Genomic DNA, 55,817 nt, shown 5'->3' with positions numbered 1-55,817 from the left:
GGGTCCATGAAGGAGAGTGGCGGGTTTCGACGGCCGGGCGACGGGTCTAGCCGTTGAGGAACTTCCTGAGGAAGCTGCGGGTGCGCTCCTGCGCCGGGTTGCGGAAGAGCGCGTCCGGCCGCCCCTCCTCGACGACCGCGCCGTCCGCCATGAAGATCACCCGGTCGGCGACCTCGGCGGCAAAGCGCATCTCGTGGGTGACGATCACCATGGTCATGTGCTCGCTCGCAAGCTGCTTCATGACGAGGTTCACCTCGTCCACCAGCTCGGGATCGAGCGCCGAGGTCGCCTCGTCGAACAGCATGACCTTCGGCTGCATGGCGAGCGCCCTCGCGATGGCGACGCGCTGCTTCTGGCCGCCGGAAAGCCGGGCCGGGAAGGCGTCGATCTTGTCGGCAAGGCCCACCTTGTCGAGCATCTCCAGGGCGAGCGCGCGGGCCTGCGCCCTGCCCATGCCCTTCAGCCTGACCGGCGCGATGGAGATGTTCTCGGCCACGCTCAGGTGCGGGAAGAGATTGAAGTGCTGGAACACCATGCCCATCTGCTGGCGCACGCGGTTGATGTGCTTTTCGAAGGCGCGGCGGTCGAGCGTCTGGTTGACCTGCACGCCGTCCAGCCACACCTCGCCGCCGTCGAGCGTTTCCAGATGGTTGATCGAGCGCAGCAGCGTGCTCTTGCCCGAACCGCTCGGGCCGATCACGGCGACGATCTGGCCGCGCGCCACGCTGAAATCGATGCCCTTCAGCACCTCCAGCGGGCCGAAGAACTTGCGCGCGCCGCGCACCTCGATCATCGGACGGACATCGTTCATCGCGAAAGCTCCACTTTCCGTTCGATCCCCCTGAGGACCGCTTCGAGGACGAGGTTGAGGATGTAATAAAGCGCGGCCGCCGTCAGGTAGAATTCGAAGGGCCGGTAGGTCTCGCTGATGACGAGCTGGGCGCTGTGCACCAGTTCGGCGATGCCGATCATCGAGACGATGGAGGATTCCTTGAGGAGCGCGATCATCATGTTGCCGATGGCCGGCACCGTGTTGCGCAGCGCCTGCGGCACGACGATGTAGACGCGCGTCTGCCAGGCGCCGAAGCCGAGCGAGCGCGCCGCTTCCGTCTGGCCGCCGTCGAGCGCGGCGATGCCGGCGCGGAAGATATCCGCATTGTAGACCGCAAAATGCAGGCTGAGGCCGATGATGCCGGACCAGACCGCCGGAATGTCGATGCCGACCTGCACGAGGCCGAAATAGATGAGGAAGAGCTGCAGCAGCAGCGGCGTTCCCATGAAGAGCCACATGAAGAGGCGCACGGGATAGCGCAGCACCGGCGGGGCATAGAGCACGACAAGGGCAAAGCCGATGCCGGCGACGATGCTGAGGACGGCAGAGGCGGCGGAGATGACGACGGTCCACCAGAGGCCCTTGCCGATCAGCGGCCAGTATTCCGGCACGATGGAGAAATCCAGTCCCTGCATGGCTTACGCTTCCTCCGCATAGGCGCGGTCGAGCCGGTCGATGACCAGCGTGAGGCCATAGACCATGATCATGTAGAGCACCGCCGTCACCGCGAAGATCTCGAAGGGCTTGTAGGTGGAGCCGATGAAGCGCTGGGCCGTATAGGTCAGCTCGACGACGGAGATGGTGGCGACGAGCGCCGTGCCCTTGACCAGCGCCACGGCATTGACGCCGAGCGGGCGGATCATCAGCCTGGCGGCCTGCGGCAGCACGATCCAGCGCATGGACTGGCCCTCGCCGAAGCCGAGCGAACGGGCCGCCTCCATCTGCCCGCGATCGACGGACAGAACGCCGCCGCGGATCGATTCGGCCATGTAGGCCGCGATGTTGAGGCCGAGCGCGATGGCGCCCGCCGCGAAGGGCTCGAGCTGGATGCCGACCTGCGGCCCGCCGAAATAGATGAGGAAGATCTGGAGGAGCGCCGGCGTGCCGCGGAAGACGCTGACATAGGCCCCGCCGACGAAGCGCAGCACCGCCGCATGCGACAGGCGAAGCCCCGCGACGAGCGCCCCGACGGCAAGGCCGAGGGCCAGCGACAGCAGCGACAGTTCGACGGTCGTCCAGGCCGCCTGGACGAAGACGGGCAGAATGCGGCCGATGAGAGCGATGTCCATTCCCTGTTCCTCGGCGATCGGTCAGGCGGCCGGCCGGTGCGAACGCGCACCCGGCCGGATTATCCCTGGAGAGACGGGCGGGATCAGCGGATGTCCGCGCCGACCCACTTCATGGCGATGGCCTCGTAGGTGCCGTCGGCCATCATGTCGTCCAGCGCCTTCTGCATGGCGGCCTTCAGCTCCGGATTGCCCTTGCGCACGGCGATGCCGATCTTGTCCTCGGTGCCCGCGAATTCCGGCACGTCGAGCTTCACGACCTTCTCGCCGGTGTCCTTGACGGCGATCGAGACGGGGACGGCGTCGACGATCATCGCCTGGATGCGGCCGGCCTTCAGCTCGAGGAAGAGTTCCGGCAGGCCCTTGTAGGTGCGGATTTCCCAGCCGCCGCGCTCGCGCGCCCATTTCTCGTGGGTCTCGCCGAGGGTGACGCCGATCGTCTTGTCCTTGAGGTCGTCGATGGACGTGATGCCGGAGCCCTCGGCCACGAAGACGCCGCGGCCCGACTTGTAGTAGGGACCGACGAAATCGACCGCCTTCTCGCGCTCCGGGGTGATGGTCATGCTGCCGATGACGGAATCGTACTTGCCGGCGAGCAGGCCGGCGATGATGCCGTCCCAAGCGGTGCTGACGCCAGTGCCCTTCACGCCGAGGCGCCTTGCGATCTCGTTGCCGATGTCGACGTCGAAGCCGACGACCTCGTTCCTGTCGTCGACGAAGCTGAAGGGCGGATAGGCCCCGCTGTTGGCGAACTTGAACTCGCCGGCGGCCTTGATGGTCTCCAGGTCGTCCGCGCTGGCGGAAAGCGGCATCGCGACCGCCGAGAAGGCAAGGCCGGCGGCCACGGCATAGGACAGGATGGTCTTCAACATGATCGTTCCCCTTCGTTGGCGAAGGGCCTGCGCAACCCTCCGCGGCGAACTATGTCGGCAAGGCCATGCATTTCGCAAATAGATATATGAAATGGTATTCATAGCCTGAAGGAATGATATCGCGTCATTCCCCGCATGCGGCGAAGGCCGCGGCATGGCGGGCCGGCGCTCCCGGAAAAACTCGCGGGAACGCCGGCCTTCTCGCGTCGGCCGATTGCGGAACGCCTCAGAAGGTGAGCGCGCCATGCGCGCTGGCGACGGCCTTGCGCAGGTCGCCGATGGCGTCGTTGGAAGCGGCGGGAAGCTCCTGGCCTTCCAGCTCCTTCGGCATCTTCCAGCCGGGATCGACGCCGTCCATGTTGGGCAGCTCGTGGGCGATGCCCTTGTGGCAGTCGATGCAGGTCGCCCTGCCGGTCAGGAGATATTTCGAGTGGATGTCGGCGGCGCGCTGGGTCTGCTTGGTGAAGTCCATGGCGACGGAGGAATGGCAGTTGCGGCATTCCAGGCTGTCGTTCGCCTTGAGGCGCGCCCATTCGTGCTTGGCCAGCTCCAGCCGGTGATCGAGGAACTTCTCGCGCGTGTTGATCGTGCCGAAGATCTTGCCCCAGACTTCCTTCGAGGCCTGCATCTTGCGGGCGATCTTGTCGGTCCATTCATGCGGCACATGGCAATCGGGACAGGAGGCCCGCACGCCCGAGCGGTTGGTGAAGTGCACCGTGTTGGTCAGCTCCTGGTAGACGTTGTCCCGCATCTCGTGGCACGAGGTGCAGAACTTCTCGGTGTTGGTCAGCTCCAGCGCGGTGTTGAACGCGCCCCAGAACATCACGCCGCCGACGAAGCCGCCGAGCGTCAGGAAGGCGAGGCTGAGGGTCGCCGCCGGCGTCGTCAGCACGGTCCAGACCCACAGAAGGATTGCCTTGATGCGCGCCATCATCATTCGCTTCCCGCGCCGGTGACGCCGAGCTCGCTCATGTCCTTGAACGTGTTGCCGACGAGCGGTTTGTGATCGGCCTGCGGCACATGGCAGGCGGTGCAGAAGTAGCGGCGCGGCGAGACGTCGGCGAGCATCTGCCCCTCGCGCGTCATGTAGTGGGTGACGCTGATCATCGGCGCGCCGGCATCCTGCGAGAACTCCCGCTTGTGGCAGGACAGGCACCGGTTGGCATTGACCGAAAGCTGGTAGCCATCGATCGAATGGGGGATGATCGGCGGCTGCTCGGGATAGGCACGCATGCGCCTGACGTCGTCGATGACCCATTTCGGCAGCGGATCGGCCGGAAGGGTCTGCATCTTGTCGCCGTCAGGACCGGAAAGCGCGGGCACCATCTGCGCCATGGCGCTCGTGGCGATGACGGCCGCGCCGATGGCGGCGAAAACCCACCTCGGGGAAGGGGTCAGGCGACGGGTTCGATCTTGACTGCGCATTTCTTGAAATCCGTCTGTTTCGAGATGGGGTCGGTGGCGTCGAGCGTGACCTTGTTGATGAGCTGGCTGGCATCGAACCAGGGCACGAAGATCACGCCCGGCGGCATGCGGTTGCGACCGCGGGTCTCGACGCGCGAGCGGATCTCGCCGCGCCGCGAGACGATGCGGATTTCCGAGCCCTGGTTGAGGCCGCGCTTGCGCGCATCGTCCGCATTCATGAAGCAGCGCGCGCCCGGGAAGGCCTTGTAGAGCTCGGGCACGCGCATGGTCATCGAGCCGGAATGCCAGTGCTCCAGCACGCGGCCGGTGACGAGCCAGGTGTCGTATTCGTCGTCCGGGGATTCGGCCGGCGGCTCGTAGGGCACGGCGATGATCGCCGCCTTGCCGTCCTTGTTGCCGTAGAACTTCACCCCCTCGCCGGGCTTCACATAGGGATCGTATCCCTCGCGGTAGCGCCAGAGCGTTTCCTTGCCGTCGACCACCGGCCAGCGCAGGCCGCGCACCTCGTGATAGGTGTCGTAGGGCGCAAGGTCGTGGCCGTGGCCGCGGCCGAAGGCGGCATATTCCTCGAACAGGCCCTTCTGGATGTAGAAGCCGAAGGCCTGCGCCTCGTTGTTGGCATGGTCGGCCTTGACCTCGTCGAGCGGGAATTTCGCCACGTCGCTCTCGGCGAACAGCACCTGGTAGAGCGTCTTGCCCCTGTAGTCGGGATTGGCCGCGAGGATCTCGGCCGGCCAGACCTCCTCCGTGGTGAAGCGCTTGGAGAACTCGACGAGCTGCCAGAGGTCGGAGCGCGCCTCGCCCGGCGCCTGCACGAGCTGGTGCCAGACATGGGTGCGCCGCTCGGCATTGCCGTAGGCCCCCTCCTTCTCCACCCACATGGCGGCGGGCAGGACGAGGTCGGCGCTCATCGCCGTGATCGTCGGATAGGCGTCCGAGACGACGATGAAGTTCTCCGGGTTGCGGTAGCCCTGGTAGGTCTCGTTCGCGGTGTTCGGGCCGGCCTGGACGTTGTTGTTGACCTGCACCCAGTAGAAATTCAGCTTGCCGTCCTTGAGCATCCGGTCCTGCTGGACCGCGTGGTAGCCGGGCTTTTCCGGGATGATGCCGTGCGGGATGCGCCAGATCTCCTCGGCATGCTTGCGGTGCTCGGGGTTCGTCACCACCATGTCGGCCGGCAGGCGGTGGGCGAAGGTGCCGACCTCGCGCGCCGTGCCGCAGGCCGAAGGCTGGCCGGTCAGCGAGAACGGGCTGTTGCCGGGCTCGGAAATCTTGCCGGTCAGGAGATGCAGGTTATAGACCATCTGGTTCGCCCAGACGCCGCGCACATGCTGGTTGAAGCCCATGGTCCAGAGCGACATGACCTTGCGGTCCGGGTCGGCATAGAGCTCGGCGAGCTGCTTGAGGAAGCCGGCCTCGACGCCGGTCATCTCCACGGCCTTTTCCAGCGTGTATTCGGACACGAAGGCCTTGAAGGCCTCGTAGTCCATCGGTTCCGTCTTGCCGGGATCGGCGGAATTGGCCGCGTTCACCTCGACCGGATTGTCGGGCCTCAGGCCATAGCCGATGTCGGTGACGCCGCGCACGAACTTCGTGTGGTTCTTCACGAAGTCCTCGTTCACCCGGCCGGACTGGATGATGTGGTTGGCGATGTAGTTGAGGATGACGAGGTCCGTGCCCGGCTTGAAGATCATCGGGATGTCGGCGAGATCCATGCTGCGGTGGGTGAAGGTCGACAGCACCGCCACGCGCACATGCTCGTTGCCGAGCCGCCGGTCGGCGATGCGCGTCCACAGGATCGGATGCATCTCCGCCATGTTCGAGCCCCACAGCACGAAGGCGTCGGCATGCTCGAAATCGTCGTAGCAGCCCATCGGCTCGTCCATGCCGAAGGTGCGCATGAAGGCGACGGCGGCGGACGCCATGCAGTGGCGGGCATTGGGATCGAGATTGTTGGAGCGGAAGCCGGCGCGCATCAGCTTGGTGGCCGCATAGCCCTCGAAGATCGTCCACTGGCCGGAGCCGAACATGCCGACCGCGGTAGGCCCCTTCTCCTTCAGCACCTTCTTGGCCTGCTGGGCCATCACGTCGAAGGCCTCCTCCCAGGTCACGGGCTCGAACTCGCCGTCCTTGGCATAGGCGCCATCCCGCTTGCGCAGCAGCGGCGTCGTCAGGCGGTCGGCGCCGTACATGATCTTCGACAGGAAGTAGCCCTTGATGCAGTTGAGGCCGCGGTTGACCTCGGCCTGCATGTCGCCGTGCGTGGCGACGACCTTGCCTTCCTTGACGCCAACCATGACGCCGCAGCCGGTGCCGCAGAAGCGGCAGGGCGCCTTGTCCCACTTGATCTCCAGCGCGCTCACCCCGCCCGGCACGGGCTGGGCGGCAGCGGGCAGCGCAATGCCCGCCGCTGCCGCCGCGACGCCCGCCGCCTGCGCCTTCAGGATGTCACGCCGCGTCAGTTCGCTGCCCATCAGCCTCGTCCTCTTCCATATCGACATGTTCGAAAACCATATTTGCGGCGATCACGCCGTCGAGAAGGGAGATGCGCATCAGCGTATCCCCGAGCACGCCGGTCGACGGCCCCTCGATGACGATGACGATCTTGCCCTTGCCAACGCCGTGCACCTCGACATTGTCGAAGCCGCCGAGGGCGGCGAGCACGCCGTCGAGACAGCCGGGCCCTGCGGCGATCACCGCGCTTGAAATGTGATGGCGCCGCGCCTCAGGCATGGGCGGCCTCCATGGCGCGCGGCGCGGCCTCGACCGCGCCGACGGGACAGACCGCGATGCAGGCGCCGCACCCCGTGCAGGCCGCCGCGTCCAGCTCCGGCACGAACGGGCCGCCGCGCACCGGGCGGAAGCGGATCGCGCCCGTGGGACAGGCGTCCCGGCAGGCCTGGCAATCGACGCGGTGGAACGGCAGGCAGGCGGCGGCGACGGAAACGACGTGGTCGAAGCGGGCCGCCGGGACGCCGGTGAAGACCGGCTCGGGACAGTGCTCGGCGCAGGCGCCGCAGAAGGTGCATTCGCCGAGGGAGAAATCGAGCGCCGGCACGCCGCCGGCAAGGCTGACGATGCCCGCCGGACAGTGCTCCACGCACCGGCCGCAGCCGGTGCAGGCGGCAAGCGCCTCCTCGGCGATGCCGGGCGGGCGGATGCGGACGGTCTCGCTGCGCCCGCCTCTCAGGAAATCGCGTCTCGACAGGGCTTCGTGCTGCATCGCCGCGCCCTCAATGGCCGGGCGGGCCGGGCGGCCCGTAGAGGATCTGGAACATCCAGACGAGGAAGCCGTAGCCCCCCACGACCCCCACGGCCACGACGGGCCAGATGCCGAAGGCCAGCACGAGGAAGGTGATCAACTCCCGGCGGCGGGACGATCCGGGCACCTGCGAAGGCGCTTGTTCTGCCTGGAATTCGGACAAGGCTTTCTTCCTTCGACGACAAATCACCGGGAAGATACTAGCATCGCAAAACCGAAAATAAAGTAGAATAAACTATACTTTTAGACTCATGAATCGAACAACATCGCGTCGATTGTCGTTATGTTCACTCAAATATAACGGTATGCACAGCAAAAACATGAAATCCGTTTCGATATATTAAAGATACTCTAAATTACAACTTGACTAATATTTTAGGTCCCCCCCACGGATGCGACTATTCACGCCAACGGGCTCATGCAGCCTGCGACGCTATTGCACTTTCACGACAGGAATCCTTGCGCTAAAAGTGGCATAGGGAATACTTCTTATCACATCATCGCGCGGCCCGCGAGGCCCGGGGAATTGCAGATGCGGATGACGCTTCACACCGACTATGCCCTGCGCATGCTGATCTACGTGGCGACGCGCCCGGACGGGGCCTGTACGGTCAACGACGTGGCGGAAGCCTACAAGCTTTCGCGCAACCACCTCCTGAAGGTGGCGCAGACCCTGCGCGACCTCGGCCTCGTCGAGACCACGCGTGGCCGCGCCGGCGGTATCCGGCTTGCAAGGCCCCCGCAGGAGATCGCCGTCGGCGCCCTCGTCAGGGCGACGGAAGAGGAATTCTCGCTCGCCGAATGCATGCAGGCCGGGGGTCGGCCCTGCGCGATCTCGCCGTCCTGCCGGCTCAAGGGCATGCTGCACGAGGCGCTCGGCGCCTTCCTGGCCGTGCTCGACAAATACACACTGGCCGACATCGTGCGGAACCGGGCGGCGCTCGGTCCGCTGCTCGGCATCGACGCCACGGCGGCGTGAGAGGAAGGGGAACGGCAATGCTATCCGGATTGACGGTTTCGGAGCGCCATGCCGCGCTCTTCGTGCTCGGCGCGCTGGCGCTGGTGGGGCTCGCCATGGCGGTGGCCGGCCAGGGCGATCCGCTCGCCGTGCACGGCTATATCGTGCTCGCCTTCAGCCTCGCCCTCGGCTTTGCGGTCCTGTCCGTCCTCTTCTCCCCCGAGCCGCCGGAAAGCCGGCTTTCGGAATATTACGACGACCCGACGCGGGTCGGCATCATCCTGTCGCTCGCCTGGGCGGTCGCCGGCATGTTCGTCGGTGTCTGGGTGGCCGCGCTCTTGGCCTGGCCGGAGCTGACCTTCGTGGATTCGGCCTGGGCGAGCTTCGGGCGGCTGCGGCCGGTGCACACATCCGGCGTCATCTTCGGCTTCGGCGGCAATGCGCTGATCGCCACTTCGTTCCACGTCCTCCAGCGCACCTGTCGCGCGCGGCTGCCCGACCAGTTCAGCCCGTGGTTCGTGCTGATCGGCTACAATCTCTTCTGTCTTGTCGCCGCGACCGGCTACCTGATGGGCCTCACCCAGTCCAAGGAATATGCCGAGCCGGAATGGTATGCCGACATCTGGCTGGTCATCGTCTGGGTCGTCTATTTCCTGATCTACATCCGCACGCTCCAGCGCCGCAAGGAGCCGCATATCTACGTGGCGAACTGGTACTACATGGCCTTCATCCTGGTCGTGGCGGTGCTGCACATCGTCAACAACCTCGCCGTGCCGGTCTCCTTCGGTCATGCGAAAAGCTATTCGCTGTTTTCCGGCGTGCAGGACGCCATGACGCAATGGTGGTACGGCCACAACGCCGTCGCCTTCTTCCTGACCTCCGGCTTCCTCGGCATGATGTACTACTACCTGCCGAAGCGCGCGGAGCGGCCGATCTTCTCCTACCGGCTCTCCATCATCAGCTTCTGGGGAATCACCTTCATGTATATGTGGGCGGGCGCGCACCACCTGCACTACACCGCCCTGCCGCAATGGGTGCAGACGCTCGGCATGACCTTCTCCATCGTGCTGCTGGTGCCCTCCTGGGCGTCTGCCGGCAACGCGCTCGCCACGCTCAACGGCGCCTGGCACAAGGTGCGCGACGACGCGACGCTGCGCTTCATGATGGTCGCCGCCGTCTTCTACGGCCTCTCGACCTTCGAGGGCTCGTTCATGGCGATCCGCGCCGTCAACTCGCTCTCGCACTATACCGACTGGACCGTCGGCCATGTCCATGCCGGCGCGCTCGGCTGGGTGGCGATGATCACCTTCGGCTCGCTCTACGCCCTCGTGCCGTGGATGTGGAAGACGGAGCGCATGTATTCGCCGAGGCTGATCGAGGTCCACTTCTGGCTCGCGCTGGCCGGCACCGTCGTCTACGTCTTCGCCATGTGGAATTCGGGCATCATCCAGGGCCTGATGTGGCGCACCTACAATGACAGCGGCACGCTCGCCTATTCCTTCATCGACAGCCTGGTCGCCATGCATCCCTACTATATCGCCCGCGCCTTCGGCGGCCTGCTGTTCCTCACCGGCGCGGTGGTCTGCTGCATCAATGTCGGCATGACGATCCGCATGGCGCGCCATGCGGTGAAGGCCGGGGCGGGCGGCGACGTTCCCGTCCTCGCACCGGCGGGAGAATGACCATGAAGGAATTCTTCCACCGCAGGATCGAGCGCAACGCCATCGGCTTCGTGCTCGCCATCGTCGGCGTCGCCTCCATCGGCGGCCTCGTCGAGATCGCCCCGCTCTTCACCATCCACGAAACGGTGGAGGACGCGCCGGACATGCGGCTCTACACGCCGCTGGAGCTGGCCGGCCGCAACATCTACATCCGCGAGGGCTGTTACGCCTGTCATTCGCAGATGATCCGCACGCTGCGCGACGAGGTGGAGCGCTACGGCCCCTATTCGCTCGCCGTGGAATCGAAATACGACCACCCGATGCTCTGGGGCTCCAAGCGCACCGGGCCGGACCTTGCCCGCCTCGGCGGCAAGTATTCCGACGCCTGGCACGTCGCCCACCTGATGAACCCGCGCGACGTGGTGCCGGAATCGGTGATGCCGCGCTACGGCTGGCTGAAGACCAATGCGCTGAGGATCGACGATCTCGGCGAGCACCTTGCCGCCCAGCGCGCCGTCGGGGTGCCCTATACGAACGAGATGATCGCGAACGCCACCGCGGACGCCCGCGGCCAGGCGAACCCGGACGGCAACGAGGCCGCCGGCGTCGGCGAGCGCTACGGCGAGAAGACGAACGTGCGCGCCTTCGACGGCAATCCGGGCCTGCTGACGGAGATGGACGCGCTCGTCGCCTATCTCCAGATCGTCGGCCAGCTCACGGCGGCCGCCCACCAGGAAACCGCGGCAAAGGAGGAATAGGAATGGAAGCCGATCACAACACCGTCGTCGCCTTCGCCAAGAGCTGGGGCCTTTTCTACCTCATCGCGATGGCCGCGGGCGTCCTGATCTACGCGCTGTGGCCCGGCAACCGGAAGCGCTTCAACCGCGCCAAGAAGAGCATTCTCGACAAAGACGACCGGCCAAAGGACTAGACGATGGCAACCGAGAGACGCGATCCCGCCACCGGGCGGGCGACCACCGGGCATGAATGGAACGGCATCGAGGAGCTGGAGACGCCGATCCCGCGCGTCGTCATCTTCTTCCTGACGGTCACCACGCTGTTTGCCATCGGCTATTGGATCCTGATGCCGGCCTGGCCGCTCGGCGTGACCTATACGAAGGGACTGCTCGGCATCGACCAGCGCGCCGTCGTGACGAAGCAGGTCGAGGACGCCGCCGCGACCCGCGCGGTCTGGACCGGCCGCATCGCCGAGGCGAGCCTTGAGGACATCGCCGCCGACCCGGACCTGATGAACCATGTGCGCGAGACGGGCCGCACGCTCTTCATCGACAATTGCGCCGCCTGCCACGGCACGCGCGGCACCGGCGGGCCGGGCTTCCCCAACCTTGCCGCCAGGGCCTGGCTCTGGGGCGGCGAGCCGGACACCATCGCCGAGACGATCCGCATCGGCATCAACTCCACCAACGAGGAGACGCGCGTCTCGCAGATGATGGCCTTCGGCCGCGACGGCGTGCTCGACGACGGGCAGGTCCGCGCGGTCGCCGCCTATGTCCGCTCGCTCTCCGACCTGCCGATGGGGGCTGGCGACAAGGCGATGGTCGAGGACGGCAGGCAGGTCTTCGCCGACAATTGCGTCGCCTGCCACGGCGAGGACGGGCATGGCAGCACGGATGTCGGTGCGCCGAACCTTGCCGACGCGACATGGATCTACGGCAGTGACGCGCAGACCGTCTTCACCACGGTCTATTCCGGGCGGCAGGGCCACATGCCGCATTGGGAAGGCCGGCTCTCGCCGGTCGACATCAAGATCCTGGCGCTCTATGTCGGCACGCTCGGGGAGGCCGCCCGATGAACACGCTTACGGACAGGCCGCGCCGCAACTGGCGGCTCGTCTCCCTCCTGATCGCCGGGGCGGGCGTGCTGGTCTTCATCGGCGCCAATGCGCATCTCGTCCATGTCGCCCTCTCCTCGCAGCCCGACTGCGTGGAGCACCTGAAGACGCAAGGCCGGGACGGCGCATACCGCGCCGCCGGCCCGGCCTGCTGAACGGAGGAGACCCCATGGGAACGACCGAAAAGACCGGCAACGCCGCCCTGCCGCTCGCCGAGCAGCGCCGCCGCCACCTTCCCGCCAGCGCCGCCCTCGGCTGGCTTTCCGCCGGCTGGCGCGACCTCTGGCGCACACCGCTGCCGAGCCTCCTCTACGGGCTTGCCGTCTTCCTCCTCTCCGTGGCGGTCGTCTGGTGCCTCTTCCGCTGGGAGCTGGACTATATCCTCTTCCCCGCGCTCGCCGGCTTCATGGTGGTCGGCCCGCTGGTGGCGATCGGCCTCTACCGCAAGAGCCGGGACCTGGAGGACGGCATCGCGCCGAGCCTGTCGCGCATGATCTTCGTCAAGGCCGCTTCGGGCGGGCAGGTCTGGTATACCGGCGCGATCCTCTGCCTGCTGATGGTCGTCTGGATGCGCGCCGCGGTCATCATCTATGCGCTCTTCGTGGGGCTTCGCCCCTTCCCCGGCCTCGACGGTGTCGTCGCCATGCTGTTCTCGACGCCCGAGGGGCTCGGCATGCTCGTCGTCGGCACGGCGGTGGGCGGGCTCTTCGCCGCCTTCTCCTTCGCCATCAGCACCTTCGCCATCCCCATGCTGCTCGCCGAGAAGACGGACGCCTTCACGGCCATGGGCACCAGCATCTCGCTGGTCTTCCGCAACCTGCCGGTCATGCTCGCCTGGGGCGCCATCGTGCTCGTCCTCACCGCGCTCGGCATCGCCACGGGCTTCCTCGGCCTCATCGTCATCTTCCCGCTGCTCGGCCACGGCACCTGGCACAGCTACAGGGCGATCCGATGAAGGGCCGGCCCGCGCCGCAGCGCACCATCGTCGTCGACGGCAAGCCCCTGCCGGAGGTGCTGGACGAGGCGATGGTCCATGCCGTCGTCCACGGCTTCTACGACGAGATCCGCAAGGACGACCTGCTCGGCCCGATCTTCAACGGCCATATCGCGCCGGATGACTGGCCGGCACATCTTGCCCGGATGTGCGACTTCTGGTCGGCGACGCTCCTGCGCACCGACCGCTACGAGGGCCGCCCGCTTTCGCCGCACCTTGCCATGCCGGAGCTTCAGGAGGCGCATTTCCGCCGCTGGCTCTCGCTCTTCCGGGCGACGGTCCAGCGGCTCTGCCCGCCCGAGGTCGCCGATCTCTTCCTCGACCGGGCGCTGCGCATCGCCCATTCCTTCCGCCTCGCCATCGCCTTCCACCGCGGCGAGGATTCCATGGCGGTCGCGCCGATCTCGCGCGACGCCCTCGACGGAGCATGATTCCAAAAGTCCGTGACCGGCAAGGGCCATGGATTTAACGGCGCAACACATTTAATCCTCTTCCGGCAGGCGGGCCGTCGCGGTCCGCCTCGCACCGAGGACAAATGTATTGCACGCCGGTGCCAGGCACCGGCCCCGGAGTGGCCCCATGCTTGTCGGAATCACGATTCTTCTTGTTTTTCAGCTCATCGGCGAAATATCCGCCTATTTTCTCGGCGGCCTCGTGCCGGGGCCTGTCATCGGCATGGCGATGGTCGCCGTGGTGCTGATGCTGACCGGCGGCGTGACCTCGCTGGCGCCGGCGCACCGGCAGACCATCGACACGTCGAAGGCAATCCTGGCCAATCTCGGCATCCTCTTCGTGCCGGCCGGCGTCGGCATCGTCCAGCATCTCGACTTCATCCGCGACCGCGGCCTCGCCCTGCTCGCCATCGTGCTCCTGTCGACGGTGATCACGCTGGCGGTGACGGTCTGGGTCTTCATCCTCGTCAAGCGGCTTTCCGGGGGATACGGCCATGACTGACGGGCTCTGGGTCTATCTCGCCACCTCGCCGCTGCTCTGGCTGGCCGGAACGCTCGTCGTCTGGCTCGCCGCGACGGGCATTGCCCGCCTCAGCCCCGGCAATGCGCTGCTCAACCCGATCATGCTGTCGATCGCCGTCATCGCCGCCGTGCTGCTGATCGCCGGCATCGACTACGGCAGCTATTTCGCGGGCGCGCAGTTTATCCACTTCCTGCTCGGCCCCGCCACGGTGGCGCTCGGCATCCCGCTCTACGAGAATCTGTCGCTGGTCAGGAGCAACCTCGTGCCCATGCTGGCCGCCCTCGTCATGGGCAGCCTCGCGGCGGTGGGCTCGACGGTGTTCCTCAGCCATCTCTTCGGCTTCACGCCGGCCGTCGTCGCCTCGCTCGCGCCGAAATCGACCACCGCCGCGGTCGCCATGGCGATCTCCTCCGGCCTCAAGGGCGATCCGGCGCTGACGGCCGCGGTCGTCGTGCTCACCGGCATCTGCGGGGCGATCGTCGTGACGCCGATGATGAACGCCATGCGCATCCGGGACTACAGCGCGCGCGGCTTTGCCGTGGGGCTCGCCTCCCACGGCATCGGCACCGCGCGGGCCTATTCGGTGGACCCGGTGGCCGGGCTGTTCTCCGGGATCGCCATGGGCCTCAACGCCGTGCTGACGTCGCTGATCGTCCACCTGTTCCTGTGAGGCGCCTCACTTCGCGGAAAAGGCCTTGGTGATCGCCTCGAGGATGCGCTCGGTCGACTGCACGCCGCCGGCGGCGATGTAGAAGTCCGGCGCCGGCAGGTAGACGACCTGGCCCTTCTTCCATGCGGTCGTCTCGGCGACGAGCTCGTTGTCGAGCGTCGCCTTGGCGCCCTGCTCGTTGGAGCCGATGGCGGCGGCGCGGTCGAGCACCAGCAGCCAGTCCGGATTGGCCTCGCGGATGAACTCGAAGGAGACGGCCTCGCCATGCGTGGCGGACTGGATCTCGGCCAGCGCCGGCGGCAGGTCGAGCGCGGCATGCACCCAGCCGAAGCGCGAGCCCGGGCCATAGGCGGAGACCTTGGGACCGTTGGTCATGACGATCAGCGCCTTGCCCTTGCCGGCGACGGCGGCCCTGGCGGCGGCGAGCTTCGCATCGAGCTCGCCCGCGATCGCCTTCGCCTCCTCCGCCTTGCCGAAGAGCTCGCCATAGGTGGCAAGCCGCGCCTTGGCCTCGCCCAGGAGCTCGTCGCCGTCGATGGTCATGTCGAGCGTCGGGGCGACCTTCGCCGTCACGTCCGCCTTGGCGGCGGAGCGGGCGCCGACGATGACGAGGTCGGGCGCGAGCGCGCTCAGCGCCTCGAGGTCCGGCTCGAACAGCGTGCCGATCACCGCGGCCCCGTCCCTCGCCGCTTCCAGCGCCGGCACGTAGAGCTTGTCCGGCAAGCCGGCCGGGTGGATGCCGAGGCGGTTGAGCGTATCGACGGCGGCGGCGTCATAGACGGCGATGGTCTTCGGCGTGCCGTCGACCGCAACGGTGCCGCGCGCCGTGACAACGTCCATGGCGCCCGCGGAGACGGCCGAGAGGGCAAGGGCGGCGAGCGCGGTGATGAGGCGGGAAGGTTTCATGGGTTTACCTGTCGTGCTGATTGGGCGTGAAAAGGTCAGGCGGCCCTGTCCTGCCGCCAGTCGAGCGCTTCCAGCTTCTCGCGGAAGGCGAAGCGCACGAGATGGGATTCGATGATCTCCTGTGTCTGGGCGAGCCCCTCCTCGTCCGCGGCGGTCACGACCATGCTGAGGCCGTTCTCATCCGCCTGAAGGACGGCCGCGCCGCGCGGGAACCGACAGTCGCCCCGGCTTTCCGTATAGGTGACGGCGATCTTGTGGGCGAAATGCTTGCAGAGCTGCACCAGATATTTCTGGCCGCTCGCGGTTTCGAGATAGGCAGCGGATTCGGGCACGGCCGGACCTTTCGGAAATGAAGGGCGCCCCCGCCGCCGGCGCGGCAGGGGCGCGGATGGATCAGAACTTCACGCCGGCATGCAGCGTGATGGTGCGGCCCGGCGCGAAGACGGGGTCGATGCCGCCGCGGTTCGAGCTTGTAGCATAGCTCGACCGCTCGAAATATTTCCTGTCGAACAGATTGTCGACGCCGAGGCGCAGCGTGACGTTCTCGTATGACGGCGGCGTCCATTCCGAATAGATGTTGACGACGGCATAGGAAGGCTGGTCGTAGAAGCCGCCGGCCCTTGCGAGCGCATCGGAGATCCTGCCGGCCCAGGCCACGGTGGTGCCGACCTTCATGTTGTAGTCGGGGATCGCATGGTCGATATAGAAGGTCGCCATGTCGCCGACCGGCATGAAGGTCCCGCTGTTCGGCAGCGCCGCCTTGCCGCCCGCCGTCACCTTGGCGTGGGTGAAGGTCGCGCCGAGGGTCGTTTCCTCGAATGTCCAGCTCGCATTCAGCGTGACGCCGCGGCTGCGGTATTCGTTGGGATCGTTTTTCAGCGAGGGCGCATCGTAGTTCGGCAGGCCGTCGATGCGCGTGTCGAACAGCGTGATGCCGGCATTCCAGTCCTCGCCGCCGAAATTCGCACCGACCTTGAAGTTCTTCGCCGAACCCGTGTCGAAGGCCGGGTCGGTATAGAAGGCGTCGTTGCGGGCGTGCACGTAGCCGTAGTCGCCGATGACGTAGCCGAGCCAGGTGCGCGAGGCGCCGGCGAACACCTCGAAACTGTCGGTGAACTTGTAGGCGACCGTCGCATTCACGCTCGCGCCGCTGTCGGAGAAGCGCTTGTCGTCCCAGTCCTCGAAGCGGTGCGAGTCGTAGCGCGCGCCGGTCGAGACGTTGAAGCCGTTGTCGAATTCGAAGCGGCCCTGCGTGAAGACGCCGAACTGCGTGGTGTCGAAGTCGCGGTAGCGGCGGTTGTTGTTGCCGTAGTTGTCGGTGTGGTAGTCGTGCTGGCCGAAGTCGATGCCGGCGGTGATCTTGCCGGGATCGATGGTGAAGGTGTTCTGGATCTTGCCGCCGTAGAGATCCTCATTGAGGATCATGTTGCCGTTCGTGCGGTTCTGGTAGTTGGTCCGCCAGTAGTCGTTCCGGCTGTAGTACAGCATGAACTCGGGGTCCCACAGATCCGTCGGGCCGGTCGAGGTATAGGTCAGCTTGACGGTGTCGCGGGCGACCTCCAGCGGGTGCAGCGTATCGCCCGGCAGGTCCATGTTCATCTTGATCAGGCGGTCCGCGTTGTCGCGGCTGCGCTCGTAACCGAGCTCGATGCGGTTGTCCTCGACCTCGTAGCCGAGCTTGGCGAGGATGTTGCGGGCCGCCGGTTCCGTGCCCTTGACGACATCGCCGTCGCCGTCCTTGTAGTCCTTGCCCTTCTGGCCGTGGGTCATGACGAACCAGTCGAAGTTGCCGGTGCGGCCATAGGCGGCCGCGCTGCCGGAAACGCCGCTGCCGTTTGTGCCGACCGTGGTGCCGATCCGCGCGCCGAAGTCCTTGCCGTCCTCCAGCAGGTCGTTGGCGCCGACCGTCTCGTAGCGCACGGCGCCGGCCGCGGCGGCAAAGCCGGAATCGGCCGCGGCCGCGCCGGCTTCCACCTCGACGCGCTTGAGGAAGGCCGGGTCGATGACGCTGGAGCCCGTGTGGTGCCAGCTCGTCGCCGTCTGCGGCACGCCGTCGACCGTCACCGCGAGGTTGGACTGTTCCATGCCGAAGACGTGGATGCGCTTGGACGGCCCGCCGCCGCCGGAAACCGTGATGGAGGACTGGCGCGAAAAGAGCTCGGAGACGTTGGCCGGCTGCAGCGTCTCCAGCTCGTCCTGCGAGACCACCGTGCCGCCCGTCGCCACAACGTTGTCGCGCCCCGCATTGATGACGGTGATCGTCTCGAGCGTCGTCGCCTCGTCCTCGGCGGCCTTGCGGGAGGTGTCCTGCGCGTGCAGCGCGGCGGACATGGCCAGCAGCGACACGCCGGCGAGCGGGAACATCAGCTTCAGTTTCATCTGTCTACTCCAAGCCGTCTCAAGGCACGGCTCATCGGCGGCCCGGGACAGGCCCGGCACCTGGCTACGAACGGTTCTGTGGAAGGAAGGGCGCATGCCGCAACCGGCGCGCCCGAGCTGGATCAGCGCCCTACCGAAGGGTTCTGGACTGCATTGCGTTTGGCCCCCTGCACCTGCGCCCCGCCGCCATCTTTTCCGAAACCGGCTTGATGGAAACTGGCGAAACGCATAAACATGATTAACGAAGTCATGTATTATGTCGCCATGGCCGCGGTGTCGACACCAAAGAGTTTGTCGGGAATCGCAAAGTTTTTCGCGAAAACGGCACGGCGGCCTTAACGCACGGTGGCAGCATGCAATACACATCCCAGGACATCTTCATCGGCGCGATCGAGAACGTGCCGAACTGCACCCCCCGCACGCACGAGCAGACGATCTGGTCGAAGTTCATGCTGATGGTGATCCTCGAGGGGCGCCAGCATTTCGTCATCGACGGCGTGCGCTTCCGGCTGGATGCGGGCATCGGGCCGGCGGCAACGCCGCTGGTCTTCATGCTGAACGTCGCCCAGCCGAGCCGGCTGCGCTTCATCAACGAGGCGGGCGCCGTCCTCAGCAAGGTGATGATCTCCGCGCCGCTGCCCTGGCTGCAGCGGCTGATGGAGACCGAAGACGGCATGCCGGTGCTGCGCAACTTCTTCGCCGAGCACCTGGCGCATTTTTCGTTCGAGCCGGGCCAGCACATCCTCCAGACCGCCGAGAAGATCATGCATCCCCCGCCGATGCCGACGGGGGAGCTCAGCTCGATCTATCTCAAGTCGCAGGGGCTCGACATCATGTGGCAGTCCTGCCTCCAGCTCGTGGCCGACAATGCCGGCGGCTGGCAGCAGCCGAGCATGATGAGCCTGCGCCAGTGCGAGCGGGTGCGCGATTTCATCGTCGCCAATCTCGGCGAGGAGCTTTCGGTGGACCTCATCGCCTCGCAGGCGGGCACCAGCCCCTCGACGATCCAGCGGCACTTCAAGGAGCATTTCGGCCAGACGATCTTCGACTTCATCCGCCAGAAGCGGCTGGAGGCGGCGCGCGACGCGCTGGCGACGGACGGCATCCCCGTTTCCAAGGCGGCCCACCTTGCCGGCTATACCAGCGTGTCGAGCTTCACGACGGCCTTCCGGCGGACCTACGGGGTGACGCCGAAGCAGATGCGGGCCTAGGGTTTCCCACCCAACCGCGCAGCAGCGGCCGCTCCACGAAATGCCAGGCGCAGAGGCCGGCGGCAATGCCCGCGGCGGCCGAGCCGACAAGGACGAGGGACGGCGGCGCGCCGGCCATCGCCCCGAGCTTCGCGACGACCGAGATCGCGAAGGTATGCCAGAGATAGATCGAATAGGACGCGTCCCCAAGGAGGGCGGGGACCTTGAGCCGCGCCACGCCGCCGCGCGTCTCCAGCGCGGCCGTGCCGTAGACGAGGAGGCAGGCGAGCGGCCCGCAGGTCCATTCGTCGAAGGGCAGCCTCAGGATGCCGATGGCCGCAAAGCCGGCAAGGCCGAGGCCGACGAGGGCAAGCGCGACCGCCCGCCCCGGCACCCGGCCGGCAAGCCACAGCCGCCCGATCAGCATGCCGGCGACGAATTCCAGGATGATCGGCCGGGTATAGGTGGCAAGCAGCGGCGAATCGCTGCTGACGGCAAGGCCAACGGCAACAAGCAGGCCGAAGGCGGCGGCGATGACGCCGAGCCTGAGGCGTGCCGGAAGGAAGAGGCAGGCGGCGAAGGCGGCGTAGAAGAACATCTCGTAATTGAGCGTCCAGCCCTGCACCAGCACCGGCCAGATCTCCCCGCTGCTCGGAGAGCGCGCCGGCACGAAGAACAGCGAGGCGGCGACATGCCCGGCCGTCAGCACCAGGTTGGGGAAGAGGCCGGCCAGGGCGCCCGCCACCATCACCCCCGTCGCCAGCCAGTAGACCGGCACGATCCGCCTCATGCGCTCCTTGAGGAACCGGCCCGGCGTCACCGGCCGCCGTTCGGCGATGACCCACATGATGAAGCCGCTGATGACGAAGAACACGTCGACCCCGGCCGCGCCGATGGCGAAGGCATGGCCGCTGCGCTCGGCCGCATGGAAGAAGACGACCGCGAGCGCCGCCACGGCGCGCAGGTACTGGATGCCGTAGAGCGTTCCCCGGCCCCCGCCCGGCCCGGCCACGGCCGTCACGCGGGCACCATCCGGTGCCGGGGCACGGCCGGGCGCGGCGCATTGCGGCGCCGGCCGTCGGCGAGCTTGCCGGCCGAGAAATAGAGCAGGAACGAGCCGACATGGTAGGGATTGAGGATGTCGATCTCCACGAAGGTGCGCACGGCGAGCAGCGCGGCGACCGTGAAGAGCACCAGCGCCTCCACGTCCCGCGCCGCCGAAAGCAGGCGGGCGAGGTGACCGCCGAGCGTGACGAGGAGCACCATGGTCAGGAGGAGGCAACCGACAAGGCCGGTCTCCACCGTGGCGGCGATGAAGGTGTTGTGGAAGTGGAAACCGCTGCGCCCGGCGATGAAGAAGGCCGCCCAGAGCCGTTCGGCCTCGGCGAAGCCCTGTACCCAGAAGGCCTGGTAGCCGATGCCGAAGAAGGGCGCCTCTCCCGCCGCCGCGATGCCCTGCTGCCAGAGATAGGTGCGCCCGGTCAGCGTCGCATCCTTGCCGAAGGCGCCGAGCAGCAGCTCGTAGCCCCCGCCATAGGCGGCGGCAAGGCCGGCGAGGACGGAAAGCACGGCAAGCGCCGCAAACAGCATCTTGCGGTGGAAGGGCGCCAGCATCTCGAGCGCGCGCAGCGAAAGGCACAGGCCGGCGACGGCGGCGGTGGTGAGCACCGAGGTCGCCGATTGCGAGGCCTTCAGGCAATAGAGCGCCAGCAGCACGCAGCCGACGGCGGCGAACCGCCAGAGGCCGCGCTCCACCCCGAGGAAGAGCGCGGCGAAGGCGAAGAGCACGGCGAGCGAGGCGTAGAAGCCGAGCTGGTTCTTGGAGGCGAAGGCGCCGACGAAGCTGTAGGTGCCGTCGAGCGGATCGAGATGGTAGACGCCGAAGAGAAGCGAGAAGACGAGCACCAGCCCCGTGCCGATCAGCCCGCCGCGCACCAGCGTGCGCGTATCGACGACGCGCATGGCGATCAGCGCGCAGACGATGTGGGAAAGGTACTGCAGCGCCGCGCGCGCCGTGGTGCCGGGCGCCGCGGACCAGAAGACCGAGAGGCAGGCGAGGAGCGCGAAGGCGAAGATCCACAGGTAATGCCCGTAATTGCCGAGCACGCGCCGGTAGTCCACCGCCACGAGCGGCAGCCAGAGCGCATAGTAGACGAGGATCGCCGCCTGCCCGAAGCGGAAGGAATAGGCGAAGACGAAGAAGGACAGCGCCACGGCGAGCGCGCCATAGGCGCCGTTGCCGGACGGTCCGATCAGCCGCGCCTTGGCGATCCGCATCCCCGCCTCACTGGGTCGCGAGGCCGACATCCACCTTCACGACGTCGCCCGGCAGGACCGGCGTCGTCTCGGTGGCGCGGATCGCCTCGGTCTTGCCCTTGACCGTGCGCAGGATCGAATAGCCGATATTGGCGGCGGACAGCCCGCCCTTCAGGTTGGCCGCATCGGCCGACTGCATCAGCGCCTCGGACATCAGGTCGCGGCTGGTGCCGAGCTTCAGCGCCAGCGTATCGAGCTCCTGCTCGGTGTTCTGCAGCTCCTGCGCCAGTTGCGCGTCCCAGTCGTTCTGCAGGTTCGTCTCGTCCTGCCCGGCCTTGTTGATGTCCTGCCTGGCCTTCAGCGAGGCCGTGTCGATGTCGAGCAGGGCCGCCTGGAGATCGGCCGCGCGCTGCTCGAGCGCGAGGCGCCGCGAGCTGATGGCAAGGCCCTTCTCGGCAAGCGCGTCCATCTTGGAAAGATCGCCCTGGACGAGTTCGAGCTGGCGGGTCTGGGTATCGGATTTCTTGCCGAGGGAATCGGTCTCGTTCGTCAGCAGCGACTTGAGGTCGGCAAGCGCGGTGAGCTGCAGCCGCAGCCGCTTTTCCCGCGAGGCCATCAGCGCCTTCTCGCTCTCCAGGATCGGGCGCGCCTCCTCGGACTTGCCGAGCTCCTTCGGCATCTCGATGTCCCTGGCCCCGCCCATCTCGGCAAGAATGCGCGCCCGGCGGATGAGCAGGCGGTTGCGCTCGGCGACATAGACGGCGGCCTCGCCCTCCGAGCGCAGGAAATCGCGGGCGAAGCGCTGGCCGGGATCGGCCCGGCGCAGCCCGCCGCCGAAGCTGACGGCCTTCAGCACCGTCAGGCCCGGCGCGTAAGGGTAGGCCCCCGGCGTCTGCACCTCGCCGGAGAGGTAGACCGGCCGGTATTCGGCGATCTCCACGGAGGCCGACGGCAGGTCCTTGAGGCCGAAGAGCACCTGCATCTTCTTGCCGATGTCGGCGGAAAGCTCCGCCGCCGTGCGCCCGTCCGCCGGCAACTGGCCGATGAACGGCAGCGACAGCGCGCCGTCCGCGCCGATGCTGTAGTCGCCGCTGACGGCGCTCCAGTCGCGGATGGCGCCTTCGGCCGTCTGCCATTCGGCCACGCGGATGCGCAGCTTGTCCATCACGCCGAGCCGGTATTCCTCCGCGAAGGCGGAAGGGGCGAGCGTGAGCACGAGGGCAAGGGCGGGCAAGGCCGCTCTGGTGATCGTCTTCATGGGTATCCCTCTCTCCGGGGCCGTCAATAGCTGCCGCGCGACAGGCATACGGCCGGAATGGTGCGCGCGACGATGACGAGATCGGATGTGAGCGACCAGTTGCGGACATAATGCGTGTCGAACGCGACGCGCGTGGCATAGGAGACGTCGTTGCGGCCGCTGACCTGCCAGAGGCCCGTAAGGCCCGGGCGGCTGCGCAGATAGTAGACGGCGGAGGCCTCGTAGAGTTCCAGTTCGTCCTCCACCACCGGGCGCGGCCCGACGATGCTCATCTCCCCCTTGAGGATGTTGACGAGCTGCGGCAGCTCGTCGAGGCTGAGCTTGCGCAGGACTGTGCCGACGACGGTGACGCGCGGATCGTCCTGCAGCTTGCGCGTGGCGCGCCATTCCTCCAGCGCCTCCGGGTTCTGCTCCAGATGCTGCTGGAGAAGCACGTCGCCGTTTTCCGCCATGGTGCGGAACTTCAGGCAGCGGAAGGTCGATCCGTTATAGCCGATGCGGCGATGGCCATAAAAGACGCTGCCGCCGTCGGAATATTTCACGAGTGCCATGATCAGCACGAAGATCGGGCTGAGCACGACGAGGGCGGCAAGCGCCACCAGGATGTCAAAGCTCCGTTTCGATATTCCCCCCACCGGCGGAGCGCCGGTTGCAATCGAACTGAAAAACGGCGTACTGGCCGATCTGCTCGCGGACTTCATAGAGATGGCTCCATTGGATTTGCGATATGGTCGGGTCCCTCGGACGCGTCCCGACATCCAATGCGGAGTGTATGGTCACAGTTTGTTTTTCGAAGCGTGATCTGCCGAATTGAATGCGCACCCACGGCATATAAGCAAATCTTAATATCCTAAAATTTTAACGATCAAAGTAACCTTCAAGTAACAAATCCCGTCTTCCCGCGCATAGCGCGATAACGCCGCACCGGTTCTTCCTGTGCCACGGCGCCCATCACTTCTTTTGACCGATTAGGCGCTTCCGTTTTTACACGCCAATACACGAAGCGCCAGCCTCGCAGCCGACGACCCACATCGCAAGACCTGAAAACGGCACCGGTTTTTGCATCGCAATATTATTTTGCAGCGCACATTTCTCCATAAGAAATCGCTCATATTGTAACAAAGTGTGATCGGCTGGTGCCGGGCATCGCAACCCATCGGCTGCGATGCGGCGCGGCGCACTCGCCTTCCCGGCGCATTTGCAGGCCCGAGCGGAAGGAAGGATGACGGAATCGGGGCAGGAAGGAGGCCGGCGCGATTCTCCGGCGGGCCACAACCGCCTTAACGGAAGCGCAAGACAAATGGGCAAGGATCGGAACAGGCCGCGCCCGGCACTGGTTAATCCTGATGATTGCACGCCGAAGCGCTGCACCCTATAGTTCGATCGAGCCTCAGAGGAGAAGGCGGACCCATCGATGAAACGTGCGCCGGAAACGAAATGGCGGGACAGCACGGCCTATGCGCCGCGCTTCTTCCTGAGCATGGGCATCGCGCTCGTGGCCTTTGCCGCGGTCACCTATGTCAGCACGGGCTCCATCGCCACGACGGCGCTGCGCACCTTCCTCTGCGCGATCCTCATCCAGGTCGGCTATTTCCTCGCCACGCTCTATCTCGTCTGGCGCACCGCCAAGGCACGCCGGGCCGGGACGGGCACGGCACGGCCGGACCTCGAAAAGGCCAAACCCCAGGTCTCCGTCCCGATGAACGAGCCCGGCCACTCCAAGCCCTGAACGACGCCCGGTCCGCGGGGGCCGTTTTTGTGCCCCCTTTTCCTTTCATGCTGCATTGCAGCGCGGGTGCGCCCCGCGCCGATTGTTCAATGCATGGAGAGGTATGTCGTGACCCGCGATGAGAAAGTCTGCGTCATCATTGCCGCGAGGAATGCGGAACAAACGATCGGCCGGGCGGTGCGCTCGGCGCTCGCCGAGCCTGACGTCGACGAGGTCGTGGTGGTGGACGACGCATCGGACGACCGCACCATGGCGGCGGCGGCCGCCGCGGACGACACGACCCGGCGGCTCGACATCATCCGCTTCCGCACGAACCGCGGGCCGTCCGCCGCCCGCAACCACGCCATCGCCATTTCCCGCGCGCCGCTGATCGCCATCCTAGATGCCGACGACTTCTTCTTTCCCGGCCGCTTCCGGCGGATGCTCGCCTGTCCGGACTGGGATTTCATCGCCGACAACATCGCCTTCATGCAGGAGGCCGATCCCGCGCCGCAGCCGGAAGACTTTCCGCCGCATCCGCGCCGGCTCGGCCTGAAGGATTTCATCCTCGGCAACATCTCGCGCCGCGGCGCCCCGCGCGGCGAGCTCGGCTTCCTGAAACCCGTCATGCGCCGCGCCTTCCTCGACGCCCACGACCTCAGCTACCGCGAGGACATGCGGCTCGGCGAGGATTACGAGCTCTATGTGCGGGCGCTCATCGCCGGTGCGCGCTATACCGTCATCGAAAGCTGCGGCTACGGCGCGGTGGTGCGTCCCGATTCGCTGAGCGGACGGCACCGGACGAAGGATCTCGAAGCGCTGCACGAGGCCGAATGCACGATCCTGGCCACAGGCAACGTGCCCTCCGAAGCAGCCGAAGCCATGCGCCGCCATTGCCGCCAGGTCGGCCAGCGTCAAGCGCTGCGCCATTTCCTCGACCGCAAGCGCGAGGGCGGCGCGGGCGCGGCCCTCGCCTATGCCGCCGGCAACCCGGCCGCCCTGCCCGCCATCGCCCAGGGCATCCTCACCGACAAGCTGGAAGCGGCGCGGCGGCGAATGCGGCCAACGGAGCCGAGGCCGCAGGAAGGACTGCGCTACCTGCTGCCCGCCGGACGGTAATCGCTACACTATCATGTGGGAAACCAGCGCCGTTCAGCCCCCTCCGCCCCACCTGCGGGGAGAAGGGAGGCGGGGCGAGGCCGTGCCCGGGGCTTCCCCTCACAGATAATGCCGCCGCACGCCTTCCAGCACCGCGTAAAGCCGCTCCTTGCGTTCGCAAAGGCGGGCGTCCGTGCTGAGCTGCGGCTCCGCCCGGCTCGCCTGCCACAGGGCGAGCGTCGAGGGCGCGGCGAGGACCTGCTTGGCGGCAAGGCGCAGGCGCGAGCGGGGGGCGGCCTGTGCGACGGCCACCGTGTCCGCCTCGGCCGCATGTCCCGCGCCCTCGTAATCGACGCCCCAGAAGCGGGCGCCCTTGATGATCGCCTCGGCGCGGGTGGAGATGGGAATGCGCCGGGCCGTCGGGTCGACATCGACCGTCGCGGCCCAGTCGCGCCACTTGAAGCCGTTGATATTGGCCGAGGTGCTGACCGCCACCCAGGGCACGCGGAAGGCGTCGGCGAGGATCGCCCCGTGCATGGATTCGGCGACGATCAGCTCGCAGGCGGCGATCTCGCGGATCACGTCCTTCGCCTCGCCGCGCGGATCGATGTAATGCAGCCCCGCCATGGCGCAGACGAGCGGCCAGAGCCCCGCCACCGCCGATTCCCAATGGGGAACGAAGGCGCATTTGATGCGCTTCGGCTGGTCCGCGAATTCCGGCATGTCGGCGACCAGCACCGCCGGATCGACGATGCCGAGCTCTTCCCGCACGCCGACCCTTGCGGCCGTCAGCGGGCCGCGCACCGAGCGCACGTCCCACAGGTCCCGGTCGCGCATGTCCGGCAGGGTGCCGTAGCCGAAGCCGCTGCCGAGCACGAGCTTGCGGCCCTCCTTCGGCAGCAGCGCGCTGTTGAGCACCGTGCCGACGCCGACGAGCAGCACGTCCGGATGCGCCTCGCGGAATCCCGGCAGCAGGAAATCCCAGAGCCAGAGATTGAGGTCATCACCGAAATTGCCGTGCTGCGATTCCCAGTAAAAGGGCTTCATCCTGACCTCCTGTCCGCTCAGCGGGAGAACTTGCCGACGGCAAGGCCGACGACGCTGGCGAGCAGGCGCGGATCGCGCACCGCCCAGCGGGCCAGCATGTCGAACTGCGGCAGCTTGCGGTGCCTGACGCGCCGCGCCTGGCTCCAGAGCGCCTGCCGGCGCGCCGTCTGCTTGTAGGCGCGCAGCGAGGCGACCTCGGCGGGGCGCTCGGCAAAGCGGCTCTCCAGCCGGTCGAGCGCCACCCAGGTGTTGAACTGCTGGCGCAGGAACTGCGGCGAATCGTTGTCGACGCCGTGGAAGATGTTGATCCCCTCCCCGCGCACCGCGCCCGCCGCCCCGCTCAGCACCACCCGCCGCGCGGCGAGCACACAGTCGCAGAAGAACAGCACGTCCTCGGCCGCGAGCCTGAGGGCCGCATCGAAGCGCACCCGCTCGAAGACCGGCCGGGCGATGACCATGGCGGACAGGTGCAGGAAGCTCCAGTTCTTCAACATGACCTGCGTGAGATCGGGAATCTCGATCAGCAGCGGATCGTCGTTGAGACGCACCGTCGCCTCCGTCCTTTCGAGGTCCTCGACGCCGAAATGATAGTAGAAGGCATCGCCCCCGGTGATCGAGGCGAAGTAGCAATCGGCGGAAAAATGCGTCATCGCGGCATGGGCGATCGCGAGGTGACCGGGCGCCCAGGTGTCGTCCGAATCGAGGAAGGCGACGAAGTCGCTCGCCGCCGGGACATGGCCGAGCCCGGTGTTGCGCGCGCCGCCCGGCCCGGCATTTTCCTGGCGGATGACGCGCACGCGCGCCTGCTCGTCCTCGGAAAAGTCGATCAGATCGCCATCGGGCGGCCAGGGGGATTCATCGTCGACGACGATGACGTCGAAGTCGTTGAATCCCTGAGCAAAAACGGACGCGAGCGCACGCCTCAGGATGCCCGGCTCCTTCTGGTAGAAGGGGATGATAACTGTCAGCTTCGCCATCTTTTCGTCCCTGTGGTTTCTCTAGAAAGAGGTTCGTCTGGTCTCCTCCCACCGGGGCGCGGCCGTTTCCGGCGCAGGCTTTTGTCTCGTCGAGGCTCCTTTTGTGAAGCGGAATCCACCCATGTCCCAGTCCGTGAACGCGAAATCGGTGACGCGAAACGTCGGCTGGAGCGTCCTATCCAAGACAAGCACATTCGGGCTTAAGTTTGTCACCGTGCCCATTCTCGCCCGGCTCCTGACGCCCGAAGAGTTCGGCGCGGTGGCCGTCGCGCTCGCCGTCGTGCAGTTCCTCGCCATGATCGGCGGGGCGGGTCTCGCCTCCGCCCTCATCCTCGAACCGGGGGAGGAAAAGGGCACGATCCACTCGGTCTTCTGGGCCAATCTCGGCTTCGCCTTTCTGATGGCGGCGGGGCTCTATGTCTTCGCCGAACCCCTGGCCGACTGGTTCGGCGCGGCGGATGCGGCCTGGCTGCTGCGGGTCATGTGCCTGCTCATCCCGCTCCAGCTTGCCGGCGACGTCGCCTATGCGCTGGTCGCCCGGCGCATGCAGTTCAGCCGCGATGCGCTGTGGAGCATGATCTCCGAATCGCTCGCCGCCATCGCGGCGGTCGTCCTCGCCATCGCCGGCTTCGGCGTCTTCGCGCTGGTCGCCCAGCTCTTCGTCGCCGGGGTCATCCGGCTTGCCGGCCTCTTCCTCGTCTCGCGCTACCTGCCGCGCTTCCACTTCCATGCGGCGAGCGTCGTGCGGCTGACGCGCTTCAGCCTCGGCCTGATGGGCTCGGAGGTCGCCAATTTCGTCACCTTCCAGTCGCCCATGGTGGTGATCTCGCGCTTCCTCGGCCTTGCCGATGCCGGCGCCTATTCCGCCGCCAACCGCTTTTCCAGCATTCCCAACCAGGTGGTGCTGTCGGGCGTCATGGGCGTGCTCTTCCCCGCCTTCAGCGCGATGATGCACGACCGCGCGCGCCGCTCGCAGGCGCTGATGCTCAGCACGCAGGTGACGACCCTCCTGCTCGCGCCGATGATGTTCGGCCTGTGGGCGCTCGCCGAACCCTCGATGCTGCTGCTCTTCGGCCCGCAATGGGCGGCCGCCTGGCCGGTGCTCGGGCTGCTGGCGCTCTCCAAGGGGCTGCTGACGCCGTGCAGCACCTTCATCCCCTATCTCAAGGGGTCGGGCCATGGCGGGGCGCTCTTCTGGTGGGCGGTCGGCCGCGCCGCAGCGACCACCGCCGCCGTCGCCTACGGCGCCTGGCACGGCACGCTGATCGAGGCGATGGTCGCCCTCTGCCTCGTCAATGCCGCCGTCCTCGTCGGCTATTCCTGGGTGGTGTTCCGGGCGGACGGGTCGCCCTTCCTTTCCGGCTTCTACCGCGCGATCCGCCCCATGCTCACCGCCGCGCTGATGGCGCTCGCCGTGCGCCATGCGCTCGACCACTATCTCGCGCCGCATTTCCATCCCGTCCTGCAGGTCGCCATCGGCATCGCGCTCGGCGGCGTGATCTATGCGGTCCTCACCCTTCTCACCGAGCGCCCGCTGCTGCGAAAGCTCCTCGACATGGTGCGCCGTCCCCGCGCCTCCGCGCTCGCCAGCCTGCCTTGAGCCTGCCCCATTTCGGGGCCGGCCTGCCGGAATCAGCGCAGTCCTGCGCGAGATCGGCACAGCAGAGCAAAAAAAATTCGGCCCCGCCTGCACCCAGAAATTGCGCATGCATCAGTAATTTCGAATAGGCTGCAAAGTATTGAAGCGCCGGTCTTCACATTGACCTCACGCTTATGTGAGCGTGTATTTCCCGCGAACTGCACTTGCCCCGGCTATGCTGCAATGCAACCGCCGTCGCCGGCAAATTTGCTGCGTCGCCATATTTTGCGCTGTCCACTCACCCAAACTCCTCTTCACGGGGTGCAGGCCCCATCGTTTGAAGCCGCCCGATCGGAACGGCGCACCAGAGGGGTGACGGAACCGTGCAAATCGACGCGACCGTTTCGGCACGCATCAACATGATGCGCATCGTGCTGATCACCGGGATCATCTTCGTGCATGTTCCCTACGACCCGGCGACGAGCCCCTATGCGGGCACGTTCGGCGGGCTGGACTGGCTGCGGGTGTTCCTCGCCGACAGCCTCTTCCGCATCGGCGTGCCGTGCCTTTCCGCCATCTCCGGCTACCTGCTCTTCCACCGCGGGTTCGAGGCCTTCGATTACCGCCGGACGCTGCGCACCAAGGCCTCGACGATCCTCCTGCCCTTCCTGCTCTGGAACACGGCCTTCCTCGCGCTGGTCTATCTCGCGCAGTGGCGCGGCATCGGCTTCGGCTACCTGCCGGATGTCGTCAACGCCACGCCGCGCGAGCTGATGAACCTCGGCCTTGCCGTCGAGACCTGGCCGATCAACATCCCGCTCTACTTCCTGCGCGACCTTCTGCTCTGCCTCGTCCTGTCGCCGCTGATCGCGCTGGCCGTCATGCGCTACCCGCGCACCGTGCTCGCCCTGATGCTGGCCTTTGCCGTGCTGCCGGTGCCGAGCGGCATCTTCCTCAAGAAATCCATCCTGTTCGGCTTCAGCCTCGGTGCCGCGCTGGCGCTGCACCGTGTCGACATCAGGCGCCTGGACCGCTTCGCCCTGCCGGTCGTCTCGGCCGTGCTGGCGATGGCCGTGCTGCTCGCCGCCCTGCTCTACGCCCATGGACCGGAATTCCCCGTCTGGCTCGACATGCTGCGCGGCATGGCGGCCATCGCCGGCATCTTCGGCGCCTGGGCGTTCTCGGCGCTCCTCATCCGCACCCGCGCGGGCCAGGCGCTGTCGCGGCTCGGCGGGCTCAGCTTCTGGATCTTCTGCGGCCACTACCCGCTGCTCATCCTGTTCTGGATGGTCTGGAACCGGCTCGCCATCCCCGATTACCCGCTGTTCTACGCGGCAAGCCCGGTGCTTGCCCTTGCCGTCCTCGTTTCCACCCACGCGGCGGCGCGGCGCTTTGCGCCCGCGCTGCATGCCATCCTCACGGGCCGCCGCATGGGCGAGCGCAAGCGCGCCGCGGCCGGGCGACACCAGCACCCGGAGATGAAGCCCGCCGGCTCCATCGCCCAAAGGAGGTGACCATGACCCTTGCCCTGAAGACGACCGCCCTTCTCGCCACCCTCGCCGCCGCAGGTCCCCTTGCCGCGCAGGAGGGCGCGAACGGCACCTCCTTCGTCGAGGAATTCGACCGGCTCGACACCGCCCGCTGGTATGTCTCCGACGGCTGGAACAACGGCGCGCACCAGAACTGCACCTGGTCGAAGGACGCGGTGAAGGCGGCGGGCGGCAAGCTTACCCTCTCCTTCGACGCCCGGCCGGCCGGCGACCGCCGATATGCCTGCGGCGAGGTGCAGACCCGCAAGCGCTACGGCTACGGCACCTATGAGGTGCGCATGAAATCGGCGAGCGGCCCGGGGCTCAATTCGGCCTTCTTCAGCTATATCGGCCCGACCGACAAGAAGCCGCACGACGAGATCGACTTCGAGGTGCTCGGCAAGGATACCTCCCGCGTCCAGGTCAACCAGTACATCGCCGGCAAGGGCGGCAACGAGAAGCTCGTCGCCGTTCCCGGCGGCGCCGACAGCGGCTTCAACGACTATGCCTTCGTCTGGCGCAAGGACCGCATCGCCTACTACCTCAACGGCACGCTCGTGCACGAGGTGACGGACGCACGGAAACTTCCGACCAATGCGCAGAAGATCTTCCTGTCGCTCTGGGGCACCGATACGCTCAGCGACTGGATGGGCCGCTTCGCCTTTGCCGGGCCGGCGACGATGGAGGTGGAGCGCATCGCCTTCACCGCCGAGGGCGAGCCCTGCCAGTTCGACGGCTCCGTCGCCTGCCTCGTGAACTGAGGATGGCGCCGATGCTTCGCGTCCTCTACCTCGTCCACGATCTTTCCGACCCGGCCGTGCGCCGGCGGGTGCTGATGCTGCGCGCGGGCGGCGCCTCGGTGACGCTCGCCGGCTTCCGCCGCGGCGAGAACCGGCTTGCCGACATCGAGGGCGTCACGCCCATCGACCTCGGCGCGACGGGCGACGCGCGCTTCGCCCAGCGCGTCGTCGCGGTGGCCGGCGCGGCAGCGACGCTTTCGCGCAGGCTTTCCGGCATCGAGACGCCGGACGTCATTCTCGCCCGCAACCTCGAAACGCTGGCGCTTACCGGCCGCGCCGCCGCCCGCTTCGGCGATGTGCCCGTCGCCTATGAATGCCTCGACATCCACCGCCTCATGCTGCGAAACGGCATGGTCGGCCGGGCGCTGCGGGGCGCCGAGCGGCATTTCGGCCGCAAGGCGGGCCTCGTCGTCACCAGCTCGCCCGCCTTCGTCGAGCACTATTTCAAGCCGCTGTCCGGCATCCGCGCCCCCGTCCATCTCCTCGAAAACCAGGTGCTGGAGCTGGACGGCGACGCGGGCGGCCTTCCCGCCCGCACGCGCCCGGCAGGCGAGCCCTGGCGCATCGGCTGGTTCGGCGCGATCCGCTGCCGCAAGTCGCTCGACCTTCTTTCCGCGTTCACCCGGCGCATGGCGGGGCGCTTCGAGGTGGTGCTGCGCGGCCGGCCGGCCCACGGCGAATTCGAGGATTTCGACGGCCGTATCGCCCGCGAGCTCTTCATCCGCTTCGAAGGCCCCTACCGCAACCCGGAGGACCTCGCGGCCATCTATGGCGCGGTCGATTTCACCTGGGCCATTGATTTCTTCGAGGAGGGGCGGAACTCGCTCTGGCTGCTGCCGAACCGCCTCTACGAGGGCTGCCGGCACGGGGCGCTTCCCATCGTTCTCGACGGAACCGAGACCGCACGGCTCGCAAGGCAGCGCGGCGTCGGCGTCACGCTTGCCAACGACCGCGCCGACACCCTCTTCAACCGCTTCGCCGATTTCGACGGCGAGGCCTACGGGGCGCTCTACGCCAATCTCGTCAAGCTCGGCACGCGGCCCTGGGTCCTCGACCGCGCCGATTGCGCGGCCTTCGTCCAGCGCCTCGCCGCCCTCCGGCAGCCGTCCGCCCCGGCGGCGGCGTTCGCCCCCCTTCCCTCCCTCGTCGCAAACAAGGTGGATTGCCATGACCGCTGACGCTGCCGCATCCGTGCGTTGCCTGATCGTGATTCCATGCCTCAACGAGGCGCGCTACCTGGAACCGCTGGTCCGCCATCTCGAACCCAGCCTTTCCGGCCTTGCCGCGACGCTCGTCGTCGTCGACGGCGGCAGCACGGACGGCACGCGGGAGATCGCCCGGCGCCTTGCCGCAAGCGTGCCGAACATGCATGTGCTCGACAATCCCAAGCGCATCCAGAGCGCCGCCATCAACCTTGCCGTCGCCACCTTCGGCGTCGAACACGACTATCTCATCCGCATCGACGCGCATGGCACCTATCCCGACGATTATTGCCGCGTGCTGGTGGAGGACGCGCTGGAAACCGGGGCGGATTCCGTCGTCGTCGCCATGCAGACCGTCGGCTTCGGCACCTTCCAGAAGGCGACCGCCGTCGCGCAAAATTCCGTGCTCGGCAACGGCGGGGCCAAACACCGGGCGGGCGCGGAAAGCCACTGGGCGGACCACGGCCACCACGCGCTGATGCGCATATCCGCCTTCCGCGCCGTCGGCGGCTATGACGAGACCTTCACCGCCAACGAGGACGCCGAATACGACTACCGGCTCCGCCAGGCCGGCTACCGCATCTGGATGACCGCGCGCACGAGCATGGTCTACTATCCGCGCGACAGTGTCCTGCCGCTTTTCCGGCAGTATTTCGGCTATGGCCGCGGCCGGGCGCGCAACGTTTTGAAACATCGCTCGCGGCCGGGCCTGCGCCAGTTGCTGCCGCTGATGGTGGCGCCGGTCGCCGCCGGCGCCTTCCTCGCCGCGATCACCTGGATCGCCGCCGTGCCCTTCGTGCTGTGGGCCGCCGCCTGCATGGGCTACGGTGCGTGGATGGCGCTCGGCCAGCGCAATCCCTACGGCCCGCTCGCCGCCGTCTCCGCCATGATCATGCACTTCGCCTGGTCGGCCGGCTTCTGGCGCGAGGTGCTCGACTTCCGCAGCCGGAGGGCGCTGGCATGACGGCGCCGCTTCGCATCGACATCGCGGTCTGCACCTTCCGCCGCGCCGCGCTCAGCGAGACGCTGGCCTCGCTCTCCAAGCTGATCGTTCCGGCGGGCGTGCGCCTCGGCGTCATCGTCGCCGACAACGACGTGCAGCCGAGCGCGCGTCCCCGCGTCGAGGCCGCCGTGCCCCTGCTGCCGACGGACATCGTCTATGTGCATTGCCCGGCCGGCAACATCTCGATCGCCCGCAATGCCTGCCTCGACCATACGGATGCCGACTTCATCGCCTTCGTCGACGACGACGAGACGGTGGATGCGCTCTGGCTCGACCGGCTGCTCGCCATGGCCGTGAAAAGCCGGGCCGACGTGGTGCTCGGCCCGGTGCGCGCGCTCTACGGGCCGCAGACGCCCGACTGGATGCGCAGCGGCGACTTCCACGCCACGCGCCCCGTCTGGGTGAACGGCGAAATCCGCACCGGCTATACCTGCAACGTGCTGGTGCGCCTTGCCGCCCCGTGCATCGCCGGCCGGCGCTTCGACCTTGCGCTCGGGCGCAGCGGCGGCGAGGACACCGAATTCTTCACCGCCGTCCACGCCGCGGGCGGTCGCATCGCCTTTGCCGAGGATGCGTGGGTGGAGGAACCGGTGCCCGCCGCGCGCGCCCGCTTTTCCTGGCTTGCCCGGCGCCGGCTGCGCATGGGCCAGACGCACGGCCGGCTGCTTGCCGCGCGGCACGAGGGCGCGGCACGGCTGAACGCCGCGGCGCTCGCCGCCGCCAAATGCGCCGCCTGCCTCGGCGGGGCCACGGCCTTCGCCCTCTCGCCGGTGCGCCGCAACCGCTTCCTGCTGCGCGGCCTCCTCCACGCCGGCGCGGTCGGCGGGCTTTTCGGCACGCGCGCCATCGAGCCCTACGGCAAGCTGGAGGCGCTGCCATGAGGGAGCCCGAGGCGAGCATCGTCATCGCCGCCTACAACGCGGCCGACACCATCGCCCGCGCCGTGCGCAGCGCCCTGGCGCAGGCGGGCGTGAGTGTGGAGGTGATCGTCGCCGACGACGGCTCGGCCGACGCGACGCGCGCGGCCGTCGAAGCGCTCGGCGAACCGGCCGTGCGCCTCGTCGCGCTCGACCGCAACAAGGGCCCCGGCGGCGCGCGCAATGCCGGTTTCGCCGCTGCCCGCGGGCGCTGGATCGCCGTGCTCGACGCCGACGACACGATGCGGCCGGACCGCCTGCGCCGCATGATCGACGCCGCCGAAAGGCAGGATGCCGTGGCGGCGGTCGACAATCTCGACGTGCGGCACGGCGAGGGCCGGAGCGAGGCGATGTTCCCGCCCGGCCTTCTTGCCGCCATGCCCCGCCTGACGCTGCCGGCCTTCATCGATTCCAACCGGGTTTTCCGCGGCACGCACAATTTCGGCTACATGAAGCCGGTCCTCCGCCGCGCCTTCCTTGCGGAAAACGGCCTTGCCTATGACGAGGACCTGAGGATCGGCGAGGACTACCTGCTGCTCGCCGCGGTGCTTGCCGCCGGCGGCGGCTGCGCCGTCGTGCCCGAGGCCGGCTACCTCTACCATGTCCGCGAGACCTCGATTTCCCGCGTGCTGCATCTCCACCATGTCGAGGCGATGCTTGCGGGCGACCGGCGCTTCCTTGCCCGCTTCCCGCTGGAGGGCGAGGCCGCGCGCGCGCAGCGCCGCCGCACGCGCAACCTGCGGGAGGCCCATGCCTTCCTCTCCCTCGTCCGGCACATCAAGAACCGTTCGCCGGGCGCCGCCCTCAAGGTGGCGCTCGGCGATCCCGTCGCGCTCCGGCATCTTTCCATGCCGATCGCCGCTCGGTGGCGCCGCCTGACGGCGTCGCCGGCGCCTCGCACGGCGGCCGCATCCGGCCAGCCGCTCAAGAACAAAGGATAATTCCATGGTGCGAACCAAGACCGTCCGCAAGGCCGTCATCCCCGTCGCCGGCAACGGAACCCGCTTCCTGCCGGCCACCAAGGCCATGCCCAAGGAAATGCTGACCATCGTCGACCGTCCCGTCGTGCAATATGCCCTCGACGAGGCGCGCGAGGCCGGCATCGAGCATGTCGTCTTCGTCACCAGCCGCAACAAGCAGGTCATCGAGGACCATTTCGACGACACGCCGGAACTCGTCGCCGCGCTGGAGAAATCCGGCAAGGACGAGAAGGTGAGCGAACTGAGCGAGCTGCTTCCCGCCGCGGGCGCGGTGAGCTTCACGCGCCAGCAGGCCCCGCTCGGCCTCGGCCATGCCGTCTGGTGCGCCCGCGACCTCATCGGCGACGAGCCCTTCGCGCTGCTCCTGCCCGACATGATCTCCTTCGGCGCACGCGGCTGCATGGCGGGCCTGATGGAGCTTTACGAGGAGGTCGGCGGCAATGTCGTCGGCGTCGAGCAATGCGCGCCGGAGGAGGTTTCGCAATACGGCATCGTCGGCAAGGGCGCGGCCGTGCGCCACGGCTTTACCGTCACCCATATGGTGGAGAAGCCGAAGGCCGGCGAAGCGCCGTCCAACCTCTTCCTCAACGGCCGCTACATCCTCCAGCCGGAGGTCTTCGGGCAGCTCGCGCGCCAGCAGCGCGGCGCGGGCAACGAGATCCAGCTCACCGACAGCATGCTGAAGCTCTCCGAGACGCAGCCCTTCCACGCCCATCCCTATGCGGGGCGGACCTACGACTGCGGTTCCAAGCACGGCTTCATCGAGGCCAATGTCGCCTTCGCGCTGGCGCGTCCCGATCTTTCCGGCGCGCTCTACCCGGCGCTGCGCGACATGGTGTTGTCGCATGAGGGCCGGATTCGCGCGGCATGATAGCGCGGCCCCGGGCCCGTCGAGGTCCGGGGCCGCATTCTGGGGAGGAAAAGCTTTCCATCGCGCCGAAAGGCAGAACGGAGCCCCATGCACCAACGCACCGTACCGCACAGCAGCATCCTGCGACGGGAGCCGGATCCGTCCGATTCCTTCATCGACCTCAACCGCCTGCTGGCGATCCTCGTCCGCCGGGCCCGGCTGATCGGGCTTTCGGTCGCGCTCGCCGTGGCGCTCGCCGTCGCCTATCTCGTGTTCGCGACGCCGGTCTACACGTCCATGACGCAGATCCTGCTCGACGAGGACCTGTCGCGCTATGCCGAGGAAACCGAGCCCTCGCCGCAGAGCAGCCAGCAGGTCGACATGCGCATTTCGAGCGCCGTCGAGATCCTGAAGTCCGGCCGGCTGGCGCTTCGCGTCGTCGACGACCTCAAGCTTGCCGACAACGAGACCATCCTCGACCCGCCGCAATCGCCCGTCGCCATGGTCAAGGGCTGGGCGAAGGCGCTGACCTCGTCCGGCCCGGACGCCTCCGAGGAGGCGCTGGCGAAGGGCCGGCGCGACAAGGCCGCGGCCATGCTGCAGCAGTCGCTGGCGGTGGAGCGCGTTGCGCGCAGCGCCGTGCTCGCCGTCTCCTTCCGCTCGACGGATCCCGCGCTCGCCGCCGCGATCACCAGGCGCTACGCGCAAGCCTTCTTCGAGGACCAGCTCAGCGCCAATTTCACGGCGACCGAACAGGCCTCGACCTGGCTGCAGGAGCGGCTCGCCGACATTCAGGCCCGCGCGCAGGACGCCGCGCTGGAGGTGGAGCGCTACCGCGACGAGAACGGCCTCACCACCGCGCGCGGCGAACTGATGTCCGAGCAGCAGCTTGCCGACCTCAACAGCCAGCTCATCCTGGCGCAGGCCGATGCGGCAAGCGCCTCGGCGCGCTACGCCCAGTTCAGGGCCATCGTCGAGCAGGGGCCGGACAAGGCCGTCGACAATGCCTCCATTCCCACCCAGCAGGCGGGCGGCTCGGTGCTTCAGGACCTGCGCGAGCGCTACAATTCCGTCGTCAAGCGCGCCCAGGACATCGCGCAGAATTTCGGCGCCGACCATCCGCAGGCGGCCGCGCTGAGAGCCGAGAAGGAGGACCTTGCCGGGCAGGTCTACCGCGAGCTCCAGCAGCTCACCGCCAGCTACCGCAACGAATACGAGGTGGCGCGCTCGCGCGAGGTCTCGCTGCGCGAGAGCATCGACAAGGTCGCCGGCAGCAATGCCGAGGCGAACCGCTCCTCGGTGCGCCTGCGCGAGCTGGAGCAGAAGGCGACGGCGCTGAAGGCGCTGTCCGAATCCTACCTCAGCCGCTTCGAGCAGGCTTCGCAGAAGCAGTCCTTCCCCATCGCCAAGGCGCGGGTGATCTCGGATGCCGGCGTGCCGACCGCGCCGTCGAGCCCGAAGAAGACGATGGTGCTCGGCCTTTCGCTGGTGCTCGGCCTGATGGCCGGCGGCGTGCTGACCTTCGTGCAGGAGCTGCGCGAGCGCGCCTTCCGGCTGGAAAGCGACGTGCGCACCATCCTCGGCCTCAAGCCGCTCGGCTACCTGCCGCTCGTCGGCGGGCAGAGGAAGCGCAAGCCCGCGATGATCGGCGCGAAGGTGGTGAAGGCGGAGCCGGCGCCGGGCGATACGGACGAGGACATCCCGCTCGAGCGGATGACGCGCATCGTGCTCGACGCCCCGCGCTCGGCCTTCGCCGAAACGCTGCGCAACGCCAAGCTGACCTGCGAGACCATGCTGACGGGCCGGCAGAGCCGGGTGATCGGCGTCACCTCCGCGCTTCCCGGCGAAGGCAAGTCGACCGTCGCCACCAATTTCGCCGCGCTCCTTGCCATCAGCGGCAAGCGCACGCTGCTGATCGACGCCGACGTGCGCCGGCCCGGCCTTAGCGCCAGGATGAGCCCCGCCCCGCAGGCCGGCCTCATCGAGGCGGTCAGTGGCGAGATCCCGTGGACCCAGGCGGTCAAGACCGACCGCCGCTCGCAACTCGCCATCCTGCCGATCGCGATCCGGCCGGGCGAGGCCCGCCGGCACGACGGCAACGAGCTGATCACCTCGCCGGCCATGCAGCGCCTGCTCGAAGAGGCCCGGCAGGCCTTCGACTACGTGGTCGTCGACCTCGCCCCCGTCGGCCCGGTCGTCGACGCCAAGGCCTTCGAACCGCTGGTCGACGGCTTCCTCTTCGTGGTGGAATGGGGCAGGACCCCCTCCAACCTCGTGCGCGACCTGCTTGCCGCCGAGCACCGGATCGAGGCGAAGACGCTCGGCGTCATCCTCAACAAGACCGACATGGCCGCGCTTGCCCGCTACAGCGATGCGGGCGCGGCGGAGAAATACCGCGACCTCTACGACAAGTACTATACAGACGACATGGAGGCCGCCGCCCGCCGCCGATAGGCGGCGGGCGCATCGACAAAGCCGGGCGCCGGCTCTACCATCGCCACGGCCGGAATCGCCGGCCTGCTAGAGCATTTCCGCTTTTCTTCGAATCGCGAAAATGCTCTATCCTTTTGTTTCTACGCAATTCCGGACGCAAAACCGCTGCGCACTTTTGCTGGAATTGCTCCAGCCTGCGGAGCCGCTCATGTCCCTGCCCCTGAAAATCGGCTTCATCGGCACCGGCGCGATCACCGACGCCATGGTGCGCGGGCTTCTTTCGCCGCACGCCGCCGTGCCGCATGTCATGGTCTCGCTGCGCAGCGCCGAGACCTCGGCGCGCCTTGCCGCCGATTTTCCCGCGGTGCTGGTTTCCGCCGACAACCAGGCGATCGTCGAGGGCTGCGACACGGTCGTGCTGGCGATCCGCCCGCAGATCGCCGAGGAGGTCGTCCGCCCCTTGCGCTTCCGCGACGGGCAGAAGGTGATCAGCCTCGTCGCGGCGACCGGCAGGCCGGCCCTTCTCGACTGGATCGGCGCGGATGTCGCGCTCGTGCAGGCGATCCCGCTGCCCTTCGTCGCGCGGCGCAAGGGCGTCACCGCGATCTATCCGCCGGATACGGGCGCGGCGGCGCTCTTCGACGTGCTGGGCAATGCCGTCGAATGCGAGAGCAAGGCGGAATACGACCTTCTCGCCGCCGCCAGCGCGCTGATGGCCACCTATTTCGCCATCATGCACCGCACGACGCAATGGCTGGCGCAGAAGGGCCTGCCGGAGGAGAAGGGCCGCGCCTATCTCGCCCCGCTCTTCGCGGAGCTTTCCCAAACGGCGCTCCTTGCCGGCCCGCACGGGGACTTCGTCGAGATGAGCCGCGAATACGCGACCAGGGGCGGGCTCAACGAACAGGTGCTCCGGGATTTCGAGCGTGACGGCGGCATGAGCGCCCTCACCGAGGCGCTGGAGCGGGTCTACGCGCGGATCAGCCGCTAGAGCATGTCCGCTTTTCTCCGAATCGCGAAAATGCTCTATCCTTTTGTTTTTCCGCAATTCCGGACGCAAAACCGCTGTGCACTTCTGCTGGAATTGCTCTAGAGGGCATCCTTCAGGGCCGGACTCGCATGGATGAAGCCCCACAGCATCTTGCTGATGTCGGCGATCTCGGCGATGCCCTTTTCGAGCTGGCGCATCTCGCGCTGGTCCATCTGCTCGACCTTGCCGTAGAGGATCGAATCGTCCGTCTCCACCAGCCGCATGAGCTGCGTGCTGGCGATGTCGCCCTTCTCGTTGAAGGCGTAGATGCTGTGATTGTACTTGTTGCGCAGCCGGCTCACCCGCTTCAGCCGCCCCATCACGTCGAGGATGAAGCCGCGGTCGGCCGGCGGGGTCGCGCTGCGCTTGGCGAGGCGCTCCACGAGATCGATGCGCGCGCGCGTCGTGTTCAGCGTGAGGAAGACGACGATGGCCGCTTCCTTGTCCACGCCGAGCTGGTGGGCGATCATGTAGATCAGCAGGCTCTCGGTATTCGTCCAGACATAGTTGAGCCGGCCCACCAGAAGGAGAACGTCGGGCATGTTGCCCATGGCTGCCTCCGGGTCGTCATTTCTCCTTGAATGCTCGCGACATGCTATCTGCAATCGGCTTGGTGATATACTGGAAAAACGTGCGCTCGGAGGTCTGGATGAGGATGTCGGCGGGCATGCCGGGCACGGGATGGAACCCGGCGATCCGCCGGATTTCCTTTTCGGGAACCTGGACCCGCACGATGTAGACGTCCTTCGGCGAGGTCAGCGTGCCTTCATCGACGGAATCGGCCGAGACATAGATCACCTTGCCGTCCAGCACCGGCGTCGTGCGGCTGCTCAGCGCCGAAAGGCGCACGACGGCCGTCTCGCCCTCGCGCACCTGGTCGATGGAGGTGCGCAGCACCTGCGCCTCGATGATGAGCGGGACACCGGCGGGCAGGATCTCCATGATCGGCTTGCCCGTCGTGATGACGCCGCCGGCCGTGTGATAGTAGGAGCGCACCACCGTGCCGGTGACGGGCGAACGGATCACGGTGCGGTCGAGCACGCCGGAGGCCCCGCGCATCTGCTCGCGCACGGCGTCGAGGTCCGAATCCGCGGTTTCCAGCGCGTCCAGCGCCGATTGCTTGAGCGTGTTGACGGCGATGACCGCCTCCTGCTTGTAGCGATCGATCTGCGCGTCGCTTTCGTTCACCTCGCCCTGGATGCGCGCGATGTCGCCCATCGCGTCGGCGATCGCCCGCTCGACGGCGAGGTAGTCCGTGCGCTTCATGTAGCCGGCCTTGGACAGCTTGGCCTTGGAATCGCGCTCCTCCTCCAGGAGCACCACCTGGCGTTCCAGCGCCTCCTTCTGGCCGCGATAGCCCTTCGAGCGGAACTCCAGCGACCGGATGTTCTTGTCCACGAGGTTGAGCTGCTCCTCCAGCTTGACCTTGCGGCTGTTGAAGATGACGTGCTGGCTCTCGGCGATCGCGACGACATCGGGATCGCTCGCCTCCTTGACCAGCATCGGCGGCAGCGCGAAGACGCGCGCGCCGAGCGCCTCGGCCCTCAGGCGCGCGACGACGGCCTCCAGGCGCAGCCAGCGCAGCTTCAGCGCCCGCTCGTTGGCGAGCGCGGCCGTGTCGTCCAGCGTCACCAGCACGTCGCCCTCGCGCACCTTGGAGCCCTCGCCGACATGCAGCTCCTTGATGATGCCGCCTTCCAGATGCTGCACGATCTTGTTGTTGCCGGTGGCCACGAAGCTGCCCTGCGCGATGATCGCCGAGGCGAGCGGCGCGGTCGCGGCCCACACGCCGAAGCCGCAGAAGGTGACGCCGAGCGCGGTCATGCCGACGATCACATGCAGGCGGATCGAGCGCGGCACGTCCGCGTACCAGTCCGCCTGGCCGGTGGGCGCGATTGCCTTTTCATCCTTGCCCATGGCTCACCTTCCTTCGATGCCGGCGGTGCCGGCGCCCCTTGCAGCGGAGGTCTTCGCCAGGGCCGCCAGCACCTCGACCCGTTCGCCGAACATGGCGACCGTGCCTTCCTTGAGAACGAGGATCTTGTCGACGACCTGGAGGAGCGAGGGGCGCTGGGTGATCGTCACCGTGGTGATGCCCGCGCGCCTGGCATGCTGGAGCGCCCGCCCGAGGGCGGCCTCGCCCGGCGGGTCGAGATTGGAATTGGGCTCGTCCAGCACCACGAATTTCGGATTGCCGAAGAAGGCGCGCGCCAGCGCGATGCGCTGCTTCTGCCCGCCCGAGAGCGGCGCGCCGTCGGCGGCGACGATCGTCTCGTAGCCCTGCGGGAACGTGGCGATGAGCTCATGCACATCGGCCAGGACCGCCGCCTCGAAGATCATGCGGTCGTCGACGTCGTCGCGCATGCGGGCGATGTTGGCCTTGATCGTGCCGGGGAAGAGCTGGACGTCCTGCGGCAGGTAGCCGATGCTCTCGCCGAACTGCCGCTGGTCCCAGTTGCGAAGGTCCATCAGGTCGAGGCGGACATTGCCTGACGTCGGCATGATCGAGCCGACGAGCATCTTGCCGAGCGTCGTCTTGCCGGAGCCGGAATTGCCGATGACCGCAAGCGACTCCCCCTTCTTCAGCGAGAAGGAGACGCCGTTGAGGATGACGCGCTTTTGCGGCGGGGGCACGAAGAGGAGGCGCTCGACATCGAGGCGGCCCTCCGGCTGCGGCAGGCGCAGGCGCGCGAAGTTCAGCGACGAGGAGAGCAGCAGTTGCTGGATGCGGCCATAGGCGGCGCGCGACCTGTTGAACTGGTTCCAGCCCTCGATCGCCCCCTCGATGGGCGCGAGCGCCCGGCCGGAGATGATCGAGGCGGCGATGACCATGCCGCCGGTCAGCTGGCCCGACAGCGCCAGATGCGCGCCCCAGCCGAGCAGGGCGATCTGCGTCACCATGCGGCAGAACTTGGAAATCCCGGTGAAGACGATGGCGCGATCCTGGGCCCGCACATGCGCCTTCAGCGAGCCCGCCGTGTCGTGCCCCCACAGCTTGACGGCCTCGGGGATCATCGCCATCGCATTGATGATCTGCGAATTGCGCGACATGGAATCGAGCTGGAGGTTCGCGCGGCTGAGGAAACCGTTCGCCTCGGCGAAGTGACGCGCCGTGAACGACTGGTTGAGATAGGCCACGATGAACAGGACCGCGCAGCAGGTCATGATGATGACGCCGAGATGCGGGTGGACCAGGTAGACCACGAGCACGAACAGCGGCATCAGCGGCGCGTCGAGGAAGGCGATGAGCGTTCCAGATGTCAGGAAGCTGCGCAGTTGCTGGAGATCCTGCAGCGTCTGGTAGTCCTTGCCGTTTCCATGCAGGGAGGCGCGCGCGGCGGCGCTGAGGATCGGCGCGCCGAGCTGGACTTCGAGCTCCACGGCCGTGCGCATCAGGATGAAGCGGCGGATGCTGTCGGCGAAGGCCTGCAGCAGCACGGCACCGACGACGACGATCGTCAGCATGATCAGCGTGTCCATCGAGCGGCTGGTCAGCACGCGGTCGGAGATCTGGAAGAGATAGAGCGGAATGGCGAGCAGCAGGATGTTGATCGCCACGGTGAAGACCATCACGATCATCAGGTTCTGCCGCACGACCGCGATGGCCTTGGCAAGGCTGGTGGCGAAATTGGCCGGGCCGCTGCGCTTGTGGAAGCCCGCATTCTCGCTGCCGCCCCCGCCATTGCCGCCGCCGGACGGGACACCCCCGTCGCCGCTTCCGCCCCCGCCCTGCGGCCGCCTTTCGCTCACGCGGACAGGTCCGCGGTCGGCCTCGATCGTCCGGCCGAAGGGCTGGACGGGCGGCGCCTTTACCGGGTCGGGCTCGCGCAGCCTCGCCTGCGGTGGGACCGGCCCGGGCGCGGCGGGCGCGAACGCCGGCGCGGCGGCACGCCCGGCATCGGCCGGCGGCCTTGGGGCGGGCGCGATCCTTTCCTGGATGGTCGGCCGGACGGCGGCGGCGGCCTCGGCCCAGGCGCCCGGCCGTGCCTCGCGGCCGTCAGGCGCGGCGGCGAACGTCGTCACGGCCTCGTCGACGGCGGCGATGCAGGATCGGGTGAGGGCGTCGTCGCCGGCCGGATCGGCCTCCGGCCGGGGCCGCACGGGCCGGTCTGCCTCCCCCATGCGCAGCGGCAGGGGCAGTTCGGCGGGCATCGGGGAGGTGTTCTTGGTAAAGGCATTCATGGGGCGCCGCTCCTCGGCCGTCAGGCAATCACGGTTTGCATCGCATCGGAGGGCATGGCGGTGTTCCATGAATAGTCATGGCCGGCGTCGATGACGCCGTCGCCGCTCGTGCCCGGGTGGTCGGGGGTATCGTCGAGGAAGGCGATGACCTCGTTGGCCAGCTTCGTCCCGACCGTCTGGGGGTGGGTATCGTCCTGCTCGATGATGCCGCCCTGGATGAGGATGGCGTCGGTATAGAGCCCGCCGCCGAGATAGGTGGTTCCGCCGAAGCTGTCGTAGTCGACGATCTCGGCGATGTTGATGACGGCGTTGTTGCCGGTGCGGATGGTGACGCTGGCATCCTCGCTCTCCGCCAGCATGTTCGCGGCCAGCTGGCTGACATGGTCGGCATCGCCGAGGATGGAGACCTGGTTGACGTAGTTGAGCTGGTAGACGTTGCCGGTGATGTAGAGCACGCTCAGCACATGCTGGCCCTGGAAGGCGGCGTCGCCCGCAAGCCCGGCCGGCATGTTCGGATCGCGCTCGTCGATGGCGGCGATGACGTCCGACATGTAGCCCGGCATCTCCTGGAAGTTGCCGCTGCCGACATTGGTGATGGACGCCTGGTTCCAGATGAGGTTGCCGCCGCCGTCGAAGGAGACGCCGCTCGCCCCCGCGCCGCTTCCGGCCAGCCAGTCGTTGTCGTAGAGCACGGCAAGCTGGTTGATGACGTTCATGTCGATCACGTTGCCGCCGACGATCACCAGGTCGTACTGCATGCTCATGCCGAAGAAGGTCGACATGTTGAGCGCGGTGTTGCCGCCGGACAGGATCGAGATCTCGCTGCCCCGCGTGGTGATGACGAGCTGGTCGTTGTCGGTGACGAAATTGTACTGCTCGATCCACTCCATGAAGCAGACGTCGCCATCGATGCGGCTGACCACCCAGTCGGTCGGGAAGACCGGCGGCGCATCGCCGCCCTCCTCGCCGCCGCCGCCGAGCGCGAAGGCCATGTCCTTGATGGCCGCGATGTTGAAGGCCTGCGTCGTGGAGCCGGCATGGAATGCCGCGTCGCCGGCCGGGAAGCGGCCGTCATGGTCGACGTCGCTGTAGACATAGGCCTGCGAGATCACGTCCACCTGGTGGTAGTCGCCCATCACGCTCATCACCGGCGCGATGATGCCGACATTGGTGACCGCCGCGATGTTGGCGACGACATTCGCCCCCGCGTCGACGACGATGCTGTCGACCGCGGGGCCATGCGCGCCGGCCGTCGTCTGCTCTGCGTCCTCCGCCTCCTCGGCCGGGGGCGCGGCAAGACCGCGGTCGGGCAGCAGGTCCTTGAGGACCGGCATCTCCTCCCGCAACTCGCCGTTCACATGGATGCCCTTCGCCCCATCGCCGGTCGCGACGAACTCGCTGTGGGCGTCGGCGTGGATCGGCGGGCGGTCCTCCTGGCCGAGCGCCTCGCCGAGCGTGCCGTACCACTTGGCCATGGCGTCGAGGGATGCATGGTCCTGCGGCCGGTCGAAGTTGGTGCGCTCGCCGTAGGCCGCGCCGGCATCGGCATAGTCCGACAGGCGCCCGGCTACGAAGGACATGTCGATCCGCTCGTGCGGCTGGTCGGTCAGGTCCAGGTAGTCGGCGTCGTAGAGCACGTTGACCTGGAATATCTGCGCCTGGATCGAGCCGGGTCCGGCGAAGATGTGAAGCTGCTGTTCGACGTCGGCCGCCGGGCGGCCCGGCAGCACGTGGCGCGGCATGTCGGGATCGAACGAGACCGGCCGCTGCCAGCCGAAGCCGAGGCCGATGGGAGCGTGGTGGAAGTGGCTGCCGCCGCCGTAGAGCTCGAAGGGCGGCGCCCTGTAGGGAACGTCGGGGATGAAGCCGCGCAGGCTGAAATCGGTCGCGAAATCCGGCGCCAGCGCCTGCAGCTCGGCGGGTGGGGCCGCCTTTTCGCCCAGGACCCTGCCTTCCGATTGCTGGATGCGGAGCCGGGCCTCTTCGATCACGCTGTCGAAGTAGCCGATGAAATGGGCGATGGTCTGCGATGTCCGGTCGGGCAACATGTCGATCTCCCTCGCCGCGCGGCCGGAAGGAGGGCAACGATGGGACCGCGGTGGCGGTCGCTGCTCTCATCCCAGGCTCCGGGCTTTCACGCCTTGAGGGTCGCGCCGGCGCACCGGCGCGACCCTGTCTCGGGATGGGATGTCGTCAGGAGCCGGAGCCGGACGAGTCTTCGCCGACATTGGTGACATAATGGTCGCCACCGACGAAGCTGCTTTCGATATGGTTGGTGAGCAGGTTGGCACCCTGGACGAGCTGGAGGTGGTAGCCGGAATTGGCGAGGATTGCCGATGCGTCGGCCACGCTCGACCCGGAGACGTCGTCGCCGGCACCCAGATCCCAGCCCTTGAGGCCCGGGTCGCCATAGGCGCTTCCGGCGTCGGCCCGCAGGTCGTTTTGGGCCTCCTGGTTGTTCATGGTGACGTTGTAGGCGATGTCCTGGTCGACCAGGTGGTTGGCCTGGACCGCACTGAAGATGCCGTCGCTGTCGGCGCCGCCGAGGGACTCCTTGAGGATCCCGTCGATGTTGAGCGCGAACGAGTAGTCGTCGCCGATGTTGAACGTCAGGTCGCGGCCGGCCACGCCGAGATTGTCGAAGTCCGAAACGCCGCTGATCACCGAGAAATCGGTATCCGTCGATACCGTGTTGAAGCTGTCGCTGATGGCCGTGTTCAGCGTCGTGGTTTCGGTGTTCGTGGTGTTGCTGATGTCGGTATCGACATTCGTGTAGCTCAGGTTCGTCGTATGGTCGTCCGTGTAGGACCTGCCGTCATAGTTCCATTCGGACGAAGACGAGTTGTAGCTGTCCGACACGGTCTGCACGTTGGTGTCGGTGTCGGCCAGGGACATCGAGTTGGTGGTGTTGTTGGTGACGCTGTTGCTGTCGTAGTCCCAGGTATAGGTATTCTCGCGGTTGTTGCCGTTGTTGGCATCCACGTCGATGGCGGCATCGACGTCGACGTTGATGCTGCTGTCCACGTTGTCGCGGTTGTTGCCGTTGGCGACGCCGACGTAACCGGTCGAATCGTCACTGACTTCCGTGGAACTGATCGCACTGTTGGCGAACCCCTCGGCGAGCGCGCCGATATTGGTTTCATCGCCTCTCGGATCGTAATTCATGGCATTCTCCGTCCGAAAAGAAAACGGAGCCGCTCACGATAATCCCTGCTCATCTCGAATGGGATCGTATTCGCGCTTGCTCCGAGGTTGAATCAAGGCAGAAGAACGATGAACTCATCTCCTGCCACGGTAGCCGGTGAGAAAGACGACGTACAGCAGAACAAAGTCGTCCCTCCGTCGCAAAGCCCCCAAGGTTTCACGACGTCGATCCTTTCAGATCTCGGCTAGAAAACGCGGCTCCTGTGTCTTTTACTCCCCGGAGCCGGTTCACCATCGAAACTAACCACGACTGGGGCTGCGATCCTAGGTGCAAAAAGGGATTAGCCTTTCACGTCCGGATACCTCCACCGTATGAGGGCATGCCGACGGAGGGAGGGCCTTCCGGGCGGAGCATACCCGTCAGCTCCGGGCGGCGGGGTGTCTTGCCGGCCCGGCGGCGGAATGGGGCTTGTCGAAATGGAACCGGGCGGCCTCCGTCCTGTTCTTCACGCGCAGCTTCTTGTAGATGTTGCGGACATGCGCCTTGACGGTGTTTTCCGAGAGGCTCAGGCTGTGCGCGATGATCTTGTTCTGCGTGCCCCGGCAAAGCAGGTCGAGGATTTCGACCTCCCGCGTCGTCAGGTGGGATTCGCGCCCGCCGGGTTGCGCGAAATCGGCATATTGCGTGAGGAGGCGCCTGGCGCCGGCCGGGCCGGAGGGCGCGCCGGCGGACTTCAGCCGCCGCAGCAGCGCCGAGGGGAAATGCTCCCCGCCCTTCACGAGCAGGTCGACGCCGGCGAGAAACACGTCCAGCCGCACATCGAGCGGCAGGATGCCGTCGATATGCCGGTCTCCGGCAAGGAGCGTGAGGATCGGGTCGAGCGCGCGCGAATCCTCGATCAGGACGCCGGATGCCGCCGACGGGGCGTGAACATCGAGATCCCGCAGCATCCGGGCGATGTCCGCCGCGTCCATGCGGTGGAAGAGGATGAGGCGAATGCGCGGATGCTGCCGCAGCGCCTCGCCCGCCTGGTCCTCCACGACCACCTCGTGATCGGGGAAATGCCGCTTCAGCACCTCCGCGAGGCACTCCACCAGGAAATCCGGCTCGGCGACGATCACGATCCGTTGCAGCGCATGGTCTTCACGGCGGGAACGTGAAGGTTCCGGCCTGCCGTTTTCGGTCGCAAGCATTTTTCCCCCAACGCAACGCAGGTCGCTTGTCCAGGGCGGCACGGGCCGCCGCATCGTCATTTTAGAGATTGATCAGAGAGTAGGGTATTAATCAAATTGGAGTCAAATAACCCCTTTGGAGGAGCCGGGTATAACCCGGGGCATCTCGAAGACGCGTCAGCCGGCGCCCGTCGTCCTGCGCCCGCCGTTGCGGGCCTCGTGGAAATACCGCCTGGCCGCCTCCGTCCGGTTGGTGACGCGCAGTTTCCTGTAGATGTTGCGGATATGGGCCTTCACCGTGTTTTCCGACAGCTTGAGGCGGTGGGCGATGAGCTTGTTCTGGGTGCCCTTGTACAGGAGATCGAGGATCTCGACCTCCCGCGTCGTCAGGCGGGCTTCGTGCGTGCCGGGAGCGGCGGGACGATCGTCGGGATCGGCGATTGCCACCATCCCGGGCGTACCGCCGGCGATCCCGGCCACACCGTTGCCGGGTTTCAGCCGTCGCAGCAGCGCGGAGGGAAAGTGCTCGCCTCCCCTGATCATCAGTTCCACGCCGGCCAGGAACACGTCGAGCTGAATGTTGAGCGGCAATATGCCGTCGATGCGCTGTTCCTCGGCCATCGCTTCCAGGATCGGGTCGAAGCCGCGCGGATCGTCGATGAGGACGCCGACGGCGGTCGACGCGCTGCGCACGCCGGCATCGTCGATGCGCCGGGCGATCTCCGCCGTATCGCTGTGATAGTGGAGGACGAGGCGGATGCGCGATTTCTGCTCGCGCAGCACGTCCGGTTCGTCGTCGACGACGACGTCGTGCCCGTGAAAACGGCGACGCAGCACTTCCGCCAGGCACTCGACCAGGAAAGCCGGTCGAGCCACGATGACGATCAGCCGTTGTTCGCTGTCTCCGCGGGATGGGCGCGGGAGGCCCAGCCTGGTTGCCTCGGTAAGCATCTTGTACCCCACCCGACCGGAACGCTTGGAACCGCCAGAAAATTCTCTCCTCACCCCGAAATTTTTCATATTTCGGCCGGGCGGGCTCAACCCTAGCGGGGGCGGAACACACTTTTGAGACGAAGTGGGACATTCCTGCGCCGGCCCCGCCGGGGCGGCGACCGTGCTGCAAGGCGTGCGGCGGCTACCGGATGATCACCCGGTTGCGGCCGGCCTTCTTGACATCGTAGAGCGCATTGTCGGCACGGGAGATGATCGATCCCACGCTCTCCCCGCGCTCGCCGATCGCGGCGCCCACGCTGACGGAGACCGGCAGGCGGGCGGTGCAGAACGGCTGGTCTTCGACGGCCGCACGGATGCGCTCGGCGACATCGGCCACGGCCCGCTGGTCCGGCCTTCTCAGCACGACGGCGAACTCCTCGCCGCCCATCCGGCCGAAACAGTCATCCGCCTGGAGCAGCGCGCGGCAGCGTTCGGTGAACTCGATGAGCACGAGGTCGCCGACGCCATGGCCGTGCCGGTCGTTGATCGACTTGAAGTGGTCGATGTCGAGCATGAGGAAGGCGATCGGCATGTCGTGGCCGCCGCCTTGCGCATGAAGCCGGTCCGCCTCCTCGAAGAAGCGGCGGCGGTTCATCGCCCCGGTGAGCGGATCGGTATCGGCAAGGACCCGCAGTTCCTGCGCGTAGGCGCGCTCGCGCGTCACGTCGATATAGAGGTTGACGTGGAAATTGCCGATGGTGCGATGGCGGAACTGGATCGTCCGCCGCGCGCCGCTCGCCGTCGCCACCTCGAGGTCGAACGGCGTCATCTCGCGGTTCTCCGCGCGCGCGGCGGCGATGGACGAGTACCATTGCGCGCGGGCGAAGGCGCGATAGTCCGGATCGGGATAGACGAGCCGCCACCAGTCCTCGATATTGGCGATGTCGTCCTGCGAATAGCCGAACAGCTCCTTGAAGGTGGAATTGGCGAACTGGATCTGGTCGTCGGCGCTGGCGATCTCGAAGCCGAACGGCAGCCAGTTGAGCAGGGAAATGACGTTCTCCTGCCATCCCGCAAGCGTCACGGAGCCTTGCGGCGGCGCGTCCATGAAGGTGAAGAGGCGCAGGATCTCGTCTTCCACCGCAAGCTTGGTGACCTGCACCATCAGCATGCGCTCCTGCTCCTGCACGACGGCGCGGATGAGGAAGGGTTCGCCCGGCACGCCGACCGGGGCGACGTTCCAGATCTGGCCGAGCATCATCGCGGCCTCGGACCCGACGAGGTCCTCGACGGGGCACGGCCCGAACGGCTCCAGGCCCACGCCGAACAGGACCGCGGCGTTGCGGTTGGCGCGGCGCACGGTCAGCGTCTGCCGTTCCATGAGAAGCAGCGGCGCGCCGACGCAGTTCATCCAGAAGTCCACCTCCTGGCGGGAACGCCCGGGGCCTTCGGCCTCGGCGGACGCGCCGGGCGTGGAAAGGGGGATCGAAACTGCGCTGTCAGGCCTGCTCATGCCATCGGGACTCGCTGCGGAGACATGGGATCATTCCATCATTCGGAACACGCTAATGCGCTCTTATGAGGATTTCGTTTACAACCGCCCGCTATCCGCCGATCCGCCGCAAAAGCTAGGCCGCCAGCCGCCGCCGCGCGATGCCCGCATGGAAATCGGCGCCGTGGAGCAGTCCCCTGTCGTCGAAATCGTAGCCGGGATTGTGCAGCGGCGCGGAAGCCTCCCCGTTGCCGAGGAAGACGAAGCAGCCGGGCGCATGGGCGAGGAAATGGGCGAAATCCTCCGAGCCTGTCATCGGCTCGGCGGCCAGCGCCACATTCTCCGCCGGCAGGAAGCCGCGGGCGACCGCGAAGGCCTCCTCGACGAGGTCCGGATCGTTCAGCAGCGGCACGAATTCGCGCGTATAGGTGACCGTGGCGGCGACATTGTGCGCGAGCGCCGTGCCCTCGGCGATGATGCGCATCTGCCGCTCGATCTGCGCGCTCACCTCCGGGCGGAAGCTGCGGGCGTCGCCCAGCACGCGGGCAAGGCCCGGCAGGGCGTTGCGCGTGCCGTCGGTGACGAGTTCCGTTACCGAGACGACGCCGACATCCGTAGGGCTGAGGCGGCGCGAGACGATGGTCTGGAGATTGATGACGAGGGCGCAGGCGGCGACCAGCACCTCGTTGCCCCAGTGCGGCCGCGCGGCATGGCCGCCGACGCCTTCGAGCACGATCTCGAAATTGTCCTCCGCCGACATCAGCGCGCCCGGCCGCGTCTCGAAGCGGCCGACCGGCAGGCCCGGCATGTTGTGGATGCCGTAGATCTCGTCGAAGGGAAAGCGCTCCATCAGCCCGTCGGCGAGCATGGCGAGCGCACCCCTGCCCCACTCCTCCGCCGGCTGGAAGAGGAAGCGGACCGTGCCGTCGAAGCCGCCCTCCTCCGCCAGCATCCGCGCCGCGCCGAGCAGCATCGCGGTGTGCCCGTCATGGCCGCAGGCATGCATGACGCCGGAGGCCTGCGAGCGGTAGGCCCTGTCGCCCTGCTCGGTGATGCGCAGCGCGTCCATGTCCGCCCGAAGCGCGATGGAGCGGTTGCCCGCGCCGCGCCGGAGCGTGCCCACGACCCCCGTCCCGCCGACCCCCTCCACGACCTCGTCGAGGCCGAACTCGCGCAGCTTGCGCGCGACGAAGGCCGCGGTCCGCACCTCCTCGAAACCGAATTCCGGATGGGCATGGAGGTCGCGCCGCCATGCCGTCATCTCCGCGTGAAGGGCGTTCCTGTCGATTGTCATGGCGATGCTCCCTCCGCCGTCATTGCGCGAACCACATCCAGCAGCACATTGGCCCCGGCGACAAGGTCGGCATCCTCCGTTCGCTCGGCGGGATTGTGGCTGATGCCGGCGATGCTGGGAACGAAGATCATGGCGGCCGGCGCGATGCGGGCCATCATCTGCGCATCGTGCCCCGCGCCGGAGGTCATGCGCCGGTGGGAAAGGCCGCGCGCCCGCGCCGCGCTCTCGATCCGCCCGACGATGCGCGCATCGAACGTCACCGGCTCGAACCGGGCAAGCCGCTCGACGGAGATCGCGACCTTCTCCTCCTGCGCCAACCGGTCGAGGAAGGCGGCAAGCGCGGCCTCCTCCTCCCGCAGCCGGGCCTCGTCGGGATCGCGCAGGTCCACCGTGAAGGTCGCCCGCGCGGGGATGACGTTGATGGCATTGGGCTCGAAGGCCATGCAGCCGACCGTCGCCACCGTCGGCGTCTGCGACGCCCGTGCGCGCTCGCGCAGGAAGGCGACGACGCGGGCGGCCGCATGGCCGGCATCCTGCCGCATCGCCATGGGCGTGGTGCCCGCATGGTTGGCCTTGCCGTCGATCGTCACCTTCTGCCAGGAAATGCCCTGCAGGGTCTCGACGGCGCCGATGGCGATGCCCTCGTGCGCCAGCACCGGACCCTGCTCGATATGCAGCTCGACATAGGCATGGGGCGTGAGGAAACCGGGCGCGTTGCCGCCGGCATAGCCGATGCGTTCGAGTTCCCTGCCCAGCACCGTCCCGTCCGTCCCGACCGTCGCCAGCGCCGCTTCGACGGAAAGCCCGCCGGCATGGACCAGCGAGCCCATCATGTCGGGCGCATAGCGCACGCCCTCCTCGTTGGTGAAGGCGGCGACGGCAAGCGGACGCGCCGGCGAAAAGCCGGCGGCCTTCAGCGTCTCGATCACCGCCAGCCCCGACAGCACGCCGTAGCAGCCGTCATAGATGCCGGCGTCGATGACGGTATCGATATGCGAGCCAAGCATCAGCGGCGCGGCATCCTCCATCCCCGCCGGCCGCCAGATGCCGAAGATATTGCCGATCCGGTCGACGGCGACGTCGAGGCCGGCCTCCTCCAGCCAGGCGACCAACCGGTCGCGGCCCTCCCGGTCCGTATCCGAGGCGGCAAGGCGCACGAGGCGGCCGTCCGCGTCGCGGCCGATGGACCCGAGCGTGCGGATGCGGCCGAGCAGGCGTTCGGCGTCGATCGAAAGAGGGGTCATGCCGCGTCCTTCCCGTTAGCGGCCGCGACGGCGGCGGGCGAGAGGCCGACGATCTCCTCGTACCTGCCGGGATCCGTGGCGCCCTCGGTGTTCACCACGAGAATGCGCGCCGTCCCGTCGAGGCCGAGCGCCGCCCTGGCGGCCGGATCGGCCGCGGCGCGCATCAGGCCGGCAAGGCCGACGCCGCCGCTCTCGCCCGCCACGATGGCGGGGTCGCCGGCGACGGGGCGTGCGAGCTGCCGCATCGCGGCGACCGCATCCTCCTCCCCGACCGTCATGAAGGCATCGGCGGCGCGCGAAAGCACGCGCCAGGCGACGAGCGAGGGCTCGTAGCATTCCAGCATGGCCATCACGGTCGGCTCGCCATGGGCGATCGTCACCGGCCGGCCGGCCCGCGCGCTCTCGAAGAGGCAGGCCGCCCGCGCCGGATCGACGACGGTGAAAACCGGCCGCGCCGCGCCGAATTCGAGCGCCAGATGCCCGGCGACCGCCGCGGCGATGCCCCCGACGCCGGCCTGGACGAAGACATGGGTCGGCGGCGCCGGCAGCGTGCGCAGCGCCTCGCGCAGCAGCGCCGTGTAGCCCTGCATCACGAGGCCCGGAATGCGCTCGTATCCCGGCCAGGACGTGTCGGAGACGATCGTCCAGCCCTTCTCCGCCGCCACCCGCGCCGCCTCGCGGACGGAATCGTCGTAGGTGCCGGCAACGCGGATCATCTGCGCGCCGTAGCGGGCGATGGCGGCGACGCGCTCGTCGCTGACGCCGGAATGCACGAAGATGGCAGCCCGCGCGCCGACGAGCCGGGCGCCCTGCGCGACCGACCGGCCGTGGTTGCCGTCCGTGGCGCATGCGAAGGTCATGCCGCGCGCGACGGCCGCCACGTCAGGCGCGTGCAGGTCGACCATGTCGACCGGGCGGCCCAGCCGCTCGCCCGCCGCCTCCAGCACCAGCCGTATGACCGCATAGGCCCCGCCCAGCGCCTTGAAGCTGCCGAGCCCGAGGCGATGCCCCTCGTCCTTCACATGGATCGCCCCGACGCCGAGCCTTGCGGCAAGCCCCGGCAGGGCCACCAGCGGCGTCTCGGCGTGATTGTCGCGGAAGGAAAGATGCCGCTCCACCGCGGCAGCGCCCGCGGCGCCGAGCGTCTCGGCATCGCGCGGATCGAGCGGCGAACGGTGATCGGCGTGGCTGTTCATCAGAAACATGGGCGGCCCTTTCGTTTGATTGCTGAAGGATATTGCAACGCCACCGAGAAAAGCGCTGATATTCGCCCGGTGTTTTGCAAGTTTGTTTCGCCCGGAGCCCTAATCCGATGACCCCGCCGCGCCTCGACGCCTTCGACAGGAAGATCCTCGCCATCCTGCAGAAGGACAACACGACCCCGCAGCGCGCCATCGGCGAAGCGGTCAACCTCTCCGCGCCCGCCGTGCAGCGGCGCATAAGGCGCATGACGGAGGAGGGCGTCATCCGGGCGAACGTCGCCGTCGTCGATCCGGTCGCGGTCGGCCAGTCCATCACCATCTTCGTCGAGGTGGAGGTGATCAGCGAGACGGCCGAGCACATCGAGGCGGCCAAGCGCGCCTTCGAGGCATCGCCGGAAATCCAGCAATGCTACTACGTCACCGGCGAGGCCGACTTCATCCTCGTCGTGGTGGTGCCGGCCATGGCCGACTACGAGGCGCTGACCCGCCGCCTCTTCTTCGGCAACAACAATGTCAAGCGCTTCCGCACCTTCGTCGCCATGGACCGGGTGAAGGCCGGGCTCGCCGTGCCGGTCGGCGACTGAGGGCGGGAACCGGGCCTATTTGCGGGTGAGGCTGAAGGTGAAGTGGCTGCCGCGGTGATAATCGACGGCATAGTTCACCGGCTCGCCCGCCGCATTGAAGCAGGTCTCGGTGATGAGCAGCGCGGGGCCGAAGTCGCGCAGGCCGTGGCGCTCCACGACGTCGTCGGGCAGCATGACGGACGAGACGTTCGCCGCCGACATGCGCGGGCGCTTGCCGTAGCGTTCGAGCAGGTCCATCAGCGAGCCGCTCCAGTCGATGTCGTAGAGCCTGCCCGGAACGAGGCCGCGCGGCACGTAGTCGATGCAGTAGAGGATCGGCTCGTCATCGTGCAGGCGGATGCGTTCGAGGCGGATGACCCGGTCGGCCGGCCCGAGCCGCAGGCTTTCGGCCACAGGCCTGTCGGGGGCCTCCTCGGCGATCGACAGCACTCTGTTGGCCGTGACGTAGCCGTAGTGGCGCGCCATGTCGGTGACGCTCTCGAAGACGGTGATCGGGCGGTCGACCTGGATGGCGGAAAGCGCGGATACGAAGCGACCGCGGCCATGCTCGACAGAGATCACGTCGTCCTGCTCCAGCAGCTTCAGCGCCTCGCGCAGGGCCGGCCGCGAGATCTTGAAGCGCTGCGTGAGCTGGGCTTCC

At 67.3% G+C, this 55,817-nt stretch carries 55 protein-coding genes (1 of these 55 cut by a window edge); 24 read left to right on the top strand and 31 right to left on the bottom strand.

Annotation, left to right across the window (positions count from 1 at the left end; translation table 11 throughout):
- Positions 1-46: 46 nt before the first annotated feature.
- The 10 genes from L0976_RS11225 to napE all read right to left on the bottom strand — a co-directional run bounded on the left by L0976_RS11225 (position 47) and on the right by napE (position 7,804).
- Entirely contained in the window at positions 47-811 is a 765-nt protein-coding gene (locus L0976_RS11225; RefSeq protein ID WP_304951715.1) for an amino acid ABC transporter ATP-binding protein, read from the bottom strand.
- Positions 808-1,467, bottom strand: coding sequence for an amino acid ABC transporter permease (locus L0976_RS11220; protein ID WP_234187350.1), 660 nt, complete (start codon positions 1,465-1,467; stop codon positions 808-810). The genes L0976_RS11225 and L0976_RS11220 overlap by 4 nt, the downstream gene beginning before the upstream one ends.
- Before the next feature lie 3 nt (positions 1,468-1,470).
- Entirely contained in the window at positions 1,471-2,121 is a 651-nt protein-coding gene (locus L0976_RS11215) for an amino acid ABC transporter permease (protein WP_203320387.1), read from the bottom strand.
- An 83-nt stretch (positions 2,122-2,204) separates the two neighbouring features.
- On the bottom strand, positions 2,205-2,990 hold the full coding sequence (locus L0976_RS11210) for an ABC transporter substrate-binding protein (protein ID WP_203320386.1): 786 nt from the start codon (positions 2,988-2,990) through the stop codon (positions 2,205-2,207).
- 226 nt (positions 2,991-3,216) lie between these two features.
- Complete coding sequence (locus L0976_RS11205; RefSeq protein WP_234187392.1) at positions 3,217-3,921, bottom strand: cytochrome c3 family protein; 705 nt, start codon at positions 3,919-3,921, stop codon at positions 3,217-3,219.
- A 2-nt stretch (positions 3,922-3,923) separates the two neighbouring features.
- The gene (locus L0976_RS11200) at positions 3,924-4,415 is read right to left on the bottom strand and encodes a nitrate reductase cytochrome c-type subunit (RefSeq protein WP_234187349.1); all 492 of its coding nucleotides are present in this window, start codon (positions 4,413-4,415) and stop codon (positions 3,924-3,926) included.
- Entirely contained in the window at positions 4,385-6,889 is a 2,505-nt protein-coding gene (napA, locus tag L0976_RS11195; protein WP_234187348.1) for a periplasmic nitrate reductase subunit alpha, read from the bottom strand. The genes L0976_RS11200 and napA overlap by 31 nt, the downstream gene beginning before the upstream one ends.
- Positions 6,864-7,148, bottom strand: a complete 285-nt coding sequence (locus tag L0976_RS11190; RefSeq protein WP_234187347.1) for a chaperone NapD — start codon at positions 7,146-7,148, stop codon at positions 6,864-6,866. The genes napA and L0976_RS11190 overlap by 26 nt, the downstream gene beginning before the upstream one ends.
- A complete protein-coding gene (gene napF / locus L0976_RS11185) occupies positions 7,141-7,638 on the bottom strand; it encodes a ferredoxin-type protein NapF (RefSeq protein WP_234187346.1) in 498 nt (165 codons plus the stop codon). The genes L0976_RS11190 and napF overlap by 8 nt, the downstream gene beginning before the upstream one ends.
- Positions 7,639-7,648: 10 nt before the next feature.
- Positions 7,649-7,804, bottom strand: coding sequence for a periplasmic nitrate reductase, NapE protein (gene napE / locus L0976_RS11180; RefSeq protein WP_370577115.1), 156 nt, complete (start codon positions 7,802-7,804; stop codon positions 7,649-7,651).
- 405 nt (positions 7,805-8,209) lie between these two features.
- Between napE and L0976_RS11175 the strand changes: the two genes are divergently transcribed.
- The 10 genes from L0976_RS11175 (at position 8,210) to L0976_RS11130 (ending at position 14,787) form a co-directional block, all read left to right on the top strand.
- The gene (locus L0976_RS11175) at positions 8,210-8,656 is read left to right on the top strand and encodes an Rrf2 family transcriptional regulator (protein ID WP_203320380.1); all 447 of its coding nucleotides are present in this window, start codon (positions 8,210-8,212) and stop codon (positions 8,654-8,656) included.
- Between the two features lie 17 nt (positions 8,657-8,673).
- Positions 8,674-10,317, top strand: a complete 1,644-nt coding sequence (gene ccoN / locus L0976_RS11170) for a cytochrome-c oxidase, cbb3-type subunit I (RefSeq protein ID WP_234187345.1) — start codon at positions 8,674-8,676, stop codon at positions 10,315-10,317.
- Positions 10,318-10,319: 2 nt separating this feature from the next.
- Entirely contained in the window at positions 10,320-11,054 is a 735-nt protein-coding gene (gene ccoO, locus L0976_RS11165) for a cytochrome-c oxidase, cbb3-type subunit II (protein WP_234187344.1), read from the top strand.
- A gap of 2 nt (positions 11,055-11,056) precedes the next feature.
- Entirely contained in the window at positions 11,057-11,227 is a 171-nt protein-coding gene (locus L0976_RS11160) for a cbb3-type cytochrome c oxidase subunit 3 (protein WP_203320377.1), read from the top strand.
- A gap of 3 nt (positions 11,228-11,230) precedes the next feature.
- Positions 11,231-12,109, top strand: a complete 879-nt coding sequence (ccoP, locus tag L0976_RS11155) for a cytochrome-c oxidase, cbb3-type subunit III (RefSeq protein ID WP_234187343.1) — start codon at positions 11,231-11,233, stop codon at positions 12,107-12,109.
- Positions 12,106-12,303, top strand: coding sequence for a hypothetical protein (locus tag L0976_RS11150; RefSeq protein ID WP_234187342.1), 198 nt, complete (start codon positions 12,106-12,108; stop codon positions 12,301-12,303). Before ccoP ends, L0976_RS11150 begins: the two co-directional genes overlap by 4 nt.
- Positions 12,304-12,317: 14 nt before the next feature.
- Positions 12,318-13,103 (top strand): DUF2189 domain-containing protein, encoded by a 786-nt coding sequence (locus L0976_RS11145; protein WP_234187341.1) that lies wholly within the window; start codon positions 12,318-12,320, stop codon positions 13,101-13,103.
- Positions 13,100-13,573, top strand: coding sequence for a group III truncated hemoglobin (locus tag L0976_RS11140; RefSeq protein ID WP_234187340.1), 474 nt, complete (start codon positions 13,100-13,102; stop codon positions 13,571-13,573). The genes L0976_RS11145 and L0976_RS11140 overlap by 4 nt, the downstream gene beginning before the upstream one ends.
- Positions 13,574-13,721: 148 nt before the next feature.
- On the top strand, positions 13,722-14,096 hold the full coding sequence (locus L0976_RS11135; RefSeq protein WP_203320372.1) for a CidA/LrgA family protein: 375 nt from the start codon (positions 13,722-13,724) through the stop codon (positions 14,094-14,096).
- Positions 14,089-14,787 (top strand): LrgB family protein, encoded by a 699-nt coding sequence (locus L0976_RS11130; RefSeq protein ID WP_234187339.1) that lies wholly within the window; start codon positions 14,089-14,091, stop codon positions 14,785-14,787. The genes L0976_RS11135 and L0976_RS11130 overlap by 8 nt, the downstream gene beginning before the upstream one ends.
- Positions 14,788-14,793: 6 nt before the next feature.
- Here the strand turns inward: L0976_RS11130 and L0976_RS11125 are convergent, their stop codons facing one another.
- The 3 genes from L0976_RS11125 to L0976_RS11115 all read right to left on the bottom strand — a co-directional run bounded on the left by L0976_RS11125 (position 14,794) and on the right by L0976_RS11115 (position 18,072).
- On the bottom strand, positions 14,794-15,693 hold the full coding sequence (locus L0976_RS11125; RefSeq protein ID WP_234187338.1) for a siderophore ABC transporter substrate-binding protein: 900 nt from the start codon (positions 15,691-15,693) through the stop codon (positions 14,794-14,796).
- Between the two features lie 35 nt (positions 15,694-15,728).
- Positions 15,729-16,025, bottom strand: a complete 297-nt coding sequence (locus L0976_RS11120; protein WP_203320369.1) for a DUF2218 domain-containing protein — start codon at positions 16,023-16,025, stop codon at positions 15,729-15,731.
- Positions 16,026-16,086: 61 nt separating this feature from the next.
- A complete protein-coding gene (locus tag L0976_RS11115; RefSeq protein WP_370643639.1) occupies positions 16,087-18,072 on the bottom strand; it encodes a TonB-dependent receptor domain-containing protein in 1,986 nt (661 codons plus the stop codon).
- A 449-nt stretch (positions 18,073-18,521) separates the two neighbouring features.
- Here L0976_RS11115 and L0976_RS11110 point away from each other — a divergent pair, with 449 nt between their 5' ends.
- Positions 18,522-19,283 carry a helix-turn-helix domain-containing protein gene (locus tag L0976_RS11110; RefSeq protein ID WP_234187390.1) on the top strand — a complete coding sequence of 254 codons (762 nt, stop codon included), beginning with the start codon at positions 18,522-18,524 and terminating at the stop codon, positions 19,281-19,283.
- Here L0976_RS11110 and L0976_RS11105 read toward each other — a convergent pair.
- From L0976_RS11105 to L0976_RS11090, 4 genes are read right to left on the bottom strand one after another with little or no spacing between them, the layout of a single operon-like run.
- On the bottom strand, positions 19,228-20,283 hold the full coding sequence (locus tag L0976_RS11105; protein ID WP_370643637.1) for an acyltransferase family protein: 1,056 nt from the start codon (positions 20,281-20,283) through the stop codon (positions 19,228-19,230). The two genes, L0976_RS11110 and L0976_RS11105, sit on opposite strands and share 56 nt — an antisense overlap.
- Positions 20,280-21,539, bottom strand: a complete 1,260-nt coding sequence (locus tag L0976_RS11100) for an O-antigen ligase (protein ID WP_203320367.1) — start codon at positions 21,537-21,539, stop codon at positions 20,280-20,282. Before L0976_RS11100 ends, L0976_RS11105 begins: the two co-directional genes overlap by 4 nt.
- A 7-nt stretch (positions 21,540-21,546) precedes the next feature.
- Positions 21,547-22,776, bottom strand: a complete 1,230-nt coding sequence (locus L0976_RS11095; RefSeq protein WP_234187337.1) for a polysaccharide biosynthesis/export family protein — start codon at positions 22,774-22,776, stop codon at positions 21,547-21,549.
- Between the two features lie 23 nt (positions 22,777-22,799).
- The gene (locus L0976_RS11090) at positions 22,800-23,477 is read right to left on the bottom strand and encodes a sugar transferase (RefSeq protein WP_203320365.1); all 678 of its coding nucleotides are present in this window, start codon (positions 23,475-23,477) and stop codon (positions 22,800-22,802) included.
- Between the two features lie 713 nt (positions 23,478-24,190).
- Here L0976_RS11090 and L0976_RS11085 point away from each other — a divergent pair.
- Positions 24,191-24,505 carry an exopolysaccharide production repressor protein gene (locus L0976_RS11085; RefSeq protein WP_203320364.1) on the top strand — a complete coding sequence of 105 codons (315 nt, stop codon included), beginning with the start codon at positions 24,191-24,193 and terminating at the stop codon, positions 24,503-24,505.
- Between the two features lie 108 nt (positions 24,506-24,613).
- Complete coding sequence (locus tag L0976_RS11080) at positions 24,614-25,603, top strand: glycosyltransferase family 2 protein (protein ID WP_370643636.1); 990 nt, start codon at positions 24,614-24,616, stop codon at positions 25,601-25,603.
- A 99-nt stretch (positions 25,604-25,702) separates the two neighbouring features.
- Here the strand turns inward: L0976_RS11080 and L0976_RS11075 are convergent, their stop codons facing one another.
- A complete protein-coding gene (locus L0976_RS11075) occupies positions 25,703-26,629 on the bottom strand; it encodes a polysaccharide pyruvyl transferase family protein (RefSeq protein ID WP_234187335.1) in 927 nt (308 codons plus the stop codon).
- 17 nt (positions 26,630-26,646) lie between these two features.
- Positions 26,647-27,606 (bottom strand): glycosyltransferase family 2 protein, encoded by a 960-nt coding sequence (locus L0976_RS11070; protein ID WP_234187334.1) that lies wholly within the window; start codon positions 27,604-27,606, stop codon positions 26,647-26,649.
- Positions 27,607-27,727: 121 nt separating this feature from the next.
- Here L0976_RS11070 and L0976_RS11065 point away from each other — a divergent pair, with 121 nt between their 5' ends.
- The 10 genes from L0976_RS11065 (at position 27,728) to L0976_RS11020 (ending at position 39,890) form a co-directional block, all read left to right on the top strand.
- Positions 27,728-29,206: a lipopolysaccharide biosynthesis protein gene (locus L0976_RS11065; RefSeq protein WP_234187333.1), complete on the top strand. Its 1,479-nt coding sequence runs from the start codon at positions 27,728-27,730 to the stop codon at positions 29,204-29,206.
- A gap of 362 nt (positions 29,207-29,568) precedes the next feature.
- Positions 29,569-30,699: an acyltransferase gene (locus tag L0976_RS11060; protein WP_370643635.1), complete on the top strand. Its 1,131-nt coding sequence runs from the start codon at positions 29,569-29,571 to the stop codon at positions 30,697-30,699.
- A 2-nt stretch (positions 30,700-30,701) separates the two neighbouring features.
- Positions 30,702-31,475 carry a glycoside hydrolase family 16 protein gene (locus L0976_RS11055; RefSeq protein WP_234187332.1) on the top strand — a complete coding sequence of 258 codons (774 nt, stop codon included), beginning with the start codon at positions 30,702-30,704 and terminating at the stop codon, positions 31,473-31,475.
- A gap of 11 nt (positions 31,476-31,486) precedes the next feature.
- Positions 31,487-32,692, top strand: a complete 1,206-nt coding sequence (locus L0976_RS11050) for a glycosyl transferase family 1 (protein ID WP_234187331.1) — start codon at positions 31,487-31,489, stop codon at positions 32,690-32,692.
- The gene (locus L0976_RS11045) at positions 32,682-33,680 is read left to right on the top strand and encodes a glycosyltransferase family 2 protein (RefSeq protein WP_234187330.1); all 999 of its coding nucleotides are present in this window, start codon (positions 32,682-32,684) and stop codon (positions 33,678-33,680) included. Before L0976_RS11050 ends, L0976_RS11045 begins: the two co-directional genes overlap by 11 nt.
- Positions 33,677-34,600, top strand: a complete 924-nt coding sequence (locus tag L0976_RS11040; protein ID WP_234187329.1) for a glycosyltransferase family 2 protein — start codon at positions 33,677-33,679, stop codon at positions 34,598-34,600. The genes L0976_RS11045 and L0976_RS11040 overlap by 4 nt, the downstream gene beginning before the upstream one ends.
- A complete protein-coding gene (locus L0976_RS11035) occupies positions 34,597-35,577 on the top strand; it encodes a glycosyltransferase family 2 protein (protein ID WP_234187328.1) in 981 nt (326 codons plus the stop codon). Before L0976_RS11040 ends, L0976_RS11035 begins: the two co-directional genes overlap by 4 nt.
- A gap of 4 nt (positions 35,578-35,581) precedes the next feature.
- On the top strand, positions 35,582-36,487 hold the full coding sequence (locus L0976_RS11030; protein ID WP_234187327.1) for a UTP--glucose-1-phosphate uridylyltransferase: 906 nt from the start codon (positions 35,582-35,584) through the stop codon (positions 36,485-36,487).
- An 87-nt stretch (positions 36,488-36,574) separates the two neighbouring features.
- Positions 36,575-38,920 carry a polysaccharide biosynthesis tyrosine autokinase gene (locus L0976_RS11025; RefSeq protein WP_234187326.1) on the top strand — a complete coding sequence of 782 codons (2,346 nt, stop codon included), beginning with the start codon at positions 36,575-36,577 and terminating at the stop codon, positions 38,918-38,920.
- Between the two features lie 187 nt (positions 38,921-39,107).
- Positions 39,108-39,890, top strand: a complete 783-nt coding sequence (locus tag L0976_RS11020) for a pyrroline-5-carboxylate reductase (protein ID WP_234187325.1) — start codon at positions 39,108-39,110, stop codon at positions 39,888-39,890.
- A 98-nt stretch (positions 39,891-39,988) separates the two neighbouring features.
- Here the strand turns inward: L0976_RS11020 and L0976_RS11015 are convergent, their stop codons facing one another.
- From L0976_RS11015 to L0976_RS10965, 11 genes are all read right to left on the bottom strand, one after another.
- Complete coding sequence (locus L0976_RS11015; protein WP_203320352.1) at positions 39,989-40,480, bottom strand: hypothetical protein; 492 nt, start codon at positions 40,478-40,480, stop codon at positions 39,989-39,991.
- A 16-nt stretch (positions 40,481-40,496) separates the two neighbouring features.
- Entirely contained in the window at positions 40,497-41,846 is a 1,350-nt protein-coding gene (locus L0976_RS11010; protein WP_234187324.1) for an HlyD family type I secretion periplasmic adaptor subunit, read from the bottom strand.
- A 3-nt stretch (positions 41,847-41,849) separates the two neighbouring features.
- Positions 41,850-44,111: a type I secretion system permease/ATPase gene (locus tag L0976_RS11005; protein WP_370643634.1), complete on the bottom strand. Its 2,262-nt coding sequence runs from the start codon at positions 44,109-44,111 to the stop codon at positions 41,850-41,852.
- A gap of 20 nt (positions 44,112-44,131) precedes the next feature.
- Positions 44,132-46,159, bottom strand: a complete 2,028-nt coding sequence (locus L0976_RS11000; protein ID WP_234187323.1) for a hypothetical protein — start codon at positions 46,157-46,159, stop codon at positions 44,132-44,134.
- A 145-nt stretch (positions 46,160-46,304) separates the two neighbouring features.
- The gene (locus L0976_RS10995; protein ID WP_203320349.1) at positions 46,305-47,276 is read right to left on the bottom strand and encodes a fibrinogen-binding protein; all 972 of its coding nucleotides are present in this window, start codon (positions 47,274-47,276) and stop codon (positions 46,305-46,307) included.
- A gap of 399 nt (positions 47,277-47,675) precedes the next feature.
- Complete coding sequence (locus tag L0976_RS10990) at positions 47,676-48,449, bottom strand: response regulator transcription factor (RefSeq protein WP_234187322.1); 774 nt, start codon at positions 48,447-48,449, stop codon at positions 47,676-47,678.
- Positions 48,450-48,605: 156 nt separating this feature from the next.
- Positions 48,606-49,304 carry a response regulator transcription factor gene (locus L0976_RS28765; RefSeq protein ID WP_234187321.1) on the bottom strand — a complete coding sequence of 233 codons (699 nt, stop codon included), beginning with the start codon at positions 49,302-49,304 and terminating at the stop codon, positions 48,606-48,608.
- Positions 49,305-49,563: 259 nt separating this feature from the next.
- Positions 49,564-50,874: a sensor domain-containing diguanylate cyclase gene (locus L0976_RS10980; protein WP_234187320.1), complete on the bottom strand. Its 1,311-nt coding sequence runs from the start codon at positions 50,872-50,874 to the stop codon at positions 49,564-49,566.
- A 115-nt stretch (positions 50,875-50,989) separates the two neighbouring features.
- A complete protein-coding gene (locus L0976_RS10975; protein WP_234187319.1) occupies positions 50,990-52,147 on the bottom strand; it encodes a M20 aminoacylase family protein in 1,158 nt (385 codons plus the stop codon).
- A complete protein-coding gene (locus L0976_RS10970) occupies positions 52,144-53,391 on the bottom strand; it encodes a Zn-dependent hydrolase (protein WP_234187318.1) in 1,248 nt (415 codons plus the stop codon). Before L0976_RS10970 ends, L0976_RS10975 begins: the two co-directional genes overlap by 4 nt.
- Positions 53,388-54,596: a diaminopropionate ammonia-lyase gene (locus L0976_RS10965; protein ID WP_234187317.1), complete on the bottom strand. Its 1,209-nt coding sequence runs from the start codon at positions 54,594-54,596 to the stop codon at positions 53,388-53,390. The genes L0976_RS10970 and L0976_RS10965 overlap by 4 nt, the downstream gene beginning before the upstream one ends.
- Before the next feature lie 107 nt (positions 54,597-54,703).
- Between L0976_RS10965 and L0976_RS10960 the strand changes: the two genes are divergently transcribed.
- Positions 54,704-55,177, top strand: a complete 474-nt coding sequence (locus L0976_RS10960; RefSeq protein WP_234187316.1) for an Lrp/AsnC family transcriptional regulator — start codon at positions 54,704-54,706, stop codon at positions 55,175-55,177.
- A gap of 15 nt (positions 55,178-55,192) precedes the next feature.
- Here the strand turns inward: L0976_RS10960 and L0976_RS10955 are convergent, their stop codons facing one another.
- On the bottom strand, positions 55,193-55,817 hold the 3' portion of the coding sequence (locus L0976_RS10955) for a GntR family transcriptional regulator (RefSeq protein WP_234187315.1). It continues 107 nt past the right edge of the window; only the last 625 of its 732 coding nucleotides appear in the window; its start codon lies off the right edge, out of view; it ends in the stop codon at positions 55,193-55,195.

The sequence above is a fragment of the Shinella sp. NM-101 genome (genome assembly GCF_021401195.1).
GTDB lineage: Bacteria > Pseudomonadota > Alphaproteobacteria > Rhizobiales > Rhizobiaceae > Shinella.
This window is presented reverse-complemented; position numbering and strand designations above follow the sequence as displayed.

Excerpts from the sequence above, each read along its gene's own strand:
- L0976_RS11020 (WP_234187325.1), top strand. The coding sequence starts at position 39,108 with ATGTCCCTGCCCCTGAAAATCGGCTTCATCGGCACCGGCGCGATCACC.
- L0976_RS11065 (WP_234187333.1), top strand. The coding sequence starts at position 27,728 with ATGTCCCAGTCCGTGAACGCGAAATCGGTGACGCGAAACGTCGGCTGG.
- L0976_RS11055 (WP_234187332.1), top strand. The coding sequence starts at position 30,702 with ATGACCCTTGCCCTGAAGACGACCGCCCTTCTCGCCACCCTCGCCGCC.
- L0976_RS11130 (WP_234187339.1), top strand. The coding sequence starts at position 14,089 with ATGACTGACGGGCTCTGGGTCTATCTCGCCACCTCGCCGCTGCTCTGG.
- ccoN (WP_234187345.1), top strand. The coding sequence starts at position 8,674 with ATGCTATCCGGATTGACGGTTTCGGAGCGCCATGCCGCGCTCTTCGTG.
- L0976_RS10975 (WP_234187319.1), bottom strand. The coding sequence starts at position 52,147 with ATGACAATCGACAGGAACGCCCTTCACGCGGAGATGACGGCATGGCGG.
- L0976_RS11090 (WP_203320365.1), bottom strand. The coding sequence starts at position 23,477 with ATGAAGTCCGCGAGCAGATCGGCCAGTACGCCGTTTTTCAGTTCGATT.
- L0976_RS11045 (WP_234187330.1), top strand. The coding sequence starts at position 32,682 with ATGACCGCTGACGCTGCCGCATCCGTGCGTTGCCTGATCGTGATTCCA.
- L0976_RS11100 (WP_203320367.1), bottom strand. The coding sequence starts at position 21,539 with ATGCGGATCGCCAAGGCGCGGCTGATCGGACCGTCCGGCAACGGCGCC.
- L0976_RS11115 (WP_370643639.1), bottom strand. The coding sequence starts at position 18,072 with ATGAAACTGAAGCTGATGTTCCCGCTCGCCGGCGTGTCGCTGCTGGCC.
- L0976_RS11135 (WP_203320372.1), top strand. The coding sequence starts at position 13,722 with ATGCTTGTCGGAATCACGATTCTTCTTGTTTTTCAGCTCATCGGCGAA.
- L0976_RS11070 (WP_234187334.1), bottom strand. The coding sequence starts at position 27,606 with ATGGCGAAGCTGACAGTTATCATCCCCTTCTACCAGAAGGAGCCGGGC.
- L0976_RS11205 (WP_234187392.1), bottom strand. The coding sequence starts at position 3,921 with ATGGCGCGCATCAAGGCAATCCTTCTGTGGGTCTGGACCGTGCTGACG.
- L0976_RS11190 (WP_234187347.1), bottom strand. The coding sequence starts at position 7,148 with ATGCCTGAGGCGCGGCGCCATCACATTTCAAGCGCGGTGATCGCCGCA.
- ccoO (WP_234187344.1), top strand. The coding sequence starts at position 10,320 with ATGAAGGAATTCTTCCACCGCAGGATCGAGCGCAACGCCATCGGCTTC.
- L0976_RS11210 (WP_203320386.1), bottom strand. The coding sequence starts at position 2,990 with ATGTTGAAGACCATCCTGTCCTATGCCGTGGCCGCCGGCCTTGCCTTC.
- L0976_RS10970 (WP_234187318.1), bottom strand. The coding sequence starts at position 53,391 with ATGACCCCTCTTTCGATCGACGCCGAACGCCTGCTCGGCCGCATCCGC.
- L0976_RS11200 (WP_234187349.1), bottom strand. The coding sequence starts at position 4,415 with ATGCGCAGTCAAGATCGAACCCGTCGCCTGACCCCTTCCCCGAGGTGG.
- L0976_RS11085 (WP_203320364.1), top strand. The coding sequence starts at position 24,191 with ATGAAACGTGCGCCGGAAACGAAATGGCGGGACAGCACGGCCTATGCG.
- L0976_RS10965 (WP_234187317.1), bottom strand. The coding sequence starts at position 54,596 with ATGTTTCTGATGAACAGCCACGCCGATCACCGTTCGCCGCTCGATCCG.
- L0976_RS11015 (WP_203320352.1), bottom strand. The coding sequence starts at position 40,480 with ATGGGCAACATGCCCGACGTTCTCCTTCTGGTGGGCCGGCTCAACTAT.
- L0976_RS11125 (WP_234187338.1), bottom strand. The coding sequence starts at position 15,693 with ATGAAACCTTCCCGCCTCATCACCGCGCTCGCCGCCCTTGCCCTCTCG.
- L0976_RS11010 (WP_234187324.1), bottom strand. The coding sequence starts at position 41,846 with ATGGGCAAGGATGAAAAGGCAATCGCGCCCACCGGCCAGGCGGACTGG.
- L0976_RS11050 (WP_234187331.1), top strand. The coding sequence starts at position 31,487 with ATGCTTCGCGTCCTCTACCTCGTCCACGATCTTTCCGACCCGGCCGTG.
- L0976_RS11025 (WP_234187326.1), top strand. The coding sequence starts at position 36,575 with ATGCACCAACGCACCGTACCGCACAGCAGCATCCTGCGACGGGAGCCG.
- L0976_RS11075 (WP_234187335.1), bottom strand. The coding sequence starts at position 26,629 with ATGAAGCCCTTTTACTGGGAATCGCAGCACGGCAATTTCGGTGATGAC.
- L0976_RS11215 (WP_203320387.1), bottom strand. The coding sequence starts at position 2,121 with ATGGACATCGCTCTCATCGGCCGCATTCTGCCCGTCTTCGTCCAGGCG.
- L0976_RS11175 (WP_203320380.1), top strand. The coding sequence starts at position 8,210 with ATGCGGATGACGCTTCACACCGACTATGCCCTGCGCATGCTGATCTAC.
- L0976_RS11145 (WP_234187341.1), top strand. The coding sequence starts at position 12,318 with ATGGGAACGACCGAAAAGACCGGCAACGCCGCCCTGCCGCTCGCCGAG.
- napA (WP_234187348.1), bottom strand. The coding sequence starts at position 6,889 with ATGGGCAGCGAACTGACGCGGCGTGACATCCTGAAGGCGCAGGCGGCG.
- ccoP (WP_234187343.1), top strand. The coding sequence starts at position 11,231 with ATGGCAACCGAGAGACGCGATCCCGCCACCGGGCGGGCGACCACCGGG.
- L0976_RS11225 (WP_304951715.1), bottom strand. The coding sequence starts at position 811 with ATGAACGATGTCCGTCCGATGATCGAGGTGCGCGGCGCGCGCAAGTTC.
- L0976_RS10995 (WP_203320349.1), bottom strand. The coding sequence starts at position 47,276 with ATGAATTACGATCCGAGAGGCGATGAAACCAATATCGGCGCGCTCGCC.
- L0976_RS11005 (WP_370643634.1), bottom strand. The coding sequence starts at position 44,111 with ATGAATGCCTTTACCAAGAACACCTCCCCGATGCCCGCCGAACTGCCC.
- L0976_RS10980 (WP_234187320.1), bottom strand. The coding sequence starts at position 50,874 with ATGAGCAGGCCTGACAGCGCAGTTTCGATCCCCCTTTCCACGCCCGGC.
- L0976_RS10990 (WP_234187322.1), bottom strand. The coding sequence starts at position 48,449 with ATGCTTGCGACCGAAAACGGCAGGCCGGAACCTTCACGTTCCCGCCGT.
- L0976_RS11000 (WP_234187323.1), bottom strand. The coding sequence starts at position 46,159 with ATGTTGCCCGACCGGACATCGCAGACCATCGCCCATTTCATCGGCTAC.
- L0976_RS11160 (WP_203320377.1), top strand. The coding sequence starts at position 11,057 with ATGGAAGCCGATCACAACACCGTCGTCGCCTTCGCCAAGAGCTGGGGC.
- L0976_RS11220 (WP_234187350.1), bottom strand. The coding sequence starts at position 1,467 with ATGCAGGGACTGGATTTCTCCATCGTGCCGGAATACTGGCCGCTGATC.
- L0976_RS11095 (WP_234187337.1), bottom strand. The coding sequence starts at position 22,776 with ATGAAGACGATCACCAGAGCGGCCTTGCCCGCCCTTGCCCTCGTGCTC.
- napF (WP_234187346.1), bottom strand. The coding sequence starts at position 7,638 with ATGCAGCACGAAGCCCTGTCGAGACGCGATTTCCTGAGAGGCGGGCGC.
- L0976_RS11040 (WP_234187329.1), top strand. The coding sequence starts at position 33,677 with ATGACGGCGCCGCTTCGCATCGACATCGCGGTCTGCACCTTCCGCCGC.
- L0976_RS10960 (WP_234187316.1), top strand. The coding sequence starts at position 54,704 with ATGACCCCGCCGCGCCTCGACGCCTTCGACAGGAAGATCCTCGCCATC.
- L0976_RS11140 (WP_234187340.1), top strand. The coding sequence starts at position 13,100 with ATGAAGGGCCGGCCCGCGCCGCAGCGCACCATCGTCGTCGACGGCAAG.
- L0976_RS11030 (WP_234187327.1), top strand. The coding sequence starts at position 35,582 with ATGGTGCGAACCAAGACCGTCCGCAAGGCCGTCATCCCCGTCGCCGGC.
- L0976_RS11150 (WP_234187342.1), top strand. The coding sequence starts at position 12,106 with ATGAACACGCTTACGGACAGGCCGCGCCGCAACTGGCGGCTCGTCTCC.
- L0976_RS11110 (WP_234187390.1), top strand. The coding sequence starts at position 18,522 with ATGCTGATGGTGATCCTCGAGGGGCGCCAGCATTTCGTCATCGACGGC.
- L0976_RS11035 (WP_234187328.1), top strand. The coding sequence starts at position 34,597 with ATGAGGGAGCCCGAGGCGAGCATCGTCATCGCCGCCTACAACGCGGCC.